The sequence below is a fragment of the uncultured Nostoc sp. genome, assembly GCF_964247315.1.
Classification (GTDB): domain Bacteria; phylum Cyanobacteriota; class Cyanobacteriia; order Cyanobacteriales; family Nostocaceae; genus Nostoc.
The window spans coordinates 1-57,671 of the sequence record NZ_CAXTTT010000034.1; the positions used below are offsets into that span (position 1 = coordinate 1).

Sequence of the window (57,671 nt, forward strand, 5' to 3'; positions counted from 1 at the left end):
CCTGACAATGCGATTGTTTCGCCTGACAACACGATTGTTTCACCTGACAATACGATTGTGCCGCGCTATTTTAGGCAGGTAATGCCTATCATATCGGGATAGTCAATGTAATCTTGCCAGAAATCGGAGCCAAATTTCTGTATGCCTTTGGGAGAGACTATTGGATGATGCCAACGGATCTCTTTAAAACCAGCACTCATCAAAGCCCATTCATAAGTCGCTTGGCTAAGGTAGTAGTTATCAATACTGATAGACTCACCGTCATCAGGAATGCTCAATGTTAAGGTTATGGGAGTACCTTCTTGGAGCGACTGGGCACATCTCCTAACAATGCCATATTTCTGATGTTTATGATAAAACTCTGGAAGCAGTTCTAAATTATTGTTCAAACTGACGAATCGACCACCAGGTTTCAGATGAATTGCTATGGCCTGACACATTTTGAGTAGTTGCTCTTTAGTTGAAGCGCAATTCAGCAAGTAGGAGACTACCACAAGATCGAAGCTGCCAAGAGAACCAATTTCCATGACATCACCGATGATATATTCAATTTCAAGTGGAGCAGAAGCTTCTTCAAGTCTTGCCAATTTGATCATTTCTGAGGAAATATCCACACCAACCAAACGTGCAGCGCCATTCTGTTTGAGCAATCGTGTGAAAAATCCTTCTCCACAAGCTAGATCGAGGATTGATTTCCCGGCAACATCTCCGATTAAATTTAAGAATGTATATGCCTCACCATACAAGCGATAAGGCAATTTGTTAAGTTTTTGAAACTGGAGAGCTATGTTATCAAACACAGTTGCCATTTTTTCGCCTCACTTGCAAGTTTTTTATTAAAGAATGTCTGAAAAGTTAAATTCCACGCCTGTCACCTCAGCATCAATAGTTCAAGATAAGCGCCTTACGGCTTGTATGGCTAAAAAGATGCGATCGCTTTCTTGAAGTTAAAATGGGCGTAAAGTATCTCCAATTTAGGTAGTATACGGTAGATTCCAGCAAGCTCATGACCCAGATTCCGAAAAGCGCAGCCCAGTTGTATGAAACAGACTTTGCAGCATGGACAGAAAAAACTGTACAACTCATTCGTGCTGGACAATTTGGACAAGTAGACTGGGATGCTGTGATTGAGGAGATTGAAAGCTTGGGACGGTCAGAACGACGAGAGTTGAAAAGCCGCTTGGAAGTATTATTACAGCATTTGCTCAAGTGGCAATATCAGTCTAGTTTGCGGAGTGGCTCTTGGCGAAATACGATTGATCGGCAGCGCCACAAAATTGCAGATTTACTGCAAGAAAGTCCCAGCCTCAAGTCTTATCCAGAAGAAGTTTTAGCCCAGTGCTATCATCGGGGATTAAAAGCTGCTAGTAATGAAACTGAACTACCAATAAATACGTTTCCTGCGGAATGTCCTTATTCCATTGCCCAAGTTCTTGATAGTGAGTTTTTGCCGAATATTATTGATTTGTAATATTAGGTTGATGCAGTAATTAACTCACCTCGTAGCACAGTTACCGCTTGTCCGGCGAGAAAGACGCGATCGCCCCCGTCATAATACACCTTCACGACGCCACCGCGATTGGATGCTTGATAAGCCAAAAATTCATTTTTGTGCAAGCGATCGCGCCAGAAGGAAGCAAGACAGCAATGAGCCGCTCCAGTAACTGGGTCTTCATTAATACCTAATCCCGGTGCAAAGAAGCGAGAGACGAAATCATATTCAGAATCAGAGTCAGTGAGGCTGGTGACAATCACATCAGAAATCGGTAAGGTTTTGAGTAGTTGAAAATTAGGCTGTATTTGCCGTACTAATTCTTCAGATTCCAATTCCACTAGATAACCTAGTGAATTCTGCAAGACAGATTTGTAGGGTACACCCAAAGCTTGCTTGAGTTCTGGAGGGGCGACTGTTGCTTGTGAGTGATTTACAGGAAAATCTAACTCAATCCACTCACCTTGCAAGTTCGCAATCAGCACTCCACTCTTGGTATAAAAACGTGCAACTTTATCAGGTGACAAATGCCCCTCTGACCAAAGTACATGGGCGCTAGCTAAAGTTGCATGACCACAAAGCGGTACTTCCACCGTGGGCGTAAACCAACGCAGATTAAAGCCATCATCCTGTCTGACTAAAAAAGCTGTTTCAGATAGATTCATCTCCTGCGCTATGTTCTGCATCCAGCGCTCATCTTGGGGAGTAGGCACAACACAGACAGCAGCCGGATTACCCGCGAAAGGTGTATTGGTAAAAGCATCAACCTGAGTAATGATTTGTCCCATTAGATTCACCTTGAAAGTTAACGCAACAACAAATTTTCACGCCGACTTGCTTAATTATACGGACACGATATCATTCGGGCGCACAGCCATGAGCCTCTACCCTGTGTTAATCCAAATGAGAACCGCTATATACAGTACCTTATAAATTAGGAATACAATCTCCAAAAACTAAGGTCAATGTTAAAGCAAACCGAAAACGTGAGGATAAAAATCTTCAGAAGCATATTTGCTGCGGTCAACTTAGGGCTAATTTCTGGAGGATTAGTTAGTTGTGTTGTTGAAGCCCCGCAGCCACCTGCACCAACTGAGCAACAAAAACCAGTCGTACAACCTACCCAACAGCCTCAGCAGACAAAGCAAAATAACAAAGATAACCAAGATAAAAATGGCGATCGCAAAAATGATAAAAAAGATGACGATAAAGACGATAACGATTAAATAAAGGCAAAACTATCACCTTTATCCTTTTTTTTGAGTTTACATTTATGCTTATCCAACAAACTTCTACTTCCCTCGGCGATACTTTACGCCACCGACGGCAACAACTAGCCAAGCTGATTGATTTTCCAGCAATTCTGTGGTCGGGTAGCAACAATTCGCGCAACTTTCCCGCCAATACCTTTCCGTTTCGTGCTAACAGTCATTTCCTCTATTTCGCCGGACTGCCATTACCAAAGGCGGCAATTCGTCTAGAAGGAGGAAAGCTAGAACTATTCATCGACGATCCGTCACCCAGCAGCGTCCTTTGGCATGGAGAAACGCCAACGCGAGAGGAAATAGCCGAGAAGATTGGGGCGGATGTGGCTCGACCAATGGCAGAATTAGAGTCTTGGCTAGAAGATGCCGCTACACTTGCTGTCCAAGATGCAGCTACTTGGACGCAGCAATCGCAGCTATTAAATAGATGGGTTTTACCACAAAGTCTTCCCCAAGGAATCGACTTGGAGTTAGCTAAGGCGATCGTTTCACTCCGCCTCACCCACGATGATGGTGCATTAACCGAGTTGCGAAAAGCTGCGGCTGTCACTGTCAAAGCTCACAAAGCTGGAATGGCAGCAACACCCCAAGCCAAACTAGAAGCTGAAGTTCGGGCAGCGATGGAAGGGGTAATTATTGCCCACAATATGACTACCTCTTACAACAGTATTGTTACTGTTCGCAGTGAAGTTTTGCATAACGAGCAGTATCACCATAGTTTGCAACCAGGTGACTTACTGCTTGCCGATGTTGGCGCTGAAACCCAAACGGGTTGGGCAGGTGATGTGACTCGCACGTGGCCAGTTTCGGGTAAGTTTTCATCTACCCAAAGAGATATTTATAATGTGGTGTTGGTAGCCCATGATGCTTGTATTGCCAAAATCCAGCCTGGTGTAGAGTATGGGGATATTCATCTGCTAGCGGCTACAGCGATCGCTGAAGGTTTAGTAGAGTTAGGTATTTTACAAGGAAATCCCGAAGATTTAGTAGAAATGGATGCCCACGCGCTGTTTTTTCCTCATGGTATCGGCCATCTACTGGGTTTAGATGTGCATGATATGGAAGATTTAGGCGATTTAGCCGGGTATGAAGAGGGACGTGAAAGGAGCGATCGCTTTGGCTTAAGCTACCTCCGTTTAAATCGTCCCCTGCGTCCAGGAATGTTAGTCACAATTGAGCCTGGTTTTTATCAAGTCCCAGCAATTTTAAATGATGCTAATGTCCGTTCAAAATATCAGAATGTAGTGAATTGGCAGCGTTTATCAGAATTTGCCGATGTGCGGGGAATTCGCATTGAAGATGATGTTTTAGTTACTACAGAAGGCAGCGAAGTTTTAACCGCCGCATTGCCAAATGATGCCGATACTGTAGAAAATCTAGTTAATGGCTGAGTTTATGCTAAATTTTACCCCACCCTAACCCTCCCCGTATGTATTGGGGAGGGAACCGGATATCTGATTTTCCTCCTTTGCAAGGGCAGGGAACTGGAGATCCGATTTCCCCCCTTTACAAGGGGGGATTAAGGGGGGTAATAAGTTTCATCACTCCCCTAAACCCAGGTGATTTTGTAACGCTTGGCGCATCACTTCTACAGGCAAAGTTTCTTGCTGTAACCAGATTTTTAATGCTGCTACCCCTTGTTGAACTAGCATTTCTAATCCATCGATAGCAATTGCGCCTTGTTTTTTTGCCTGCTTTAGAAATTGTGTTGGTTTAGGAATATATATTAAATCGTAAGCGATCGCACCCCTTAGTAAATTCGCGATTTCTTCTACACTCAAAGGCGATTCATCGACTTTAGGATACATCCCAATCGGAGTTGTGTTTACCAGCAGATTTGCTTGGGGAATGAGTTTTGGTAATTCTTCCCATTGATGAACCTGGAATTTCTCAGCAAGGGGTGAATTGCTCCAACTATTGCGGAATTCTTCTAATTTCTGCATATTGCGCCCAACAACATGAATTTGGGCAAAACCTAGCTGAGTACAACCTGCGACAACTGCTCTGGCTGCACCACCATTGCCTAAAATTACCGCTACTTTCTGACTCCAATCTTGTTTATATGTTGTCTGTAAAGGGGCAATAAATCCTTCTATATCTGTATTTGTGCCTACCCATTGGTGATTTTGGCGGCTAACAGTATTTACTGCTCCAATAATTTGAGCCAGGGGTGTAATTTCTGAGAGTAGGGGAATGATTGCCTGTTTGTGAGGTATTGTCACATTAAAGCCGACAACCCCAACAGCAGCAAAACCTGCGATCGCCACTTCTAAATTTTGTGGTTCAATCGGAAAAGGGAGATAAATGTAATCTAATCCTAATTGTGCGATCGCAGCATTATGCATAACTGGTGACAGCGAATGCTCCACCGGATGTCCAATGACTCCTAGTAGTTTAGTTTTACCTGTAATTAATTTTGTCATTTGTCATTTGTCATTTGTCATTTGTCATTTGTCATCCCCCTGCTTCTCACTCCTCAGCTAGCCTACAATTATTAAAAGCTCCTTAACATTTCTTTAAATCATGCAGGCAACTACAGCCCCTTCTACAACTCCAATTCCTGGCAAATATTGGCAGTGGCGCGGGCACAATGTTTACTACGTGCGTGCGGGAGAGAAACAAACGCAACGTCCGCCCTTACTTTTGGTACATGGATTTGGTGCTTCTACAGACCACTGGCGCAAGAATATCACAGGATTGTGTCAAGATTTTGAAGTATTTGCGATCGACCTTTTGGGATTCGGGCGATCGGCAAAACCAAAATTGCAGTATAGTGGCGACTTGTGGCGCGACCAACTTCATGATTTTATCAGCGAAGTGATTGGTGAAAAAGCAATATTAGCAGGTAATTCTCTTGGTGGTTATGCTTGCTTGTGTGTTGCGTCACAACGTCCCGACAGTGCAGCTGGTTTAGTCTTGCTCAATAGTGCTGGGCCTTTTAGCGAAAACCAGCCAACATCTGAACCGGAAGCTTTGCAAAGCGAAATTCAGCCACCCAAAAAACCCTCTTCTTTAGAGAAACTTCTGGGTGACTCAGTTAAATGGATTTTTCAACAACCTTTAGCTCAGTTTGTGTTATTTCAATATGTACGACAACGTTGGGTAATTCGCCAAACTTTAGAAAAGGTATACCTTGATAAAAGTGCAGTTACAGACCAATTAGTAGAAGAAATTTCTCGCCCTGCTTTTGATCCGGGTGCATTGGATGTATTTGTTTCAGTTTTTAGCAGTCCTCAAGGGGAAAAAGTTGATGTACTACTAAAGCAATTAACTTGTTCTTTATTGATGTTATGGGGAGAAGCCGATCCGTGGATGAATCCTAGAGAACGTTCTCAAAAGTTTCGTCAATATTGTCCTCAACTCACAGAGCATTTCTTAACAGCAGGTCATTGTCCCCATGATGAAGTACCCGATGGAGTAAATCAACTATTACGCGATTGGATTTGGTCTATTGACTAGGGAGATTAAATCTCATTATAAAATGATGTTGAGAGACGCAATAAATTGCGTCTCTACTTGTAAATTTTTCTATCAAAAAGATAGTTAGATAAAAAAGAAAACTACCATTAAGCTGAAATTCCTGTTACAACAATCCGCGAGCCTTCTAAAAACTTTTCTACTTTGATTTGTGTTCCTAACTCCTCTCCCAAAGCGGGAACATGAGTAATTACGCCAACCAGTCTCTCTTGTTTTCCCAAAGACAGTAAAATATTTGAGACACTTTGCAGAGTTTCAGCATCTAATGTCCCAAATCCCTCATCTATAAACAGACTGCCTAACTTAGCTCCTCTAGACAACTTTTCTGAAAGTGCCAGAGCCAGTGATAAAGAAGTAGCAAAGGTTTCACCACCAGATAGGGTTTGCACTCGTCTAGATTCACCACCACTCCAGTTATCTTCTACTTTATAATCTTTTTTTTCGTATTTCAATGCATATCGCTGTTCTGTAAGTTCGAGCAGAAACACTGTTGCTTGTTCTACTAATTCTCGCTCAAAATGCTGGAGAATATAGTCTTGAAATCGATCCGATCTCAACTCTTTGGACAAAATTTGATATGTTCCTAGCTCTTGTTGTTTGCTAGATAGTTGTGCTTGCAGTTTCTCTACTTGCTCTTGCTGTTCTTCAGCTTTAGCAATCACAAGTTTTAAATTGTTGTATTCATCTTGTGCTTGTTTATATTTTTCTCCAGCATCAGCTACAATTTTTTCATACTGGACAATTATTTCTGCGTTGGTAGTTCTATCACCAATTGCATCCGTTTCTCGCTTAACGTTAGTTTGCAACTGAATTTTATTAGTGTTGTAATCATCAATTTTCAGCTGCCATTGATTTTGTTCTTCTGGGTCTACTTTAGATTGGTGAAACAATTGCTCTGTAAAGTTTACAGATAATAAACTAGTCTGCCATTCAGTTTCTAGGTGTTGTTTTTCAGTAGAAGCTAAATCAAAGTCTTTTTTTGCCTTGATCTCACTTTGTCGAGCTTGCCGAAATTCATCACGAGCAGTTTGATAGTTATGGGTTTCATGCTGAATACGATGCTCTAACTCTTGTTTATCTCGTTCTAGCTTTTGGAATAAATTATCATAAGACTCACCCTCAGTAAGTTTGGATAGTTGATCTGATATTTCCTGAAGTTGTATTTTTTGGCGTTCTACTTCATGTGCTGCATCTTGATGTTGAGTTTGCTTATCTGATAAATTACTTGTTGCAGACTTGAAATTTTGTTCGCTTACTTGAACTTCTGTAACTGTTTTCTCTTTATTTCTTAAATATTGTTGATACTTAGCGTCACTTTCATGTAATGCTTGGCGTTCCTATTCAAGTACTTTAACTTTCCATTTGTCTGTTTTTAAGATGACACTAATTTGTTGTGTCTCTGCCTCCAGATCGGCTTCTTTTTCTGCTAATATTTGACGACATTCAATTTCTTGTTTTTTTAGATTATCCCTGGTTGTTTCAGCTTTAGTTTTAGTATCAGCAGCTTTTTGACGAGTTTGTTCAGCAGCGCGATCGCATTTTTCTAGTGCTTCGATATTGCCAGAAGATTCTAGTTGTGGTAAAAAGTGGGCTTCTGGATAAACACCACCACAAACTGGACAATCATCGTCAGTATGTAGCAATGCACGTAAAGCCGCAGCATAATTGTTTTGTCTAGCAATATCTAATTCAACACGAGATCGATCACATTCTGCTTTAGATTTTTGGAAATTTAAAATAGTAGACTGATAATCAGATTCAGCGGTGATTAATTCTTGAGTAATTTGTTGTAGTTTGGTGCGATCGCTTTCAACTTGCTTTTGAATTCCTTCCCACTTAATTAGTAAAGGTATAACTTGATTAAGTTGCTCTAATTTATCACCACCAGAGGAAGATTGAGAAATTTCATTATTAACTATAGTCAATATCTGATTTTTTTGGATTAATTCCAATTCAGCTTTTTTGACAGCTTTATCAGCCTCTGTTAAATACTTGACTTTTTCTGCTAATTTTTTTTCTAACCTCTTTACTTCGTCGTTAATTTGACGACGCTGTTCTTCATAGATTTTGGCAGTATTAAGGGCTTCTTCTCGCCGTTTTAGCTGCGGTGCAATTTCAGTCTGGTAGGTTTGTGCTTGACTGAAATTATCTTCTTGAATTTTAAAAGCTGATTGTTTCTCAATCAAAGCTTTGGAAGCAATCTCAACATCAGCTTGAGTTTTGTCATATCGATTGCGAGCCAAATTGACTGATGTCCAGATGGCTGATAAGCGATCGCTAACTCGCGCTTGTTCTAATTGCTGTTTTAATTCACTTATTTCTATAGCTTGTTTATTTAATTCCTCAAGTTGCTCTTGCCAATCTGCTAAAGCTTTCAGACGTTGCAATAATTCTTTTTCTGCGGCTAAAGCGGTTTGTGCTTTGGTAACTGCTTCATGTAATCTGGGTAATTATTGTGAGAGAAACTGAGAGCGATCGCGTCGTTGAGAATTCAGTTCTATATCTAATGATAAATCCAGATTTTTTAGCTGTTCTTGAATTCCGTTACATTCACCTTCAAGAAGATTAGCTTGCTTTCCAGCCTGCGAACACATATCTGAAAAAATTTTTTCGTATCCAACCAGATTGCTTAAAATCTGACGCCGTTCAGTACTTTTACCTTTGAGGAACTCATCAAATTGACCTTGAGGAAGCAAAATAACTTTTGTAAAAGTTTCAAAATTCATTCCTAAAACTTTCTCGATAACGGCATTAATCTCTGCTTCCTTTTGTTCTCCAAAAGGTTGAAAATCGTCATTTATCCGCTTTTCTAACTTAAAAGTAAGCTTAGGCTGGGATGCAGGGCAAACGCATCTAAATTACTCTTGATCACAACCAAGGTTAAGAACCAACGAAAAAATCAGCATTTATCGTTTGGTTTAGTTTCCCAAGCTCAAAGTGATCGCTTCAACCTGTGTCAATAAGCAACAATTAATGCGACTATTTGGGAGCTTATTGAAAATACAATCCTTTTGTTGACATGATGCGGCCGCCCTGGGCTGGGATGTTTTAGTACGATATAACCATGAACGAAAGACTAAAAACTCTGTTTGATTAACCAAAAAGCGTAATGATACCTGTAATTTTAAACTCCCCTGACTCAATAATTCTTTGGGTTGAGTTTTTCTTGCTACTTTCCCATATAATGCCAAAGTCATCGCATCGAGTAAAGATGATTTGCCCGCGCCTGTTGGGCCAGTAATAGCGAATACTTCCAACTTCTCAAAATTAATCTTTGTCTGATTACGAAAACTGGTAAAACCTTCTAAAGTCAGTTCAAGCGGTCGCATCTTGGTTTTCCTTAATTTCCTTGTATAGTTCTTCAAATTTTGCTACAACGGCCAGAGGAGGCGTTGTGTTTAATTCTTCTTGGAAGTAGCGTTTAAATTCTTCCACTGGCTCGAACTCTTCCTGATTTATGGATTTTTCCCGCTTTGATTCCACTTCTGGAAAACGTGGCTCAATTTGCAGGACTTTATCGCCACAAATTTTCCGAATTTTGTCAGCTAACCCGATTTGGGGCGTTTGCAAGTTAATAATTACCTTCAGATAGCCTGGATGAGTGCGTTGTGGTTCTAGTTTTTCTTCATAATCGCTCAATTCACATTCGACTATCTTCAAAGGTTTTTGACAGGGGATAGATATAAACTCTGGTTTTTTGGCGGGAGAACCAAGTTCAACATCAATCAAATAAAATCCTTTATCTTCTTCAGCTTCGCCAAAGTCCACTTGAATCAAAGAACCTGAATAGTAAGTAGGAGCTGCAATTGGAATTTCTTGAGATTTATGGATGTGTCCGAGAGCAATATACTGAGCTTCAGCAGGTAGGCTTTGTCCAGCCAAGGCGTAGGTTTCTTTGGTGTGATGACGGGCTTCGGAATTGGCTAATCTAGCACCATCAACAGTGAGGTGAGCCATGAGGATATTCACACTATCATCTTGAAAACCAGTGGCTAAGTTGTTGAGCAAATAGCCTACCCTTTCTCTGTAGTGGTTTATTTGCTGTAACTCGTCCATTGTCCACAGATTTTCAACTGTCAATAGTCGCCGTTCTGAAGCAAAGGGCATAGCAGCTACACGCAGTTTGCCGTTAGGGGTTTCTAGGGTAATCAAACCTCCTTGATTGACACGACGAGGTTTCCCTAAAATCTGCACGCCAGCTAAAGACAAGAGATTAGCTATGCCATCAAAGCGGGAAGCAGAATCATGATTACCTGCGATCGCTATTGCCGGAATTTTGGCATTTCGCAATCCCTCGAAAAACTGATACGCAACTCGTTCAGCATCAGATGGTGGATTAGGAGTTTCAAAAATATCGCCTGCGATTAATACCGCATCAACTTCTAATTCTTTAGCTTGTCGTAAAAGTTCATTTAGAGTAAATTCAATTTCCGGGGTACGATCTTTGCCTTTGAGATGTCGCCCCAAATGCCAGTCAGATGTATGAATTAAACGCACAATTCCTCCTAAAAACGGTCAATATCAGCTTCGATGCTGGTAATTTCTGTTTGGCTCAAAAATACTTCTTCCTTACGAGTGGCGTAAGCGGGGAAGGGGAAGTTAATTAAAATTGGTGCAGGGACTTCTGGCTGATGCACAAACATCGTTCCAGATTTAAGAAATAAAGCTCGCTTGCGACAAGAACCTGTAAGAAAGTTATATTCTGGACGTTCTGCTTCGGCTGAATCTAACCTACCCACAACACGGATAGCCGCTTGTCCAACAACGCGCCGTTCAACTTCTGAGGCCGTTTGCTGTGCGCCAATTAAGATAATTCCTAGCGATCGCCCCCGTTCTGCAATATCTACTAGTAAATCTTTAATCGGGCTACGTCCATCACGGGGTGCATATTTGTTTAATTCATCCAGAACGATAAAAACAACAGGTTCCCTACCCTGTTTTTCCTTTTGAAAAAATAGCTTTTGTAGTAAAACACCCACAACAAACTTTTGAGCGCGGGCACTGAGTTTGTGGATATCAGTTACAGTCAGTTGAGCATCTGAAGCTATTGGGTTGAGTTGGTATTTAGCAACTTCATCTGGTGATAAATCCCCACGAATTAAATGGTTAACTTCACTACTGATACCATACAAACGCCGAATCATTGCTTCAGCCGTAGCTGCAACATTTCGCCCTAACCAACGCTTGTTTTCTTCTCGATCTTCGTCATTGAGAAGTTTGTCTTCTAAAAAGTCAATTAAATCTCTAAAGGTTTTAATTTGTGTTTTGCCTTCTTCCGCAAACGCTTCTACTTGTAAATAAGCTTGCGGTTTGCGCCGACTCTGACAATCGCTCTGGTCATTTTCTTCTGCTACCCGTGCTAACCTTTCTTCTACTATTGTTACTAAGTAAGATAGATTTCCTCGGTCTAAATCCTCACCAGTGAACAAAAAGCGAAACAAGCGATCGCGGCACAATTCCCGAATACTCCACAAATAAACTGATATCCCTTCATAACGCTGTTCTAAATCAGAATCAACAGTTCGGGAATCTCTTTTTGGTGCAGCCCGAAAACTTGCACTTTTAAAAGGTTGTACTGGCAATTTCATCAATTCATATTTATTTTTATCCTTTTGCTTTTCAGAATTGCCATAACTTTGATTTAATTTGTCTAAAAAGAATAAATCTTCACCCTTAACATTGAAAATTAGTGCTTTAGTATTAGCTTTATAAGAACCTAAAACCGGAGAATTGAAAATAGAATATAACAAAAACAAAGCATAGGATGTTTTAGTAGCAACTCCCGAAACACCAGAAATATTTACATGAGCGCCTTTTTCACCATTGATAAATGAGTAGTTAAAATATGCTGCATTGCCGTTATTCATAATACCAGCCGGAATTGGGGTATCCATGCTGTCAAAATACAAAGCCGATGCCAACTGTTTACCTACAGCGAGGTGAACTGGATCGCCTGGTTGTGGGGGTAAATACTCTTCTGGCTCAATTCTTGTGACTTGAACGTGAGCAGTGTAAGAAATATTGATTGGTAAAATACCTTCTTTAGCAACTAAAAAAGTATCAGTATCAAATTGCGCTCCTTCGTATTGAGTGCGGACATAATCCACCACACCGTAAAAACGTACAATTCCGCCACCATCTGGACGTTGAGTTTGCACCTCTACAACATCATCTAGCCGTAAAACTTTTTTGGCATCCACTGCTATCCAAAATTCCAAAGGAGTAGCTTCTTTAGTACCAAGTACAAAACCGATTGGTTCAGAAGATATCATTAATTACCTCCAAAAGATGCCAGAAAGCATTGCAGCCGTCGCTTAATTAGTATTGCATCACCCATTCTTCTGCCTAATTCCCGTTCCAAAGCGCTAACAGGTGCAAGGTTTTGTGGTGCGCGCGGATCTCGTGATGGATGGGAAGCATAATAGGGAATTAAATAGCAAGTTTGATTAGCTATTTCTTTAGCTGTTTCTATGTCAATTTTGCTAGATAACTCCAGCCGCACGATGCCATGTAAATCGTGGTAGCCAAGTTGTTGTGGAGAATATTGAGAATCACCAGATTTCAAATACCAAGAGTATTGGGATCTATCTTTAATATGAAAAATAGGTGTGCGCTTTCCTGGTAACAATTTCCACAAGAAGGCAGCATAATTTTCAGATAGGTATTGTTTGTGCATTGTCTTGATGTAGCCCAACGTAGATGTTGGCGATTCATATCGCAATGCTCCATCTCGAATTACCAAAGTATTTGCATCTTTTACATTTAGTTTGCCTACTAGCTGTTCCTCTGCTGCTAGCATGGCATTTTGAACAATTGCACCCCGTGCTTCAGGAGTATTTGGTTGATTGCTTTTAATTGCTGTGTAGAGTAATTCTGCTTTGCTTCCTAAAGGACAAGGGATGGGTGTTGATACTACATCTTGCTCTCCGCCAAAACCCACAACTCGGCAAACATTAATTTCAATACAACTCGCTTTGGGGATAGTTCTATCTACTACCACTGCACCCACAGCAATTGTCCCAAAAACACCGTATGTTATTGTGTTGCCATCCCCACCGACAAGCGCAGCGTCTAGCCGACGACGCCCGTCGATAAAAATGAGGCGATTAGGTAGCGATCGCGGTTCAGGAGACTGAAAACAGTCCCAATTCTCAGTTTCTACTGTTGGGTTAATATCACTTTCAGACAGTGAAAGCTCTTCGCTGATTTGAATTGGCGGCTCGTAGTCATTCCTCCAAGGCTCCAAGCGAAAGTTATGCGATCGCCAGAAGCTACTTACATAGTTCTCCTCAGACATTACTTTGTATTTTGCTTCGTCAAATATATGTTTCTAATGTTACTCACAATCTCCGAATGATTGTCAAGTTTATGGATTATTAAATCTTGGCAACTTTTGTTAATAGTCATCCAAATAGGAACGAACCTACCGCATTGCAGAAGGGGCGATCGCTAAAGAGCAAAGGAATTTTAGCGGCTCATGCGATCCCAGCTAAAATTTGCCTTGTCAAGTTTAAAACACACTTATTTAATTATTTAAAAACGTAGGATCTAAGTTCTTGCTCTATTTGGTCACTAATAATCTCAGTTCCCATACCGATTTTATCGAGGTTAACCCTTACAAAATTTGTTTTATCTTCTTTTGTAAACTTTTTATCATTATCTGAGTCTTTAATAATTTTTAGAAAAATTGCATTTTCACTTGGAACAACAACCCAACTGATTATTCGAGTATTATTTGGGGTAATTTGCTGAAGGTTCTTACCTGATAAATCAGAAAGATAGCCAATAGTAGCATCTTCGTTGTTAAGTTTTTTATCTGTATTTGTATCTTGGTCAATGATTTTATATAACCAAACTCTGGTAGTTGGCTTTTTTGCCGCTTTTATCTCCAATAAATCGAAGGAGGTGATAATGGCTTTTTTATTTAATAAAAGATGAGCTTCACTACCTTGCTTTTGATAAAAGATGATGTTATACAATTGATTTCTTTCATTTTCATAAGAACGTGAAAGGTTTAAATCAATTCCTTTATCTTCATTCTGCTCTGCAAGACTAACAGGAATCATTAGATAATCTGATTGTTCTTTAATAATTAAATCGCCATAGATAAGATTTGGTTGTAGCTTCGGTTTCTCAGTTGCTTTTGCCTGTTCTACATTTCTACTAACAGAAGACTTACAGGAAAAAGAAAGGGCAGCTACAATCATAACTGTAGTAATCTTATTTAAAAAGCGATACTTTTTCATCAAATTCTCCTAGCAGGATATGTTGCTGTCCTATTTTATTCCCTGCTGGAAAATTAGCTATAGTCCATCCAATACGCTTGGCTTTGTAAAAAATTGTAGGTTGGGTTAAGCAAAGCGTAACCCAACAAAGCCCCACTGGCACTCGCTGCCGTACCGAGAAAATCATATTACAGTAAAATACCAAAAACCTGGTCGAGGTTGACCAGGTTTTATCGAGTTTACAGGTTTCAAATTTTAAACTGATTAACTAACTGAAGGTTAATAACTAGGGTGGACTGAAAAACTAACAAACTCAGCATTCTTGCGTTTTTCTGCTTTAGGATTTGGCTTCGCCCTCTACATTAGGCTTTTTGCCACTTTTCTTACATTTGATATGCTGAAATTTGCTTGGGCTGATGACAAGGCGACACTAAGTCATTAACCCTTTTTGTTTGGTTTTATTTTTTTTGTGTCCTACTATCTAAATTATCACTTAATTTGTAAGTTGCAACCCTTGGTTTACTAAAGTTGACGTTTTGTTAGATTTTGCAATCTAGAGCCATAAATTTGATCCCCAACCCTCTTTTGAAGAAAGTTAAAGGGATCTTGGATAGATTAAGCATAGTAAGCAAACTGCATTGTCATCAAACCCACATAATCTGATTGTCATCCAGATGGTCGGTGACAATACGGCCAATGGCATCAATTTCTGCCAATTCAGCGGTAGAAAGGTTGATTTGGGCGGCTAATGCATTATCTAGTGCTTGTTCGGGATAACGCCCTCCAGCGATCGCATTTGTTTGAGGTTGAGCAATTAACCAGGCTAAAGCTAACTGAGCAAGGGTACAATTATGATGAAGAGCTATAGGACGCAGTTTTTCTAGCGCTTGTTGGGCACGTTCAAAGTTTTCGCCTTGAAACAGTTTATTTTTAGCACGGTTATCTGTTGGGTCAAATTTATGACCGAGAGCAAATCTTCCTGTTAACAACCCCTGCGCTAAAGGCGAATAAGCAAGGATAGAAATATTGTTTTCGATACAATAGGGCAATGCATCTTGTTCTACCTGTCTCCAGAATAAAGAATAGGGTGGTTGTAAACTATCAATACGTCCATAAGTTGTTGCTTCTGCTAACTGGACAGCAGAAAAATTGGAAACACCGATTGCTCGAATTTTACCTTGCTTTTTGAGCATGTTAAGAGCTTTCATAGTTTCTTCGATAGGTACTATTTCACTATTGAAAGCGCCGGAGGGCCAATGTATTTGGTAAAGATCGATGTAATCAGTTTTCAGGTTAGTTAAGGAACGATCGCAAGCTTCAATCGCTTGTTCATACTTAAGATGGTTAGCAAAAACTTTCGTGGCATATTGCACGTGAGTTCGTACATCAGATAAAGCTTCAGCGACAATTCGCTCAGAGTGTCCTTCACCATAAGCTTCAGCAGTATCAATTGTCGTGATGCCAGCTTCATAAGCGGCTCGAATAGTTTTAATCGAGTCAGCATCGTCAATTCCCACCCACATTCTTTTACCAGCTTGCCAAGTTCCCATCAGAATGGGTGTGATTTTGACTTCACTTATACCTAGCGATCGCTTTTCCATAACTACTTCCTAATTTATTGCCTTGGACAGGTTCATACTTTATCAGTCTTAGCTTCAAATTAAATCAGAGTTACAGTAGATACCGATGGAATTGACTACAACTTTTCATGCTCTCAAAGAATGGGCAGTTGCCATAAATGCCTTGGAAGATGGCAAAACAATTATGTTGCTCCGCAAAGGCGGTATCCACGAACGACATGGACATTTCCAAGTTGCCCACAAGCAAATTTTGCTTTACCCTACTTATGAACATCAACAAGCTTTCATGCTGAAAGCTGAGTATGCCAATAATGTCTATCCAGTAACATCAGGCTGGCATCCTGAAACTGTTCGCATTGGCAGTTGGGCTGAAATTACAGATATTTTGCCAGTGAGTGACGAGTCTATTGTCAACAGCTTACTTCCCTTCCATATTTGGAACGAGCATTTTATTAGCGATCGCCTCAAATGGAAAGCACGTCAACCCCTTTATATTCTGCTTCTGCGGACATATAAACTACCGCAAGAGCAAGAAATTCCCTATTACGCCAAATACGCTGGCTGCAAGTCATGGATTGATTTAGATCGATCGATTTACTTGCAAACAACACAACCAGTTTTATCTAACTTTGCATACAGCCAAATAGTAGAGACAATTCGCCAGATTGTCGGCGATAAGTTGTATGCTCCATCCTTCTAATAACCCAACTTGTTGTTCAGATACCCGATTTATTCAATAAGTCGGGTATCTAAATCTAGTTTAAGTAAGTGCTATTCCACCCTATAGATCATTTGATTTATAACTTTATAAATTATCTCTAATATCAGGTTCAGTTAAACACTCAATAATATTTGTAGTAGCGCGATAGGCTTAAAATGTTGGGTTGAGGAACGAAACCCAACATTTCCAGGTCTTGCTTGTTGGGTTGCGCTTTGCTTAACCCAACCTACATTTACATCTAATACTACTAATAATTGTGTGTTGTCATAATTTATTTACCCATCAATCAGGTAAAGTCGGAAGTATGTATTCTGAAGTTTCAAATATTGTAAGTCTTCATGAAGGTTTCGTTGATGTTTCTCGCCTCTTCAGCTAAACCTATTAATGACAATCTCAAGAATTTGGTAGAATAAATTAAGGCTATCTACTGGGCAAATTAGCCCGTGGAGGTAGAGGTTAGCCGCCTGTATCATCGGTGACAGTTATGCTGATGAGATGAAGTCCCTCGTGTGGCGTCACTTCTTTCTAAGATTAAAGCGATAAATAATTAAGTTCTTTCCTTTTGCCCTTACCCGCAATGCCATTCCCCTTTTCTCCTTCAAGCAAGAAGTATTCAGATAACAGACATTTCTGGAAAATAGATTGTGGCATGTGTAGTCTAAAGCAAATATCACTTGATGCTTAATTTAGCTCAAGGGGGTCTAATGATTGATCGCTTTGTGAATCTAATTTTTATCGATTCCTTCGCCCTAGCAATTAACCTGACGTTTGGTACATTGCTTCGGATTAAAATCTGCAACTATTCATGGGATGGAATTGTAGGTAATAAGCTTCCAACACCAGAAAATAGTGCCAGTTCTTCTGAATTGCCACCATCCTTGGAGGAGGTAGATATAACCACTCATATTTCATGAAGCCTGCCTGCTATTGTGATCAAATTACTTTAGTTGACGTTTTGCGTGATTTGTAACTATTTGATTTGTGAAAATTGAAAGGCTCAGATTCCCGACTTTTCTAAGGAGTCGGGAATTTTATTCTTGGTGGGCAATAGTACCCCAAATAAGCAAAGCAGCAGAACTTGAAGATGTTGTTCCTTCCCAGATTTGGGAATACTAGACTTGGAAAACTTTGTTGGCAAAGGTAAGCGGTGCATGAACAACGCTCAAGTCAGAATATATGAGCTATCAAAAGAATTGAATTTGGATAATAAAGAATTACTAGCAATTTGCGACCAACTCAACATCGCGGTCAAAAGCTATAGCAGCAAAATTTCAGAGTCTGAGGCAGAACGAATCCGTTTGGCTGCTAAAAAATTTGCATCTAAAAATGGGATACAACAGGAATTAGCTATAACCAGTCATCAACCAAATTCACCAAAGACTATATCTCCAAATCGGCTTGCTCCCCTTCACAAACGACAAACTTTAGAAATTCATCAACCCAAAATCTTAACAAATCGTCCCTCTAAAACGCCAGAACCATCCGTTACTACCTCTTTCCAAGCAAGTTGCTTAAATATTAAAACAGATTTGGAAAAATGGGGCTATGTCTTCTTAGGTTCTTCAGCAATTAATAGTTTAATCAGCAATTTTGAAAGTCAAGTAGCCCTTGAATCATATCGTGAACCTTGGCAGCGACAAGAGCGTGCTAACGAGTTAATATTTGATTTACTAGGTCAAGAGCCTCGCTTAGTATATGTACGCCGCAAGGGTACGGGGCAAAATCCTGGAGAAGAAATTTGGGATCTAACTATAGCAACAGATCAAGATGATTTTCAATTACCTGCAAGACTTGAGAAGCTAGGAAAAACACTAGGATTTAGAGCAGTTGTACAACAAGATGGAAGGGGCGGTTTAAGAATACTATCTGCTAAGTTGCGACAACTTTCACAGGGAAATGCTGATGGCTATGCTGTACCTTATCGTTTACGGCTGTTGCCTAATCATCAGTATCATATCGATATTCCGCCAACGGCATTGACACAGGTGGCAGCTATGCCTATATGCGGCAACCATCTCCCTACAGAAGATCATCTGCGAATTTGGGAAGTATTTTTACAGATTGAGGAAAACATCGCTAAAACACGGCAATTTTGTGTGCCTTTTTTCAGCCACAATGGGTTCGGAAGACGGATTACTTTTGAGATTGACGTAACCTCAGCTACTCTTGACGGTTCTGATGAAAATTCCTTGGCTGTGGAAAACTTCTGGGAACGGGTAAAACGAGCAAAAAATGAAGAGGTTAAGCTGTTCGAGACTACTCCCAGAGGACAAAACTGGCGCAACAGTCGCCAATTAGGAATTATTGAAGAAGTTCTCCCAAACAGTTGCATTATCCGCGTGAGGCTAGAACGCGATTTAGCTGACTACATGGCAGCAGGGCTTTATCAGCTACCAGCTACCGGATTTTTGTTTTTCGAGGCAGTTGGTGACATCCAACAGATTAAACGCAAAAAAGCAGCCTTGACACAATTAAAACAGGGACATACCCAAAATCCCTATTTGGGAAACTTTTTATTCGACGCTTCCCAAGCAAGACTTATTCAAAAAACCGTTGAATTACGACCAGAAGATTTGTTATTATCCTCTGCTAATCCTAGCCAGAAAGCAGCAGTAGAAACAGTGCTTGCAGCTGAAGATTTAGTTTTAATTCAAGGGCCGCCAGGTACTGGTAAAACTACCGTAATTGCCGAGATTTGCTATCAAGTTGCTCTACGGGGTGGACGCACTCTAATTACTTCTCAAGCTAATTTAGCAGTAGATAACGCCCTGAGTCGATTAGTTCATAACCCTGTAATCCGGGCTGTGCGAAAGGGAAACGCCGAAAAAGTTGGAGAGGAAGGACAGCCATTTTTAGAAGATCGAGTGATTGGTACATGGTTAGAAAATACTGCTACTGACTGCGAAAAAAATCTCACCCAGCGCCTCGATAACGTAAGAGTTTTACGTGAATTGCTGTCAGCATCACAACGTTTCACAGCATACCTGAAAGTAGAAGAGGTATTTAATAGAGAGCAGAATTTATTACAGACGCGTAAAGCAAAATTAGAGTCAGCTTGTACAACCCAAAAAAATGAATACAATCAAGCCGCATCTCAACTAGGCGAGGTTGAATCTCTGAAAACTGCTTTAGAGGAATTGCTGAATCAAGCACCTTCAGTTGACTGGCAAGACCCAGCACTTCTTAATTTGTGGGCGGGTCTGAATAAATACACATCTACAGACGCTTTCTTGCGAAACTTTGCTGCTAATCTTCGGTTAGCAATTAATTTGGCTTCTGAACTTGGTATGGTTCAACCAAATCATAGCTTATTTGGTTTAGCTGGTTGGTTACAGAACACTGTAGTTTCTTGGATTACTAAAGTTCGCACAGCATTAGCCTACGCTAGTAATATAACTATGGCAATGACCGAAGCGGAGTTAGCTGCACAAACTTACACACAAAATTCCGAATCTCTTGCTCGCCTAAAGTCAAATCACCAACAATTGCTTGTTAACCAGCAAAGTTTACAGCAAAGAATTAGGGATCTACAAAACCGTGAATCTGAGGTCATTTTAGCAATAAATGACCTTGATATATGGTTGTCTACAGCTAATTTAAATATTATCAATGTATTGATACAGTGCTTACAAAATCGTCAAGACTTTAGAGTTGACTTAATTTCATTACCTTCGAGGTTACGAAGTATGACGATCGCAGATCAATATCTACCCTGGCAACAAAGTATTGATCAGTGTCAGTTAAAAGTCAATGAATTAATTCAAAAATATCGCCAATGGGATAGAGTATGTAGTCGGGTTACTGAAATCAGAGATTTACTCGTGCGGGGGCGAAATCTACTAGATAATCGCTCAATCAATGAAGCTGCTATTTCCCAGGTGAGCGTTAGTAACGCGCTAGACCCTGTGGAATCTCTCATAAAGCTGAAGCAACTAGCACAAAATAGCATCGATGAGATTGAGAAACCACTAGGGGTCTGGGGTCGGATTATTGAATGGGGGCTTGCGGTTGCTGTCAAGCAGAAAAGTTTGGATTCCATAGCTCAAAAGTTACGTCCATATAGTCGCCGTTATGGTGCGGCCGTAACTCTTGAGGCTATTAGGAGACAAGCCCAGACTATACGTCAAAAAATTAAACCTGTTGACAGTGAATTGGCTATTTCCCAAATTACAGAGGAGGTGGTCAATGGCATAGTTACGAGTGCGCGTACATGGCTGAAGCAACTACAGGCCGAAACAGAAATAGAGCAAAAGCAGCTTGAGGTTCAATTAAATGAACAGATGAGGTCAGCGGCTAATGAGCAGCAAAAAATATCTGCTAATCAAGAACATTTAGAAACTTCTCGCAGTGAAGCTGACTTCAAATTTCAAAGAGCGCTCGCACTCTTGCAAGAACTTTCATCCTTTCCCCACTTACCGAATGAATTAAGACTTTTAGTGCAACGATACCTCAATAATTCCTCAAATATTCTGACTGAATCCCCACAATTTACAGCAAAAATACGGAACTGGGAAAATCGGCTAGAACAACTTAATAGTTTGATTTCCTTAATCGATCCTTTTGCTACACTTTCGACTATCAAAGACCTGCTGGTAATTTGCATTTATAGCTTGCAGACAACAACTGAAACTTACAAAAGCAAATTTTTAGAAATTCAATGCAAAATCCAGAATATTGTTGAGCATTTACAGCAGCAATTAGAATATATCTCAAATGAGCGAACTTGGTGGCAGTCAATTTGGGAAGCAATTCCTGGTAAATTCAAGCCTGAACTTGATTCTACAGACTTGTTTAATCTGGAATCGTTACGCAATATCAAGACTCAGTTTCAATCTTGGCAACAACAACTCCAAAATGAAGAAATTTATCTCAATCGATATCAGCACTTTGTCCAAGATTGGATAGGAAAATTAAGACAGCCAACGGAAGGCGATGCCTGCGGCGGGCTACGCCTACGCACTGATTTAAGGCGGATTTATCTAGATAATGCCAACGTCATTGGTATCACTTGTGTTCAAGCCGCAAATTACGATTTTTCACAAGAATTCAAATACTTTGATGTTGTCATTATTGATGAAGTAAGTAAATGTACTCCTCCAGAGTTATTAATCCCAGCTTTGAAAGGCAAAAAGTTAGTCATGGTAGGCGACCATCGACAATTACCACCCATGCTTGACACGAATACTTTAGAGGAAGTTTCTCAAGAGATTGGCAGCACAAATACAGAACTAGAATTATTGCAAGAGTCACTGTTCAAAATTCAGTTTGAAACTGCTAATGATAGCATTAAAGAAATGTTAAATATTCAATATCGAATGCACCCAATAATTATGGGGGCAATCAATCAGTTTTATGATGGTAAACTAGAATGTGGGATTTTGGAGCCGGATACAAAACGCGCACATAATTTAGCAAGCAAAATCATCCAAGAATATCACCATCTTATCTGGATAAAAACGCCTGGAAGTAATGAGTTTAAAGAGGAAACTATAGAAACTTCATTCTTTAATATTCCAGAAATTAATGCGATTGAACGTCTATGTAAGCAGTTTGAGACTACTTGGGCTTCTAGAGTTGCTAATGGTGAACCAAAAAAAGAAATCGCCGTGATTACTTTTTATGGCGCTCAACTCAGGAAAATTGATGAACGCTTGCAATCTAAACATTTTCCATCGCTACAAATCACCACTGGTACAGTAGACCGATTTCAAGGTATGGAACGACCTGTTGTAATTGTGAGTATGGTTCGCAATAATAATAGAGGAGATGTGGGATTTGCCAAGAAACCAGAACGAGTTAACGTTGCATTTTCCCGCGCTCAAGAATTACTAATAATTGTGGGTTGTCATTCGCTATTTACTCAACAGCGTGGACAAGTCGGGAGTATGTACTCCAATGTTTCAAACATCGTGTGTCTACATGGAGGTTTCGTTGATGTTTCTCGCCTCTTCTGCTAAACCGATTGATGACAATATCAAGAATTTTGTTGACGAAATAGAAGCGCAAAGTCCTAGTTTATCAGTTTTAGCAGCGCGTCAATTTCGTTATAGCTTATGTCAAACTCCGGTAGAACTAAATATCAAGGAACCGCGCCAGTTTAATGTACTCGAAGAATTTATTATCCGTGCTGCTATAGAATTTCAACCTCCGCCAACAGAAGATGAATTAGCATCTGTACTTGGGCTTGATTCTGTATTTATTAAAACTACTACTACAACTCTTCGTTCCTTACAAACTCTATCACCAACATCGCCACTAACAGTTACTCCTGAAGGTCGCTCATTTTATGAAAAAGGGTCTGTACCACAGCCGCCATATCCTATACAAATTAATGCTATTACAGACCCTTTAAGCAACAAGATAACCTTTCAATCTGAATCACTAAACGAGATGGTGATAAATTTGCCTGATTTGGCAGACTTTATAACTATTGATAATGCAATTGCTGATATTGCTTCTTTACCGTTTGAGGAAATCCAAAAAAGTATTCAAGCTTCAGATTTAGCACTTCATATACCAGAAGAGGGAAAAATCGTCACTTCCTGCAAGGTGCTAGCTTCGACTCAAAAAATTTGGAAAAAAATATCACTTTTCGTTATCTTTGATGCTCTTGAAAATAAGTTGAGTATCCAAATAAGAAATGGAAAGCAAATTTTAGAGTCAGCATCAAGTTGGTTAGATTTTTTACACACTGAAGGTAAAATATCCTTGCAAGCGTTATGTAAATTGTCAACTGAAACCATAAATTTTGAACGCGAAGTGATTCTCAGGCAGAAAAATACTGAAATAGAAGCTAGACTCGAAAATATTCGCCAAAAGGCGCTGGAAGCTGCCACAGTCAACAATGTAAAAATAGATAATTCTACAGTGGTAGGTGAAGCTATACAGTTACGTGATGGGCAAATTGCTCAAGCTTTTATAGAAGTTTTAAATTCGGCTAAAAGTCAAGTTATGATTTACTCTGCTTGGGTGAATCAGGCAGTTGTCAATGAAAAATTTATAACTCTTTTACAGAAATTAGCTAATCAGGGAGTTTGGATTTTAATTGGATATGGAATTGCGCGGCGACAAGAAGATGAAGATAAACCAATTCCACCAGAATTAGAAAAAAAACTTCGAGCGATAAAAACACCTGATGGTTTACCATCTGTACAGGTTTTTTGGTTGGGAGATTCCCATATCAAAGAAGTCATAGTTGATCGAGAAATCCATCTTTGCGGCTCTCATAACTGGTTATCCTATCGTGGCGATTACCTACCACGAGGTGAGTCCGTTTATAAAGTGACAATTCCCCTTCAAGTCCAGGAAGCTTATGAATTTCTTGCTAATCGCTTCCAAAATCACGCTCAAAAATTATGGCAAAATGCTCTAGAAAACCGCGATTCTAAACTGGCTGTAGAGTCTTTATGTATGTGGGGTGCGCTAGGTATGGAAGATACTGCACTCAAAGAGATACAGAAAAATAATTGGCTTGAACTTCTGCCTGTATGGTTGAATGTAGCACTACAGGGATTAAAATCGAAAAACTTATCAGGTGATTCAGCAAGTTTTAAAACTGCACTTTCGTTGCTGAGTCAAGTTTCTATTGAAGAGGCTTTTATTGAGTTATTGCAACAGGGATGGCGTAAAGTCATAGGCGCGATCGCAATTAACAATCCCGAAACTGCTTTAAATTTACTTAATGATGAAGTATGGGCGCAATTTATACGTCTCAATATTGTTCAAGACAGTGATTCGCCCAATGATTTTATTTTATATTGTATTTAACCCACACTAGGATATTTTTCATACTCCAATAGTAATAATTTATTAGAACACAGCCCAGATAGATGCCGTCTTGATTTCGCGGAAATTGGCAATTAAATGATTCTTAACCTTTGATTGACTTAAAGATAGATTCAGAAATTCGTCTTGTTCGATACAATTTATAGGTAGAGAGAGCCGAGGAGAACAAGGTGGTATTATTAAAAGGCTTTGAGATTGAGATATACACTGGTACGCCTCAAGGTGAAATTGTCGGTCTCTCCGACAAAATTGTTGCGGCTTTGGATGGATTTATGCGCGAACCAGATAGCCGCAACGTTGAATACATAACCCAACCATCTCACAATTACGAAAATTTATTGTGTGCCTTGCTGCGTCCCAGGCGGGAGTTGCGAAACTACCTCAATCGTTTGGGCAATTACACCTTGATACCGGGGAGTACTTTATCTTTGAGTGGGAGCGATCGCTTTCTACGTTCCGATCCAGCAAACCCATATCATGATTACATTGAGAATACCTACGGCACAAAAGTAGTCACCGCTAGCGTACACATAAATATAGGCATCAGCGACCCAGAAGTATTAATGCGGGCGTGTCGAGTCATTCGCATGGAAGCACCCCTATTTCTCTCCCTCAGCGCCTCATCTCCCTTCTTGGATGGCAAAGCTACGGGCTATCACTCCACCCGTTGGGGCGTCTTCCCACAAACGCCTAGCCATGTCCCCTTATTTGCCAGTCACGCCGATCATATCCAGTGGGTGGAAGATCAACTCGTTGCCGGAACCATGCAGAATGTGCGGCATTTGTGGGCATCGGTGCGACCAAATGGCGATCGCCGTCCTTATGATTTAAATCGCCTAGAATTGCGAATTTGCGATTTAGTTACAGATCCCATTGCCTTACTAGCAATTACTGCCTTATTAGAAGCGCGTTTATTGCAAATAATCGAAAATCCCAGCATCGATCCGTTAACCCAAAGTACTTTCTCTGCTGAAGAACTTGTGACTCTGACTGCTGACAACGAAGCTGCTGCTGCTGCTGGTAGTCTTGATGCTCAGTTAAGGCATTGGCAAGATGGCAGAAGCATTGTAGCAAGAGATTGGATTACCGAAATTTACCAAGATGTTTGGGCGATCGCCAAGCAACAAGGTTTTAGCTGTTTCCTTTCCCCTTTGCACAAAATCCTCCGCGAAGGCAATGAAGCTCAACAGTGGTTGCAATTACATGCAGTCGGTTTTGACAGCCAATGCGTCATCACTCAGGCTATTATTGCCACCCAAGAGCGCGAAATTGAACTCGAAGACAAATTATGTTCGTCTGTGCTGGGTTAACTCAAAAGCCATTGGGGATTGGGCATTGAGAAAACACTTTGTTTATCCCTTGTCCCTCATCTCCCCACTCTCGTCTTCATACAAATGGTAGCTTTTATTGCAGTCACTACCAGCCCTAAAATACACAAGTACTTACTTTTTCTACACAAAACTTAATATTTACTGATTGTAGCCAAATATCCTCTCAGGCATTGCTCTGGGATGATTTGTACTTCGTTTTAAAAATCTAATCGGTAGAGGATGCTTGATTATTATTAACAAAACCTATGAATAGCCTCTATCTTTTGGTAGGTTTAACATTGGCAATAAATTGTTTTATACAATACTTGAATTGTACGGATAATGCCTCAGGTAGTTTTAGTTAACCCGCAAATACCTCCTAATACAGGTAATATTGCCCGTACTTGTGCAGCTACGGGTACAGAGTTGCATTTGGTGGGTCCTTTGGGGTTTGAAATTAGCGATCGCTATCTCAAAAGAGCCGGCTTAGATTACTGGCCTTATGTAAAATTACACTATCACGAATCCCTTGAAGCCTTTAAGACCTTACATCAGGGGCGTGGCGGCAGATGGTTGGGTTATACGGTTGGTGGAAATTGTAATTATGTAAGCTTTCAGTTTCAACCTGATGATTGGCTACTCTTTGGTAGTGAAACTACGGGCTTACCACCAGCAATTCTGTCAGATTGCGATGCTACCCTGTATATTCCCATGAGCCAATCGGGGGTTCGCAGCTTGAATTTGTCAGTAAGTGTAGCAATTGGCTTATTTGAAACCCGCCGTCAGCTAGGCTATTTACAATAGTTCTTTACATTCATAATTATAAGTGTATTTACTTATAATTTGTCTGGAAACCTATTAGACGATTTATTTCTAACTGCGAAATTTTTTTTTGTAATAGCAAGAATATGTAAAACAATATACCAAAAATTGGGTTTATTTGCAAAATGTAGTGGAAGATACTTACAAGTATACTAAAGTTATTATAAGAAATTTGTATATGAAACTTGGGATATTGCCAAATTTGAATGATAGATTTTGATGAATTTAAAACATCCTAAACTTGGAACGAAATTGCTAAAATCCAGTCATGTCTTATATTTGAGCTATTGTGGCTCAATAAAGGACAGAAATCAGCCCAAAAGTAGCCGATAGTTAATACGGTTGTTTTTTAGGGAATAATCAACGTAAAGTCTCGTGTTGAGAAGACGGATGAGGTAGAAATATCTTGAAGATATCTACAGCAGGGGGCATAACTTTTCCAGAAGTCGCCGCAATTTAATTCTCAGCAGCGACTTGGACTTGGCAAATAGTTTGTCCAGTCCCCGCAATTGACGCAAGACAAGCGCGGATAATGGTAAAGAGTAAGATCAATCGTCCTAAGTGGTGTTAGGAGTGGTTCGGACAAGTAAACACTGCAAAATTTAAGTTTTGCTAGCAGATGTTGTGAACTTGTCTAAATCAGAGAAGCAGGTTAATCTTGCGTAAGCATCTCTGGTGAATGTGATCTCGATCTATCGTTCGTTGCGATCTAAATCATTGACTAGTATGCAACTGAAAAATCGAGGTCAATTAAGCGCTAGTGATTGTAAGGAGGTCGTCTTTGAAACGAGCATTAAAAAAGAGAGTAAAAGCTGTGTTGAACAATAACCCCAGCAGCGATGATGCCCCGGTAGAACTACTAAATGCGATGAATCCAAAAGTTAACAGCCGGGTGCGGACAAAAGCGGCAATGATTGGCTTGGCAATCTCTATGGGAGCAACCAGCCTTTTGGTGACTCGACAAAGCGATCAAGCCCAAGCAGCGGTGCCAGTAGGCAGCCAAAAGGCGACCTCAACAATTCCTGCTGTTCCGGACACCAAGGTGAAATTCGCCTCCACTAAACTGGAGTCCCAAGCAGTCTCATCAGTGAGCGTGCCGGAAAATCCTGTAATCGTGGAACCAACGGCAGTCTCACAAGTGCCTGGGCTTGAAGCTAAATGGCAAGTCGCGGCAAGTGGAATATCTTTGCAAGTTCCTGCATCAAACACGTTTTCTCAAACAAACGCAGGTTATAGAAATTCCACTTACCTGAAGCCCAAAATGGCACAGGGATTGAACAATACCTTAGCCGAAACTAGTTTTCCAACAGTCAATAATCTGTCTGACTATAGTGTTGATAGTACAAATGCATCACTAACTCCCCAGCCACAAACAGTGGCAACATCTGGCGTAGCCAACAGTGAAATAAATGCACAACTTAAGGCGCAACAAGAGTTCGCACTAAATCGCTTACAAGAAAAGTCGAACCGTTTAAGAAAGAGTCTGGCGCAGTTACAGTCTGGAGAGACCAAAAATTTATCACAAGCTGATATAGAATTGGCGCAGCCGACAACTGTAGTTGAGAAGACTGCATTAGCAACCCAGTTAGACACTTCTAGCGATGCAAGCCAAGCGAACTTGATATCGAGGTTAAAACAGAAGACACAGACAAGTGCATCTGTCCCAGCGACGCCAATAGTGATTGCCTCCTCGACACATACAGCCTACGAAGTTAAGCCAGGAGATACACTAGCAGCGATCGCCAGCAGATACAATACTTCAGTATCAGAACTAGTTAAAGCAAATAACCTCAATAATCCCAATGAACTGCGAATTAGTCAAAAACTAGTTATTCCTGCTGTTCAAATTCCTGCTGTTAAAGTTGAGGCAACTGTAGCGAGTCAGCCAACTTTTGTAGAGTCTAACAAAACTCCTCATGTTGCTACCTCCCCTTTGAATATTGGTAGTGCCAACTCATATCTACCTAGTTTACCATCACCAACTATTGCCGACAAAAGTAGCGTTGCTGTCCCTACATCGGTAACTGTACAGATTCAGGCAAACAGTGCGACCGACTTAGAAACTGCCTCCCCTACAGCTAAGTCTTATGGCGTCGGTGGTGATATTCCAGCGCCACAAGCTTTTGCCGAAATGCAACAGCCTAATACACCAGCAAATAGGGTAGCAAGGGTAAACAATAGCAATAATGACCGTTTGCAGGGCTTACAAGCAGAAATCCAGAGGTTACAGCAGAAATATCGCGCTCAACAGTCTGGTAATTTAGTTGTGCCAGCAGCAGCGATTGAAGCTAATAATGCTGCTATGCTCACTCCTATTTCTACGCCCAATAATTTCAGTGTACCTAACCCTGCATCTAGACCAAATAGTGTAGCAATACCAATTCCAGTTCCGACACCGATTCGAGGTAACTATAGCGTTCAGCCAGTTAAGCCCCAATTCCAGACTACTGTAGGTGCTACCGAAGCAGTAAACCCAGAGTTCTTGCCTAATCTAGGTTCTGCTAGTAAGTGGACTCCCTCTGGCACTCAATCTGCCACAAGGGTTGCAACGCCTTCTGGAAGAGTAAATGCCTCTGACTCTTTAGGAAAGATGCGAGGAACCACAGTTTCTCCACAGATAATGCCGCCTTTAGCAGCAGTGGATCAATATCTACCCAGACCCATTGACGAACTTACACCTCCTCCATCTACTTCAACCTTGGCTTATATCTGGCCGACGAAGGGTACTCTCACTTCTGGCTTTGGTATGCGCTGGGGAAGACCCCACAAGGGAATTGATATTGCTAACTCCACTGGCACGCCAGTTGTTGCCTCAGCTGACGGTACAATAGAGAAAGCTGGCTGGAACAAAGGTGGCTACGGCAACCTCGTCGAAATCCATCACCCTGATGGCAGCAGCACTCGCTATGCTCATAACAGCAAGATTCTGGTGCAACCGGGTCAACAGGTACATCAAGGAGAAACAATTGCTTTAATGGGTACTACTGGTCACAGCACTGGTCCACACAGCCACTTTGAAATTCATCCATCAGGTAAAGATGCTGTTAACCCAATAGCCTTTCTACCACAACGCCTGTAATTCTTAGTTGTTTTTAACTAAATCATTGCTTTGTTAGTTGAGGGAGTTTACCTCCCTCTTCAGTTTCCTACTACCTCAACAGGAATAGAAATTCTAGCAAAATTGCAAAAGGGGCTAGTGTTGAGCAAATTTGTATGCTATATTAGCTAATGACTTGAATGAATCTGGCTCAGTAGCTCAGTTGGTTAGAGCACGGGACTCATAAGCCTGGGGTCGTTGGTTCAACTCCGACCTGAGCCATTTTAAAAATAAAAATATAAGGGTTTCAACTTTTAGTCATCTGTAGAATTGGGAGACTGAATTTGTATATGAGGGTCTTTTGACTATCATTGTACATTTACAAATTAGATGTCGCCATTCACACATTAATGTCGCTCTTTCACTAAATTGATGTCGCAACTCATTCGAGATAACCGTTCACAAATTAATATCGCAAGATTAGAGACTAAGGGACTTGCAAAGAAATAAAATACCAGCCATTCGAGAAGATATGAAGTGCAAAACTGCTTGCGCTTGTACTAAATCTCTAGAATTGGAATCCCAGGGTTCATGCTCTCCGACACTATCAAATCTACCTTTAAAGATGCAGCCCAGAAATTAACTGGCAACCACAAACGAGACCAGGCAAACCGATGTCAAAATATCTCTGTATATACATTTGAGGCTTTTTTCTAGCTACTTTTTGTCTAAGTCCTACTAAAGAGTTAGTTTAGTCCTGTGATTGCTATCACTAAAAGCATTCCTTTTTACTTGGATAACTAGCTATCCAATAAAGTAGGCAGACCCAAGAGGGATTACTCTCACAAAATTGCGATCGCACCAAAAAACAATCAGCAAATGAAGTAAACCTGTAACAATTATTCTAGAGAAAGCTAGAGTTCTGAAATTTTGGCATATTTGAGCTACCCGAAATCATCAAAGAATAATGGCACATCATAAAATTTAAACTTTTGGTCTACTGTAATTATTGTTAAACCTTCTACCAAAGCTTGAGCAATTAACATTCTATCAAAAGGATCTTTATGGTGTAGAGGCAAATCAGCATTATTCCATGTGCCAATGTCATAGACAAAACCTCAAACCGACTGAAGCGCAAATCCTCCTCCAAATTACCAGGAACAATTAACTTTCCTAAAGACTGTTTAATTGAAATCTCCCAAGCACTAATAGCACTGACGAAAATTAAATTTTCAGGATTAGTAATTACCTCTCGTACCCGACCTGGCAATTTAGAATCATTTTCTAAAAACCACAACAAAATATGAGTATCTAACAAAAAACTCACTACTCATCCCCATAAAATGCTGCAATTACTTCTTCTGGAGTCTCATCAAAATCATCAGGAATCTTAACTTTTCCCTGCTAAAAACCCGCAACTCTTGGCTTTAGATTAATAAGTATTGGCCAGCGAAGGGATTTATAAAGTTCTAAGAAGCGATACAAATCAAAAGCAGACTCCAACAAGCTACAGTAGACACCTGCCGCATCAACTGTCTAGTAGTAAGCAAATATTAACCCTAGTAACGCAGCAGGAACAGCCCACCAAGCCCAAACAGTCCATACGATAAACAGCAAACTCCAGAGCCAAAAAAGTAACAAAAACCCCGTGTAGCGCTCTTTAATCACTCTCACCAGAGTAAAAACATATAATCCTTGCTATGCAAGATTTTCAGACAAAATACATATTTCTGACCATAATGTTAAAAAATAAAGCTTCAAACCTAAGTGCTGTATGAAGTTTAAATGTTGCCTGAGATTTTTATTTTCCTAGAGTGACGGAAGAGCGGTAGCAAGGCTTTTGTCGGTTCAAGTTAGCGACATTAATTTGTGAATCAACGACATCTAATTTGTGAATGTACATAACTTAATATAGTTGTCTTGACTTAACTTACATAAACTTGCATAATGATTAAGGTAACATAATTTATAGAACTAATTAGTAAGCTTAAAAAGCTTACCTACTAAGGGTTCTGGGGTTATAGCGCAGTTGGTAGCGCACCTCAATGGCATTGAGGGGGTCAGCGGTTCGAATCCGCTTAGCTCCATTATTAAAACCTATAACCTACTTACTCAAAACTGCGACAACAAGCACTATTCGTCCAAAAGTGTCAATTTATACTTGTTGTTTTAAAAGGACAATTAATGCTTGTTAATTGTCGCACAATGGAGAGGGAGAGGAAGGCAAGGAAAAGCTAGAAGAAATGATTGCTCGATGGCTCGAAGCAAATTTAAGTTAGCATTTGCCTAATTGGCATTGTATCTCTTGCAATGCTGTACGGGCTTCTCTGTATCTTAAGATCCTGGTGGCATACTTTTGGGTTCTGAAACGCAGGCTTCAGACGGATATACTCCCTGATTGTGTAAACTTAGGGCAATTCGTCGAACTTCATCGCAAGACTGCTGTACATTTCTCAGAAGAATCGCCTTTCTATCCTTGAGGTATTTGGCAGAGATGGCATGACATAAACTTGAAAAATGCCTAAAAATAGTTCTTCTGTAGCATTCCATTTATGGGAGACTGGTTCGCGAACCAGTCTCCCGTTTCCACATCCCCTGAAAAGTCAGGTGTACCCGCCCGCGCGTTCCCATAAGCGTCCTGCGCGAGCTTCTTCAGTTTCTCGTGGCGCGGCGCGCGTAACTGAACACCACCTCATGCCCTGCACGGGCGAAGAGCGTTCCGAGTTTGCCACCCATCAATCCCGAACCTAGAATGCCAACTCGCATACTGCTCTGCCTTGTCTATCGCTGCCAACTATCTGCCTTGCACGTGTTGCCTTGCTTAGTGAGCTACGGAATGCAACCAGAGAACACATTTTTTGCCACTCAACGACCGGTCATTTGCTCCAACTTTTCGGGGTAGCGAGCTCCTTGCACCACGATCTTAGAGGCCGCATCATCGATATCACGTAAATCGTCGGGCGTGAGTTCGACTGAGACTGCCCCGATATTTTCGTCCAAGCGATGCAGCTTCGTGGTGCCTGGGATTGGAACAATCCACGGCTTCTGAGCAAGCAACCAGGCGATCGCAATTTGAGCAGGTGTCGCTTGCTTCTGTTCTGCAATGCTGCCGAGCAGATTAATCAGGGCCTGATTCGCCTTGAGAGCCTCCTTAGTGAAGCGGGGCAGGGTGCTGCGGAAGTCGGAACTGTCGAAGGTCGTGCTTTCGTCCATCTTGCCAGTGAGAAAGCCCTTGCCCAGCGGGCTGTACGGGACAAAGCTGATTCCGAGTTCCTCAAGGGTCGGTATCACTTCCTTTTCAGGAGTCCTCGTCCACAGCGAGTATTCGCTCTGGAGAGCAGTGACAGGCTGAATCGCATGCGCGCGACGGATCGTTTGCACTCCTGCTTCAGAGAGTCCAAAGTGTTTAACCTTACCTGACTGAATCAGTTCCTTCACCGCTCCAGCCACGTCTTCAATCGGCACGTTCGGGTCAACCCGGTGCTGATAGAGCAGGTCGATTGTCTCGACCTTGAGCCGCTTGAGCGAACCCTCGACGGCCTGCTTGATATGCTCCGGTCGGCTGTTCAGTCCGGGCGAACCCTTCATCCCGCGAGGATCGAAATTAGGATTCAAGTCAAACCCGAATTTGGTGGCGATCGCCATTTGCCCGCGGAAGGGAGCCAGGGCTTTGCCCACAAGCTCTTCATTAGTGAACGGGCCGTAGACCTCGGCGGTATCGAAGAATGTAACGCCGCGTTCGACGGCGGACTGGAGAAGATCGGTCATTTCCTGTGTGTCTTTGGGCGGGCCATAGGAAAAGCTCATTCCCATGCAGCCAAGCCCGATAGCCGAGACTTCCAGATTACTGTTTCCGAGTTTGCGCTTCTGCATTTTTTGAACTCCTGTCTTTGAATTAAAGGTTGGAACTGTCTTGCCTTACGATCGGGTCTGGTATTGTTCGTCGCTGACCTGCTCCATCCAGTCCACGGTTTTGCCGTCGAGTTGCTCCTGGATGGCGATATGGGTCATGGCTGTGGTTGCCGTGGCACCATGCCAATGCTTCTCCCCTGGCGAGAACCAAATCACGTCTCCCGGACGAATTTGCTCGATCACGTCGCTCCAGCGCTGTGCAAGGCCGCAGCCAGCCGTCACGATCAGAGTCTGTCCCAACGAGTGGGTATGCCATGCTGTCCTAGCACCAGGCTCGAACGTGACACTGGCTCCGATCGCACGCGCCGGATCGTGTGCCTCGAACAGGGGGTCAATGCGTACAGTGCCGGTAAAATACTCAGCTGGTCCTTTGGCGGAAGGCTGTGAACCACTTCTTTTGATGTCCATTTTGTTAATTCCTTTACTTGATGCCATTTCGGTGGCTAGCAGGCAAGTCTCTTGTCCAATCAAAACTGAGTTTTCTTTTGAATAAAAATCTAGATTGCTTACAAGAAGCCGAAATCATTTTTCATTGCTTTAGCCTCATTCTAAGAATCCTCAAGGGCAAGCAATATGACGATCGTCTAAGATTGTTGTACAATCCTGCAAACTTAGAAATGAACGCTGCCAAAACGAGTGAAAAGTCCGATATAGATTTAATGAACGACCTGGCAAAGCGCGAGGCAGACAGAGCGCAAGCCAACAGAGACGAACTGACTGAGCGTATTGCACAGGCTATTCGTCATGATGGGACGATTGAGCCACTCAAAGGATTGCACTTCAACCGCTCCTCCTCGCCTTCGGAATCCTGTCATAGTGTCTCTATCCCTGCCTTTTGTGTGATTGCTCAGGGCAGCAAAGAAGTTCTTCTGGGCAACGATCGCTATCAGTACGACCCGATGCATTATCTGCTTGCTACGGTCGAATTGCCGATTGTCAGCCAAATTCTGGAAGCGTCTAAGGCGCAACCGTACTTTAGCCTTCGCCTCGATCTTGACCCCACCCTAGTTGGCTCAGTGATGGTCGAGGCAGGGTATCCTTCATCGCGCAGCCGTGGTGATGTGAAAGCGATTGACGTAAGTCCGTTGAATGCAAATCTGTTGGACGCTGTGGTGCGGCTCGTCAGGCTTCTAGATTCCCCTGCTGAAGCTCATGTTCTCGCACCACTGATTAAGCGGGAAATCATTTACCGACTCCTGATGGGAGAGCAAGGTAATCGGCTCCGTCATATTGCAGTTCTAGGTGGCTACACCTACTACATCGCCAGAGCCGTCGAGCGACTTCGTAAAGACTTTAACGAGCCGCTTCGGATTGAAAGCATCGCACGAGAACTGGGAATGAGCGTTTCGGGCTTTCACCATCACTTCAAGTCTGTCACGGCAATGAGTCCCTTGCAGTTCCAGAAGCAACTGCGGCTCCAGGAGGCTCGCCGTCTGATGCTGGGGGAAAACCTTGACGCTACCAGTGCTGCCTATCGAGTGGGGTACGATGATGCCTCGCACTTCAATCGAGAGTACAAGCGGCTCTTTGGTGCCCCACCGATGCGCGATGTGGAGCGGTTGCGAGAAACTGTTAGAGAGACTGCTAGTTCAATATAATCTCCCCAATATGCCTTAATCTTGCCAGAAATCGCTAAAACATTGTGGAGACAGCTCTGTGTAGCGCACCGTATGCTGAATGTTTTTGTGTCTTCGCTAACGGCAAAGTTATCGTTTCACTCACAGATTTCGGTACGGAGATAATTTGTTTAAATTTAGGTTAATAAAAAGTTATTTATCCTTAACCACTGTTTTATAATGCCCCTTAACCACAGTATCCAGATTGAGTTACCGCAGATTTAAGGGAAAATTTGATGAACCAGGGGCAACGTACTTTTAAATCTAGGAGATATTTGACTGAATTAGTTCAGACTTATATTATTAAAGCTTTACATACTACAAGACAGTGGCGCGTACAACTAATACGAAATTGGTTATACAAGTATTCTTCATTGGGTGTTGTATCTCTATTCTTAGTCGGAGTTAGCTTGAGTGTAATAATGGCTGCCTGCTCTCCACGTGATATCAATAATACTGGTAATACTAGTGCAGTTTCCCAGAATGATGTAACACTAACGTTTGTTTCTTACTCAGTTACTAGTGCAGCATACCAGCAGATCATTCCCAAATTTATTGAACAGTGGAAGAAAGAACATAATCAAAACGTTACTTTCAATCAAAGCTATGATGGGTCAGGTTCCCAGACTCTTGCTGTGATTGACGGTAAAGAAGCTGATGTGGTACACCTGTCACTTGCCCTTGATATAAATAAACTTGTTCAGGCAGGTTTTATTCAACCTGGGTGGGAAAAAGAAGCGCCTAATGATGCAATTGTTACCAAATCTCTAGATGCGATCGCTATTCGTGAAGGTAATCCCAAAAATATCAAAATTTGGGCAGATTTGGCACGAAATGGCGTAAATGTGGTTACACCTGACCCTAGAACCTCTGGCGGTGCTCGCTGGAACTTCCTTAGTCTCTGGGGTTCTGTAACAGAAACTGGCAAAAATGAAAATCAAGCAATAGACTTTACTTCCAAAGTCTATAACAATGCACCTTTGTTACCTAAAACGGCTCGAAATGCCACTGAATTATTCTTCAACGATAATCAAGGTGATGTGCTGCTCAACTACGAAAACGAGATGATTTTGCTAGCAAAAAATGGTAAAAAAATCTCATATATTGTGCCTGATATTAATATCTCTATCGACAATCCTGTTGCTGTTGTAGATAAAAATGTTGATAAACATGGTACTCGTGCGATTGCCGAAGCATTTATCAAATTTCTTTACACCGCAGAGTCACAACGAGAGTTTACTAAATTAGGATTTCGTCCCGTTGACTTGACTGTTACAAAAGAAATGGAAGGCAAATTTCCTAAAATTAAAACGATCTTCAAAGCTGAAGATTTAGGAGGATGGGACGAAATTCAGAAAAAATTCTTTGATGAAGGTGCAATCTTTGACAAAATTCGAGCGAAAAAGTCTTAGAATTTCTACTATCTAATCATCTTCTCTAAAGCGATTTGCAAATCTTGTGTCAAATCGCTCACAGCCTGTCTAGACGCTTGGCGATCGCCCTGACAATTTCTGAAGCGTTCTGTAACTGAAATTGGCTCTCCCACAGTGATTTGTGTTTGTCGCAAACCTAAGCGAGGTCGCCCCGGAAGTGTTGTATCCTGAATTCGAGAAAGCATATCAAATACAAGCAAAGCTGTTTCTGCAAACCGTTCCGCCGTCGGTTGTTCCTGAATATAAGTAGCTGTGACTGCAACAAAACTTTCCACTATCCGCATGTGCCGCATTCGCAAGTCGGCTTCTTCAGCAATCCAGTCTGCCAAACCGCGTTTGAAGGGTGGTAAAGCATTGATCTCTGGCAAATCGTCTCGGTAAATGTAACTCCAGCCAGCCTCTTCCAAGCGGCGACAGCGGTCAATAAAATTACCCTGCGCTTGAACTCCAAAATATTGCTCGGCAACTTGTAATGCCTTATCCAGTAAGCGATGGAGTCGGGCAACTAATACCTGATTAGCACTAGCAGATTCATCAGTTGAAATAGTTTTTGGAATGTCTTGATGATAGAAACGACGATAAAACTCTTCCATCTCGGTAATCAGATATTCAGCCAACCTAAAGAGGCGTTGATGGTAAATCTCTTCGCGCTCGCCAGAATCAATTTCCAAAACTTTCAAGCCACTATCAGCTTCTAACTTACTTAAGAGCCAATCTAGTTTAGACCAAGGTGGTTCAACGTAGCGATACTGGATAGCAATTGGCACAACGATCACAGTCTCAGAACGGTTAGCTTTTTCTAAGTCTTCTACACACCAGAACCCCATTTGAGCAACGCCAGGTTCTAAGGGGCTAACAATGCCACTATGACCATTAGTACCGCCTTCCGGTGCCACTGCGATCGGAAGTTCGCCATTAGCAAACAACTCCCTTGCATTTTGGATAGCTTGCCGATCTAGTCGCCTACCACGACGAACCGGCACACCCCCCAGCAGAGAGAACAGCCAACCTAGCCACTTTCCAGCCCAAACTGTCATACCTCGGTCATAAAGAAAATAGCTGTGAACCAGGGATTTTAGTGCAATACCTTTTTGACAGGCAACTTGTGGCACAATCCAAGAAAGCAAATACAGCATACAGAGAGGATCTTCTACCTCTGGGTGGCGAAATGCCAACAAAAAGCGAATTTTTCCAGCCTGAAATTGTTGATAGAGTTCAACTAATACTTCAACATTCTTGGCTTCAACCTTGACAATCCCAGCCGATAGCCAAGGGCGAGTACGAAACCGTAGTGCGATCGGCAGTAACCACCGAAAAATCTGGAGTACCAGCGGATTCAACCGTTGGGGAATAAATTTCAATGGTGGTTGAGTAAACTGAATCGATCTAGGCAAGTCGCTCTCCAGATTGTATTTCTAGCGATTGTACAACGTGGGGGTCTTGGTTTTGCGTAAACTCTGAGCCTTTTGTGGTCTAGCTTTTTAATCACTATCTTTCGCTGTCTTGGTTCCTCAGCACTCCTTAACTTTTCAACGATAAACCCTAAGTATCGAATCAAAAATTAGTTGGGATGTTTAGGAAAATTTCGGAATAAATAGACAAATACAGCTAGATTTAACACAAAAACTAATGTTTTAATCAAAGATATTCCCCGAATTAATTCATAAATCTCTGGTGGAATACTGATACCGACAAGTCCCAATACTAAGACATGTGCCCAACGCTTTTCGTACCATAAACCAACGGCTTCAATCGCAGTAACAATAGCATAGATTCCGGTTCCGATACCGCTAAATGCCAGAGTTCTAGGATTTAAGTTAACAACTTTCTTTAAGAGCCAATCAATAATTATCGATTTACCTTCTAAAACATAATTTTCTGAAAACGCCTCTAGAGTTTGATAATTTTTTAATGTCAATAATAAAGCGATCGAAGTAACTATAAGCAGCAAGGCGGTAAATGATTTGTAGAGAACAATTGCCACTAACCCTAATGGACGCTTTTCCAAACAACCCCCTAAGTATAGATAAGTCAAATTTTGAACGAGCAAATTACCTGAGTGCTGTCAAGTCAGAGTTCACCTCCTGATCCAGAGATTCTTCTAACTAAGTACGGCTTTAAATCGGTGCAATGGATGCAATACCATACTTTCCTCTCCCCAAATCCCTTGCCTAACAAGGAAAATAACCCCATTTGTTTGATAATAAATGGATTTTAATTGATTTAAATGTGCGTAGGCTAGCAAGAACCGCAGGTATAGCACATTTTAATCAAACATTTCCAATGGAGGTTAGCGGACTCGAACCGCTGACATCCTGCTTGCAAAGCAGGCGCTCTACCAACTGAGCTAAACCCCCATAAACTTAAAATAGTAGATAAACTTTGATTACCGTTGTTATTGTAACTTATATTGTTTTATTACCAAAGGGATGAAGCCAGAAAATACCCAAGTTGTCGCAACACTGTATAAATTTGTTAAGCTGCCAGATTTTGCCGAAAAACAAGATCCTCTGCTGTCTTACTGCCAAGCGCAAGGTGTCAAGGGGACGATTTTGCTGGCACTTGAAGGGATTAACGGTACAATTGTCGGTTCGCGTCAGGCGATTGACTCAGTTCTCTGGTTTCTGCGTTCTGACCCCCGTTTGGCAAACTTAGAATCCAAAGAGTCCTATACCGAAACCCCACCCTTTGAGCGGATGAAGGTGCGGTTGAAGCAAGAAATTGTCACTTTGGGATTGCCAGAAATTGACCCAAATGAGCAAGTTGGCATCTATGTCAATCCCCAAGAATGGAATGATTTAATTTCCAATCCAGAAGTAACGGTGATTGATACCCGCAATGATTATGAGGTGAATATCGGTACTTTCCAACGGGCAGAAAATCCCCAAACTGAATCATTCCGCGAATTTCCCGATTATGTGCGTCACCATCTCAACCCAACTGAACACAAAAAGGTTGCTCTCTTTTGTACAGGCGGCATTCGCTGTGAAAAAGCTTCATCCTTCATGCTTGCCCAAGGCTTTGCAGAAGTCTATCATCTCAAAGGCGGCATTCTGAAGTATTTGCAGGAAGTTCCAGCCCAAGAAAGTTTATGGGAAGGAGAATGTTTTGTTTTTGATGAGCGGGTAGCCGTTGGTCATGGGTTGGAGAAAGGAAGTTATGAGTTGTGCCTCTGTTGTGGGCGGCCGATTTCTGAGGAAAATAAAGCGTCTCCCAAATATGAGCAAGGTATCTCCTGTCCCTATTGTTTTGATAGCCTCACCGAAGACAAAAGAGCGCGTCAGCAGGAAAAATGGCGCCACTACCAAACCCTAATTGGTAACAAAAATCAGGATGTAAGTTGAAGAAGAATTTATAACTCATAATTCTGAATTTAAGGGCAAAATTACTGTAAATCTACTACCAACTCCAACTTCACTTGTGACACTGATTTGACCCCTATGAGCATCGACGCACCTTTTAACGATTACTAACCCCAATCCAGTACCCTGAATTGATTTGACATTTGAGGCTCGGTAGAATGATTCAAACAGTCGAGCTTGGTCTGGTTCGGGAATGCCCATACCTCGATCTTGAATGTAAAAAGTTGCTACTTTCTCAATTGGGTCGCATATTAAATCAAACTGAATCTTGCCACCTTGGGGAGAATATTTAACCGCGTTTGAAAGAAGATTTGCAAACAGGTAATGTAAAAGTCCTTCATCCATTACAGCAGACGTATTCTCACTATGACAGGTAAAAACAATTTCACACACGCTGCTTTTAACAATCAAAAAATCTTCAATTAACTCTCGGCAAAATTGCTCTAGGTTAAGAGGAGCAGGGTTGAATATGAGTTTTTCTGCTTCCGCTCGACCCATAAATAGCACTTCTTCCATGAGTTTTTCCATAGATTGCACAGCGCCTTGAATTCGCTTTAAATAGATGCCTCTTTTTGTATCTGTCAAATTTGCTCCTTGCATTTCCATGAGTTCTACTGCGGTTTGAACAACAGTTAGGGGATTACGGAACTCATGAGATACGGTAGAGATAAATAGGGACTTGAGATGGTTAAGTTCTTGCTCCTTCTCTAATGCTTGCTCTAGCAATTTTGTTTGGCGTAGTTCGCTAAGATCCCAGAAAACAACTACTACACCATTTATCTGGTCAGATCCTCGCCTTAGTGGTGAAACACTATCGCCAATTGGAACTCTTTTGCCGTTTTTTGTAATTAGAGATGTGAATTCCCCTAAATAAACAACCTGTTGTTCCCGTAGCACTTTTGTAACAGGGTTTTCTAATGTTGTCTCTGTCACTTCATCGACAAGATGAAAAATTTTTGCTGCCTCATTTCCTAAAGCATCTTTTTGCTGCCAGCCAGTCAGCACCTCAGCCGCAGGATTCATAAATGTTACTTTTCCCTGCTCATTTGCGGCAATTACAGCATCACTCATCGAGTTTAAAAGAGTTGCTAACTGATCTCGATTTTCCCGGAGTTCACGTTCTAACTGGTGTTTTAAAAGACCGATCTCGATCGCGATTTTTAAATCTTTTGTAGTAAATGGTTTAACGATGTATCCGAAAGGTTGGGTAATTTTGGCTCTTTCTAAAGTATGATCGTCGCCATAAGCGGTTAAATAAATTATAGGTACATCTAACTGCTGGCGAATCTGAGTGGCGGTAGCAATACCGTCCATATCACCTTTAAGAATAATATCCATTAATACTAGTTCTGGTTGAGTTTCCGATGCCTTGGCAATGGCAACTTTTCCAGATGAAGCTGTACCTGTAACAATATATCCTAGTTGACTGAGTTGACTAGCAATAGTTCTAGCCACAATCACTTCATCTTCAACGACTAAAATCCTAGCTTGACCCATTTTATATTTATTAATGCAAAGTTAACTGCGTAAATTTTATTTTGAATACTGTTCCACGATCGCGTTCTAGAGTAATATCGCCTTCTAATTGTTCTGTAACCAAATCATGTACTAATGACAAACCCAAAGAATCAGTATTTCTCCAATCTAAATTATCTGGTAAACCAATCCCATTATCTCGGATAGTCATTTCGATACTATTGCCAGTATTGTGTAAAGCAATACTGATTGTGCCTACTTGTTGATTGGGAAAAGCGTGTTTGAGGGCATTGGAGATTAATTCGTTAATCACCAATCCACAGGCAATAGCTTGATCGACATTCAAGCTTACTGAATCTATATTAGTTTCTAGAGAAATTTTACCAGGCCATATTTGATAGGAAATTAGCAAGCTGGCTGCTAAATTACTGATATAGTCAGCGACATCAATTTGTCCGATATTCGCTGAAGTATATAAATTTTTATGAATTAGAGATATTGACTCAATTCGATTTTGACTTTCTCGAAAAACTTTGATTATTTCCGGGTCTTTGAGAGTTTGAGACTGAAGTTGTAATAAACTGGAGACAATTTGTAAATTATTTTTAACTCGATGATGAACTTCTTTTAAAAGAACTTCTTTTTCAGCTAAGGCCGTTTTTAACTTGATTTGAGCTTTTTGTCTTTGAACAAGTTCAGTTTTAGCTTGCTCTAAGATGCTGGATTGTTGAATTGCGATCGCTAATTGGACTGTCACTTGATCGAGCAAATCTAATTGATTTTCTTCCCACTCACGAAAACCAGAGCATTGGTGAGCAATCAGTAAACCCCAAATGTGGGAGCCAGGGTTTTGAGAGCTTACTTCGAGTAAAATGGGCACAACTAAATTTGCTTTCACCTCAAACTGTTCTAACAGGCGAATATGGCAATCAGTTAGTCCAGCTTCATAAATATTAGCGATCGCTCGTTTGCGTCCCTGATAATATTCCACTTCTGCGCCTGTTTGAAAACACGTATCATGAATCTGTATACCCAAAGAAACCGTCCATCCAGGTTCCACTGATTCTGCCATAATTGTGCCGATCATCTCTGAGTCAAACTGATAAACTACTACTCGCTCAACCCCAAGTAAATCTCGTACTTCTCGAACTGTTGCATTTAGAATATCTTGAAGATTCAAAGATTGACGAATCCGTTGAGAAACAGTTCGCATTAATTGCTCCCGCTCGGCTTGGGCTTTTAAAGCTAGTTCAGTTTGCTTACGTTCTGTGATATCTTGTCCAATACCGATAATTTGACCATTTGAAAGGTAAACATACGTCCAAGACGTATCTAGTAAACGACCATTGCGCATCTGAGTTCTAAAGTCACCCCAATTGCGTTGTGCAGACTGCATAAAATTAATTACATGCTGTCGATATTCAAGATTAGGATATAACACTTCCAAGACATTACGAGTTTGGAAATCTTGAAATTTCCAACCTAGAATATTTTCCCATTCTTGGTTGACCCATTGGAGTTTGCAATTAGGAGCAATTAGGGCAATCATCAATGGTATGCTCTCAAAAATTATCCGCAAAAACTCATTTTGTTCTTGGAGTTTTGTTTCGGCATTTTTGCGGTCATTGATATCATTAAATACCGTTAAAATTGCTGGTTCATTGTTAAAATTTAAATACTGTAAAGAAGCGATCGCCCAAAAACGAGTTCCATCTGCTTTTTTTAATTGCAGTTCATAATTATGAATAAAACCTTGCTGATTAAAAACTGTTAATAGTACTTCTAAATCTGTCAAATTATGATACAAATCTCTAATCTTTTTGCGATTAACTAAATACTTTGGAGAAAACTGAAATGTTTGAAACAACTCTGTATTAGCGTATAAAATTAACCCATCAGACACCCGTGAAATAATAAATGGAATAGGAATGGCTTCAGAAATAACTCGAAATCTAGCTTCACTTTGTTGAAGAGTTTTTTCTATTTGTTTGTGTTCTGTGATGTCTCGTATATGAACTAAGCGATCCTTATAACTGCCATAGTCTATTATCTGTGTGAAAATTTCAACATCAATAATCTGTCCGTCTTTTCGTTGATGTCGCCATCGCCCAATAAAATCTAAGTTAGAGTGCTTTTGTTCTAAATATTCAAGCAAGATAGGCACATCTTCTGAAAGGCAAATGTCAGTTATTCGCATTTGCAAAAACTCTTCTCGTGAGTAGCCGTAGTGAACAATAGCAGCTTCATTTACATCTAAAAATTGTAGATTATTCTGGTTATATACCCACATAGGGGTGGGATTTTTGGCGAAAAGTAAATTAAAGCTCCTTTGGCTTTCATTTTCAGGAAATAGCATTGGTGGTTATGTGATAAAAGTTTTTATTATGTACTAATTTTAATGAGTTTAAATCTCAAACAACCAAAACACGATAAATCGCATCTCTATATCAGGGTTTTGGGCTGATCTGAACTGTGTTGAACTATAGAGGTAAATTCAAATCATCCGAAAAATGACTTTATAACCAGAGTTTCCGCAGGTTCAGTTCACGATTAAGTTCTGATTCCCCAACTCAACTTAAAGCCAAGTCTTCTGGTGTATTACAGTTAAACAGCATTTCTGGTTCTGCTAAGGGCAAAACTTCTACAGGATATTGCCGAAGCCACTGTTGAAACGATCGCTCCCCTTGGTTGATAAACTCTAAGAGTTGTGGCAAACAGCGACGGCGATAGAAACCACACAGAGGTTCCCAGCCTTTTGGATGACAAGCTAAAGCTGCGATCGCATTATCCCCCACACTATCAAGTCTACTTGCCCAATCTTGCAACACCTCAACCCGCAATCTTGGTAAATCGCAAGCTAGCAACAGCACCCAATCTGTTTTGACTTCGGCTAGCCCTTGAGCAAATCCAACTAAAGGCCCGTGGGCTAGAGATTCTCCAGATAAAGGTACTTCCCGAATAAACTTACAATCAGCCAAAAGTAAATCTTGATAGCGTTCTGGCCAGGGAGTTACTACATAAACAGTATCAGCGCAGCTTTGAGCAATCCCACAAACTCGCTGCAACAATGGTACCCCTTGAATGGGAATTAAGGCTTTATCGTGACCCATGCGAGAACTCTTGCCGCCAGCTAATACAATCGCGGTTAATTTGCTTCGGCTCGTCATTGCCCCATGCCCTATGCTCTTCAGGAGTGCTGAGTGCTGAGTGGGGAATCTCACTTCTTTACTCAGCACTCGGAACTCGAAACTCGGAACTGTTTTGCCCTATACCCTACGCCCTATTTAGACTTTTCTGCACTTGCTGCAATAAATGCTCAACACTTTCTGCTGGTGCAAGACACTTCAAACCTTGGCAAACTAACCCAACGCTTCCCTCTGGAAAATCAGATGTGATGGCGAACACAGCCGCCGGTAAATACTTGGGAATCAAAGCGTTGATTTGCTCAGTTGTGCTGCGAATCAAAGTAGAGTTTCGATACCAATCCAAAGCTGTGAACAAGCTGGGACAAGCTTGGGGAGCGCGATGCATTACACTTTTAAAAGCTTTCAAACCAAGTTCCGCTAAATCCAAATAATCTAGATTATCGGTGAGTAGGGCCAGACGCACAAGGTTAGCGATCGCAACTCCATTGGCTGAAGGTGTAGCATTATCAGCATAACTACGCTCTCTAACAATTAAATCTTGACTAGAATCGCTTGATGTGTTATAGTAACCGCCTAATTCTACACTCCAGAGAAATTCGTTAAACTCATCTTGGATAGCGATCGCATTTTCTAACCATCGCTCATGTTCAGGATTGGAAGCTTGTAAATCTAGCAGAGCTTTAACAAACAAAGCATAGTCTTCAGACTGCGCTAAAACGGTTGGTTCTCCTTGGTAGTTGAGTCTCTGGAAACGCCCACCGACAAACTGATTTTCCAAAATAAAATTCGCCGCTTGTGCTGCTAATTTCAGGTATAAAGGTTGTTGGAAAACCCCAGCAGCCCTAGCCAGCCCAGAAATCATCAAGCTATTCCAGGCGACAATCATTTTCGTATCTGTCACCGAGGGAATGCGACCTGGCCAGTTAATAGTTTTTGCTTCCTGGTTGTTACGAGCAGCAGGAAAAGTTTCTAGTGACTTAGAATTAACGCCATAACGAGCGGTAAACATCTTGCTCAGTGACGTTTTTAGCGTTTCACTCAGCTTGCCTGAATTCCTTCTTTGTAAAACATTAAGTCCTTCAAAGTTGCCGTTAGAGGTAACAGTAAACTGTTGTTGTAATTCCGTTAATTCTTCAGGCGTTAACAGTTGTTGTAATTCGCTGTAACTCCAGACGTAAAAGGCTCCTTCTTCTGGTTCTGTCGCCGTGGATTCAGTGAAGCTGTCGGCATCTTGAGCAGCATAGAAGTAACCTTCTGGCGCAGTCATTTCTCGCTTCAGCCATTGTACAGTCCCAGCAACCGCCCTCTCAAAGGCTGGCTCTTGTACTCCTGCACTCCATAAAGAAGCCAGATACTCCACAATTTGTCCATTGTCGTAGAGCATCTTTTCAAAGTGAGGTACTGTCCAAGTCGGGTCAACAGTATAGCGATGAAAACCACCGGCTACATGGTCATAAATGCCGCCCAGCGCCAAGTCTAGTCCCCGCTGGGTACAAACTTGCTTGCCATCATAGCGAGATTCAAAATTAAATCTAGTTCCCCGCAGTGCTAATTCTGTGTAGGGAATCATCGGAAAACTATTGCCAGATTGACTAGGAGTAATTATGCCTGTACTGGTTTCCCAACCTTGGCTCAGTAATTCATGGTCTTCAAGCTCATTTGTTGTACCATCTTGTAACACCGCAGACGTGAGCAGCGACTCAATAATTAAGGCTTTGCGTTGCTGTAATTCTGCTTTTTCTGTATCGTAATAACGGCGAAGCGCTTGCAACACCTGCAAAAATCCCGGACGACCATAGCGCGGGTCTACAGGGAAATAAGTACCAGCATAAAACGGTACTAAATCTTCTGGGGAAAGAAAAATATTTAAAGGCCAACCACCCCCTTGGCCGCTCATTATCTGCAAAGCTTGCATATAGATGCTATCGAGGTCAGGTCTTTCTTCCCTGTCTACTTTGATGGGAAGATAATTAGTATTCATGTAGTCAGCGATCGCAATATCAGAAAAAGCTTCGCCTTCCATGACAGTACACCAGTGGCAACTAGAATAGCCAATGGAGAGAAAAATCGGTTTATTTTGCGCCCTTGCAGTTGCAAGTGCTTCATCACACCAAGGCCACCAGTCAATTGGGTTTTCGGCGTGTTTGCGAAGATAGAGGCTCTTAGCTTCAGCAAGGCGATTAGTCATAATCAAACGCAAGTAAGTTTGCCTTCTTTGCTCAGTCTACCCTGTTCTCAGGAGTGTGAGCCTAGACAGCTATGTACATTCCAGCTATTTTCAGGTAAATAGACCACGCGGTAGGGGCGCAAGTCCTTGCGCCCCTACGACAAATGTGGTTCAAATACATGAAAACTGCTGTAAGTAAAAAACTCAACGAGCGAATTATACTTTATGTTTTTAATCTTGCCTAAGTAAGTTAGTGTAAAAAATTGCAGTTTTGTAGTCAAAGCTAACTATAAAGGAATCATCTATATAATTAAGTTTATGTACGCCGAATTACTTACACCTGTGCAACTTATGAAACATTCTATTGAAAAGATCGCAATAGCAAGCTAACAATATTTGGTGGCATTTCTTGCTGCATAGGTGATGCTGTCTTTGTTTGCATTAAAGTATTTGGGCTAAGTCCTGCTATCAGATGGAGCAAGAAGGTGATGATGGCGGCTTGTATGAGTTTTTCCAGCATGGCACGTCTCTCTCTGAGTGGATAGCATTTCAACTGCGACTGGTTATTCTAAATACACCTTGTACTCTCGATTAACCGAATCTAACAAAAATAACTCCATAAATGCCGTAGGAAATTCTAAAAAAATGTTTAAAATGTTACTAATGGTTAATATAATTTCCTAAGCAAATCGGATTTCGGTTATCGGTCTAATCAATACATCGCCAAGGTTGTGTAGCAAAATCCAAAATATAAGATTGGCGACAATTGAAGTTTTTTGATTTATTCTTCTCTAAATTGGGATATTTTCTTAGACAGCTTTTGTCGCTAAAAAGTGTCCTTAAAAGTTGAATTTATTGCAAAAGCACATTTTGCTCCTTTGTTAAATAAGACAGAATAGCCAAGATTTACTTATATGTACCTGGGAATAGTAGAAATCAGCCCCAGTTTCGTGCTGTCACCGATAAAATGTATTTAAAGTAGCCACAAACACGCTTCCATGATTCCTATCGTTATTGAACAATCGGGTCGAGGTGAACGCGCCTTTGACATCTACTCACGGCTGTTACGTGAGCGCATCATTTTTTTGGGACAACAAGTTGATAACAATATTGCCAACTTGATTGTTGCCCAACTGCTGTATTTGGATGCTGAAGACCCGGAGAAAGACATTTATATGTACATCAATTCTCCCGGTGGTTCGGTGACGGCTGGTATGGGCATTTTTGACACTATGAAACATATTCGCCCTGATGTCTGTACAATTTGTACCGGATTGGCGGCGAGTATGGGCGCTTTTCTCCTCAGCGCGGGTACTAAGGGTAAGCGGATGAGTCTACCTCATTCTCGGATTATGATTCATCAACCTTTAGGCGGCGCTCAAGGACAGGCGACTGATATTGAAATTCAGGCGCGGGAAATTCTCTACCATAAGCGGCGGCTAAACGACTATTTAGCCGAACATACAGGTCAACCAATTGAGCGGATTGCTGAAGATACTGAGCGTGACTTTTTCATGTCGCCAGAGGAAGCCAGCGAATACGGTTTGATTGACCAGGTGATTGACCGTCACGCTGCTGGTAGTCGCCCAGCAGTTGCTGTTCTTAATTAATAGTCACGATTGGTAAATGGTGATTTACCACTTTTAATTTCCTTAAACCTTAAAAATAACCCCTTTTCATAACTGAAGAGGGGTTATTTGACTTCAAAACTCGATTTTAAAGGGTCAAGATCCTATTTGTCGAGATGAAGGTAGTCTTGATCCGGTAGCAGATATTAAATAAATTCCAACTTTTAATTGTCTGAAGATACACATTTCGCTCCTGACATAGGATCATCAAAAGTTGGGAAGAACCATAATTTGTCGCTCTACAATAGCCTCAAAACCAGTTTGCTGGAGTAGAGCAATGTTATCAAAACAGACTTTTTGTGACTAAATAATACCAAGCAATTTGAATTTTATTTTCAACTTCATACTATTAAAGTCTTTTTCAGACTGTATTTTTTTTATGAAAAGCTTAATTTAGATTTAGGTTACAAAGACACCAAGTCAACTGCCCTCCACTCAAATTCACCTACTATACCTCGGAGAAGATGAACTATTAAAGTTATTAAATTTTAAACTTTGCCTACTAATTCTCAAACAATCAAGAGTACAAAATTATGCAACTTTTAAGTACTTTAGGACTTACGCATTGAGAGAACTAACTAAATATGGACATGGATTTTCAGGCATTCAATTTTGATTTTTTTACTATTAGCCAGCGATCGCTAGCGATCTAAAGGTAGTGTCCAATAGAGTGAAACGACTAAATTTCATTACACACATGATAGTCCTTTTGTACAGTGTGTAATACCAAAAATCAATCATTTATCTTCAGGAAGAAACATCATGAATTACTTCAAATCGAGTTTAAAGCTAACGTTGCTAACTTTATTGACTTGTGGATTAATTTCCCCAGCTTTTGCGACACCCGATAACGACAATAGCATTTTTGCAGCGGATTTCGAGGGGAATTTGAATAGTGGTCAAGGATTTCTTCAGATCAAAGGCGATGTGACCACCACCGATGACTTAGAAGACTTTAGAAAAGTGCTACTCACGGGGCGCTCTAACTTACGTTTAAGACTGGAAGGGGTTGCCCCGAACGGAGGACGGACAGATTTGTTATTAGTTAGGGATTCAAACAACAATGGTCAAATTGATCGCAATCAAGGCGAAGTGATTGGTCAAAGTCGCGACTCATTTTCCCACCAAATTACACGCCAGAATCTAGCCGCAGGAAATTACTTCGTCATTATCCGGAGCAGACAGTTTAGCTCAAACAAAGTTCAGTATCAAGTCAGTGTAGATGCACGGGTGTAGTCAATACTGCGAACTAGCCAATCAAAAGCGCGATCGCGCTTTTGATCTTTCTCGACTCAGGAGGGTATTTTTCCCTCATTAACCCTTATTCACTAATTGTCTACTTTAGTCAATGCATAAGTTCTAGACGAGTCAATTCTGGATAGCCCAGGTGCGGCACAATTTCAATTCGCACACGAGGCATAGTCAATGACAGTTGTTATTTCCACACAAATAATACTATCTTTGGCAATTTCGTATTAGTTATTACTAAGAGTTATGCACAAATTGCTAAAAAGCTTAATTTATAGAACCGCCAACTCTTGGAGAGGCTTCCGCCAACGCGCAGCGTATCGAAGAGAAGAGCGCCGAGAATTCGTAGAGTGTGCGTAAGTCCTAATTAAAAATGACGAATGACTAATTACTAACTAAAATCCCGCTATTGGGTCTGGCTGAGATTGTAAGTATTTGAGAAATCCGTGTAATTCTTCTTCAGTCAACAAAGTCCGCCCGCGCTTACCGTAGGTTTCAATTAGATGCTCCCGTCCCTGTTCTGGTGTCCAGCCTAAGCGCTGAAGTTCGACATCTGTTTTAGCAATTACATCCGATAAATCCACGGGTTCAGCTTTTTTCTTTCTCTTTGCTGTTGCTGGCGGGGTAATGACATTTTCTTGAGGGCTGTAACTCCGAGGTGTAAATGGTGTGACATTGTTGGCAGAAATTGCCGGAAAGGTTTGATTTTCTGGCTGGTTATCAAAATTTATTTCCAAGTTCTCAACTGGAGGATCGAATTCTAGCTCCCGGTTGGCAGTCATCGGAAAGTTTTGATCTAAATCCTGGCTATAGGTATCGTTTGATAGGGGCGCAGCATTGCTATAGCCGTATTGTTCGTTACTGCTTGTTACTACTTCTGGTTTGATGTTCTGTTGTTTGGAAGGCGGTATAGATATCTCTTTGTTGCTGACTACTGACCACTGACTACTAACAAAATCCTCATCTTTTGCAGAGGAATAAGCAGCAGACTCACTCAATCCACCTTTAGTATTCAAGTCAGGATTTAGCTGTGCTGGAGAAACTGGATTTGAGGTCAACGCCACTGATTCTGGTGGCGCGTTTGTAATACCCAAAACTATCAGTGCCCTGGTTCTGGCTTGGTCTTCTGCTGCTTCTACTGTTTCTGCTGCTGCCATACCCGTAGCACGGGTTACGCCTTCAATTTGCACGCTTGCTCGGACAATATATTTTCCTTGAAAAATTTGCACTAATTCAGAAATCAGACTGCCCTTGGGATACAAGCTCTGGAATTGAGCCAACATAATACTGCTACCAATCTAAATATTTTTAATAACGGGGTTGATACTGCCTGTATGTTCAAGCGAGATCGGTTGCCCTTACTTTAATTTACATCCACTCGATACGCAGGATGCCTGCCAATATTGCATTTATTCATTTTTAATTATTTACTATGTGTCATCAGTTTCTTGGCAGACGATGAGTAGGTATAATTCTCTGCTCTAAGCCATCAAGGTAATATTCTTGCTTTGCCTGGTGTTCCGATTGTAGCAGTAGCTCTTTTTTGACGAAATTTTTGGTCAGTGCTAACTTAATCTGGGTAGTCTTGCTTGCAATGCTATACTAATTACCCAAGTCTATATCTAGAACTATTTTCTGGAAGTGCCCTCTAAATCTACAATAATGGAGATAAGGTTCGCCCTCGCTGCTTATTAAGCTGCTTACCTAATTGTTACCGATTCTACATGTGGGAAAATTGGGTTCACCAGCAGTTCCTCCTAGTTAAAAATCAGAGTCTAATGGCGTAAAATTACCTTCTCTCTAGACAATCAAACACCTGTAGTTTCCACGCCACTTGACGGCAGTTGCTCCACTTGGGGAGACCCCAAGACCGCACTGCCTCCTCCACTTGGGGAGACCCCAAGATGGCAGTGGCTCCCCTGCATAGCGCTTTTGGGCAGTATGGATTCTCTAAACCCAGCTTCTCAAAAACCCGTCGCGTAATTAACTAGCGGGGCTAAATTTTAATCAGGCGTGCAATCTTAAGTTTGGTTAGGTGAAGGGACTTGAACGCAGGCGAATTCTGAGAGCACCGTGCAGTGAGAAGTTCGTAAATGCCCAGAGTTGTCCGTGGGTCGGCTTCTTTGCAAAGGAACTGCGGGAGTAGTTTCTCGCTCTTACTGAGTCTGGCTTCCTTTCCTTAGAACTTAGGAAGCTTGCTTCAAGGCAATTAGTTTCCAGCTTATTTCTGTAAGCCGTGAGGGTATACAGAAATGAACCAGATTAAACAACAAATGATGTTTTGACCAAAGGTCGGTTCACTGCATGGAATTTTCAATCGCTACACTCCTTGCCAATTTCACCGATGATAAATTGGTAGCTCGGAAGGTTTTAGAAAAGAAACTTGGCTGTGAAGATGAAAAAAGTTTACAAAAGCTTCACATTGCCTTAGATGTTCTGGAAAAAATCGGTATTTTAGTGAAGGAACGGGGCAAGTACCGCCGTGTTTCAGAAGAGGGAATAATTGAGGCAAAACTCCGTTGTTCTAGTAAAGGCTTTTGCTTTGCTATTCAAGATGTAGAAGGAGCCGAGGATATTTACATCCGCGAAAGTCATCTGAGTAATGCTTGGAATGGCGATCGCGTTTTGGTGAGAGTTCTGAAAGAAGGCAGTCGCCGTCGCTCTCCAGAAGGTGAGGTGAAGCTGATTCTCGAACGTTCTAACCACACCTTACTAGCACGAATCAAGCAAGTAGAAACTGGTTTTCGGGCTGTGCCTTTAGACGATCGATTGCTGTTTGAACTCAAGATTCAACCGAACGGGGCAAAGTTAGAAGATGCGATCGATCATCTGGTTCATGTGGAAGTTTTACGTTACCCGTTGGCACAATATCCTCCGCTTGGTCGAGTGGTGCAAATCCTCGGTAGCGATGCCGAAGCTGCTGCTGATATAGATTTAGTTACGTGCAAACACGACCTTTCCCGGACTTTTCCAGATAATGTTTTAGAAGCAGCCGCCAAGTTGCCCAAAAAGCTCCTCAAAGCAGACCTGAAAAATCGGCTGGATTTACGTAATTTGTATACTCTCACGATTGAAGGGGTAAATAGTGATACCAAAGTTATAGAAAACGCTTTTAGTTTAGAAAAAAACTTAGCCGGAAATTGGCTTTTGGGCGTTCATATCACCGATGTTTCTCACTATGTCCAACCTGACGAAGCCCTAGATAGAGAAGCACTCAAACGGGGCAAATCAGTCTATCTAGGAGAATTGGTGTTGCCAATCTTGCCCCCAACAGTGGCAGAACGCTGTTCTTTAGTACCTGGGAGCGATCGCTTAACCATCTCTTTTTTAATTACCATCGATCCCCAATCGGGAGAAGTGCTGGAATGGGAAATTCAACCCAGCGTAATCAATGTCGAGACTGCACTGACTACTGAACTTGCCCAAGCAATTCTCACAGGTGAAGCTGAAGATAAATCATCACAGGTTTCCCAAATCCTGCAAGACCTCCAAGTCTTGCAAACTGCCGTAAAACAAGTGCGATTGACTCGTGGTAGCCTCCAGTTGAATCTGCCACCTAGCCAAAACGCCTATTATGATGAGGGAATTCTCGGCGCTGTAGTGGTGAATGATTTACCAGTGCGATCGCTACTCACGGAGTTGGTACTGTTAGTTAATCAACTGTTTGCAACTCACTTAAATGCCCTTGGTGTTCCCGCTATCTGGCGAGTTCAAGGTACTCCTGATATGGAAGATGTCCAGGAAATGCTGAAATTGGCAGTCAATTTAGGCGTTGACCTCACATTAGATCCAGAAGTTGATATTCAACCCTTAGATTACCAACATTTGACTACAGCTTTTGCTGAATCTCCCTCTGAGCAAGTTCTTACTTACTTATTACAAGATACACTTAAGCCGTCTGCATATAGTACCACCAAAGGATCTCACTTTGGTCTGGCACTACCGCAATATGTCCACTTTAGCGCTCCCTTGCGGCGTTTCCCAGATTTGCTCATGCAGAGAGTGTATTACGCGCTAGTCGAAAACGGACGCGATCGCCGCAATACCCGTGTCAGAGAGCGCGTTAATCTACGCCACTCCTCCAGCCACGAGGAAATTAACTGGAACGTTTTACCCCCAGAATTGCAACAAGAACTGCAAAGCGATTTGACTAGGGTAATTGTCCAAATAAATGACCGAGAAAAAGAAGTCCAAGAAGCCGAAGCCGATTTAGCTGGACTGCAAAAAGCCCAACTGATGAAGCAACGCATCGGTCAGGTATTTCAAGGTGTGATTACTGGGGTTCAATCCTACGGTTTCTTTGTAGAAATTGAAGTCCCAGCCGCTGAGGTGGAGTCTAGCAGTAATCCTGGTGTGCCTTTGAGGGTAGAAGGGTTGGTACACGTCAGTTCTCTCAAAGATGATTGGTATGAATATCGCGCCAGACAACAAGCACTGTTTGGGCGCAAAAATCGCGCTTCTTACAGATTAGGCGATCGCGTTGCCGTCCAAGTTAAAAGTGTCGATTACTACCGTCAGCAAATTGATTTGGTAACAGTCGGCAGTGATGGCGTCGCCAAAGGTTTAACTGACAATGATTCCCATGACGAGCTTTCAGACCTCTACTTACCAAATGACATGGAGCCTGATGACCTAGACCCTTACTCTGAAGATGAGTAAAATCCACTAAAATTTACGTGTCAAATAACACCAAACCTTTAATTGTAGGCGTATCGGGCGCATCTGGTCTGATTTACGCTGTTCGCGCGATCAAATTTTTGCTAGAAGCGGAGTATAGTATTGAATTGGTTGCCTCTAAATCAACTTACATGGTTTGGCAGTCAGAACAGGAAATTCGGATGCCATCAGAACCAACTGGGCAAGAACAATTCTGGCGAGAGCAAGCTGGTGTTGCACTTTTGGGTAAACTCCGCTGTCATCCTTGGAGCGATGTTGGAGCCGGAATTGCCAGTGGTTCCTTTGCCACTCTGGGGATGATGATTATTCCATGCAGCATGAGTACAGTGGCAAAGCTAGCGGTTGGCTTGAGTTCCGATCTACTAGAACGAGCAGCGGATGTCCAACTCAAAGAAGGGCGAAAGCTGGTTATTGTGCCGCGTGAAACCCCTTTTAGTCTCATCCATCTACGTAACTTAACCTCTTTAGCAGAAGTTGGAGTGAGAGTTGTCCCCGCTATTCCCGCCTGGTATCACAATCCCCAAACCATCGAGGATTTAGTTGATTTTGTAGTTGCCCGTGCTTTAGATCAACTAGATATTGACTGCATCCCAATTCAGCGGTGGCAAGGCAGGAAGTAAAAAGGTAAAAGTAAAAAGGTGAGCCACTGCGGTGGACGGGAACACCTGCATAAAGGAGCCAGCCGCGTGGGCGGGTCTCCCGACTTGAGCGGACTGGCGTCAAGTGGCGTTAGCGACGCAGAAGCGTCACCCGAAAGGTAAAAGAAAGATAGAGTTACTTTTGCTTTTTGCCTTTTGCTTTTTGCCTTTTACCTTTTACCTTTTGCCTTTTGCCTTCTACCTTTTACCTTTTTTATGGCTGTAATTCGCTTAATTTTATTGGTGGCAGTACTGGGAGGACTAACGCTGTTATTAGTCCAAAATTTCTCACCTGCCCTATCGCTAGTATTTTTGGGCGTGCGAACTCAACCATTACCACTAGCGATATGGATTTTGTTCAGTACTGCCACTGGTGCTTTCACATCGATATTGATTGCTACCTTATTTAATTTATCTAATTATTTTGTGGCAGGACAACGCCAAACTCCTAACAGAGCAACCACCCCTTCAAGTCGTGTAAAAGCAACCCAAAGAGAAGAATTTACATCTCGCCCTGCCAGTTCTCCACCACCAGCTAATAAAAATGAAGAGTCTAGCAGTGAGGTATTTGATGATTGGGAGACAAATAGCAATAGAAATGATGATTGGAACTTTGATGAACAGTCAGAGTCAGCACCTACTCCTAATTCTCAAGCTCAACAGCCTAAAGACTCAACAACTTACGAACGTCAATCAGAAGCCAAAAGCAGTTCTCGGTCTGGTTCAGTTTACTCTTACAGCTACCGCGAGCCAAAAAATACAGCTGCGGGAAAAACTGAATCAATTTACGATGCTGATTACCGGGTAATTATCCCCCCTTACCAGCCGCCAACTACCAATCAAGCAGATGATGATGATTGGGAATTTTTTGAGGATGATGATGATTTTGAAGATGATGGTAAACGCCCCCGTCAGTGAGATGTAGTAGCAGGCTACATCTCTATTTGATGCCACACCGCTCTCTAGATTCCTGCTTGACCTTACCAGTCATAGCAGCTTCCTGCAAAGTCATGAAAGCATTAAAATCTTCCAAGTCATATCGGGTAGTCAACAGTTGTCGTAGTTGCTCTTCAGCTTCAACTGTTAAATAGCCGGTTACTAAAGCTCTTTCTACAACGTCACGAATTCGAGTCATGGTTGACACCTTATTCATACAATATTTATTCATTCAGGCTTATTGGGGTGGAATATGCAGTAGTCTTTGTGTCGAAACTTCAATTTCTTTGCAAGCTTTTTTTGGGCGACCGCGGTAAATTAGTCATTATTTACACCTTTATTAGAAACATTTAATTGAGCGGGTCTTGTTATAACTAAACTTTTAGACTAACGACCCTGTGCTGTTAGAAACACAGTATTGTATATACTTAAAATTAACCATCAGAGTAAAAACCCTGATTATTTAGATAGACAGATATTATTGGATAAAGTTTCAAACAAGCTAGGTTAATTTTTTAGTTAAGCATTGCGATCGCTATGCAGCAATTATCTGGTTACTTCAGGAAAATTACTACATTCCTGAGAAATTCATCGTTTATTACTTATGGTAATTTCACAGAAGAATCGTTAATTTATTGCCTAAGTTACTTTAAATACATGAATGATGGTAATAACCGCAGTTAATTCCTCTTAAATAAAAGATGAGTTTGCAGATTTTAAAAATAATTGGAAGTTAGAAAAGTTACAAGTAAATTTGATAAACGCATAACGATTGTCAATCAAGTAATTTTATCTGGTTGCGCGATATGTGCAAAACTCCGTATTTTTAAATCCTAGATTGAGTTGTTGAGTTTATAATTTAAAACTGTGACTTAGCACTCAAAAATAATTGGAGCGAAGCAACTGGTGAGCAGCTTATTACAAGGAGTCAACCTGTACTTAATTGGTATTATGGGCGTTGGTAAGACGACAGTAGGGCGCTTACTAGCAAAGGAACTGGGTTATGGTTTTGTCGATACCGATGATGTCATTGCCCAAGCAACAAGTAAATCTATCAATCAGTTATTTGCACAAGTTGGGGAAGCGAGGTTTCGCCAGTTAGAAAGCGACGTACTTTCACAAGTTTGTGCTTTTACAAAGTTGACTATAGCAACTGGTGGAGGCATTGTGCTACGGCGAGAAAATTGGGGTTACTTGCACCACGGTTTAATAGTGTGGCTAGATACGCCAGTGGAGATAATTTACAGCCGTTTAGCTGAGGATACCACAAGACCACTGCTGCAAGATGCCGATCCTAAAGGTAAGTTGCGATCGCTCCTCGAACAACGAACACCACTTTACTCTCAAGCCGATTTACACATCACCGAGCGCGAGGGAGATACGCCTGAAGACGTTGCCCAGCGAGTACTTGAGGCAATTCCTAGTGTGCTGAAAAAAACTGTTTCTCATTAATGGGGAACATTGAGCTAACTGTGTCTGCAAAAGACATTTTTCATGAATCAGTTAAAAAAGCCTTGCAAAAAGAACAATGGATAATTACGAGCGATCCATTAAAATTTAAATTTGGGCAAGTCAACTTCCAAATTGATTTAGGCGCAGAGAAAATAATTGCCGCAGAAAAAGGAAATGAAAAAATAGCAATTGAAATCAAAAGCTTTTTAAACCCCTCAGCAATTACAGATTTTTACTCCGCTTTGGGACAATTCCTTAGTTACCGT

At 41.4% G+C, this 57,671-nt stretch carries 47 protein-coding genes and 3 tRNA genes (1 of these 50 running past the window's edge); 23 read left to right on the top strand and 27 right to left on the bottom strand.

Annotated elements, in window-relative coordinates:
- Positions 1 to 65: 65 nt before the first annotated feature.
- Entirely contained in the window at positions 66 to 809 is a 744-nt protein-coding gene (locus ACFE93_RS12370) for a class I SAM-dependent methyltransferase (RefSeq protein WP_375473569.1), read from the bottom strand.
- A 197-nt stretch (positions 810 to 1,006) separates the two neighbouring features.
- Here ACFE93_RS12370 and ACFE93_RS12375 point away from each other — a divergent pair, with 197 nt between their 5' ends.
- Positions 1,007 to 1,471, top strand: coding sequence for a DUF29 domain-containing protein (locus tag ACFE93_RS12375; protein ID WP_375473570.1), 465 nt, complete (start codon positions 1,007 to 1,009; stop codon positions 1,469 to 1,471).
- Positions 1,472 to 1,473: 2 nt separating this feature from the next.
- Here ACFE93_RS12375 and ACFE93_RS12380 read toward each other — a convergent pair whose 3' ends face one another.
- The gene (locus tag ACFE93_RS12380) at positions 1,474 to 2,280 is read right to left on the bottom strand and encodes a PhzF family phenazine biosynthesis protein (protein WP_375473571.1); all 807 of its coding nucleotides are present in this window, start codon (positions 2,278 to 2,280) and stop codon (positions 1,474 to 1,476) included.
- 177 nt (positions 2,281 to 2,457) lie between these two features.
- Between ACFE93_RS12380 and ACFE93_RS12385 the strand changes: the two genes are divergently transcribed.
- Together ACFE93_RS12385 and ACFE93_RS12390 are read left to right on the top strand one after the other, a co-directional pair.
- Positions 2,458 to 2,718 carry a hypothetical protein gene (locus tag ACFE93_RS12385; protein ID WP_375473572.1) on the top strand — a complete coding sequence of 87 codons (261 nt, stop codon included), beginning with the start codon at positions 2,458 to 2,460 and terminating at the stop codon, positions 2,716 to 2,718.
- Positions 2,719 to 2,765: 47 nt separating this feature from the next.
- On the top strand, positions 2,766 to 4,148 hold the full coding sequence (locus ACFE93_RS12390; protein ID WP_375473573.1) for an aminopeptidase P family protein: 1,383 nt from the start codon (positions 2,766 to 2,768) through the stop codon (positions 4,146 to 4,148).
- A 150-nt stretch (positions 4,149 to 4,298) separates the two neighbouring features.
- Here ACFE93_RS12390 and ACFE93_RS12395 read toward each other — a convergent pair whose 3' ends face one another.
- Complete coding sequence (locus ACFE93_RS12395; protein ID WP_375473574.1) at positions 4,299 to 5,180, bottom strand: shikimate dehydrogenase; 882 nt, start codon at positions 5,178 to 5,180, stop codon at positions 4,299 to 4,301.
- A gap of 100 nt (positions 5,181 to 5,280) precedes the next feature.
- Here ACFE93_RS12395 and ACFE93_RS12400 point away from each other — a divergent pair, with 100 nt between their 5' ends.
- Positions 5,281 to 6,216, top strand: a complete 936-nt coding sequence (locus ACFE93_RS12400) for an alpha/beta fold hydrolase (protein ID WP_375473575.1) — start codon at positions 5,281 to 5,283, stop codon at positions 6,214 to 6,216.
- 107 nt (positions 6,217 to 6,323) lie between these two features.
- Here ACFE93_RS12400 and ACFE93_RS12405 read toward each other — a convergent pair whose 3' ends face one another.
- The 9 genes from ACFE93_RS12405 to ACFE93_RS12445 form a co-directional block, all read right to left on the bottom strand.
- The gene (locus ACFE93_RS12405) at positions 6,324 to 7,124 is read right to left on the bottom strand and encodes an SbcC/MukB-like Walker B domain-containing protein (protein ID WP_375473576.1); all 801 of its coding nucleotides are present in this window, start codon (positions 7,122 to 7,124) and stop codon (positions 6,324 to 6,326) included.
- A 447-nt stretch (positions 7,125 to 7,571) separates the two neighbouring features.
- Positions 7,572 to 8,621, bottom strand: coding sequence for a hypothetical protein (locus ACFE93_RS12410; RefSeq protein ID WP_375473577.1), 1,050 nt, complete (start codon positions 8,619 to 8,621; stop codon positions 7,572 to 7,574).
- A 63-nt stretch (positions 8,622 to 8,684) separates the two neighbouring features.
- The gene (locus tag ACFE93_RS12415; RefSeq protein WP_375473578.1) at positions 8,685 to 8,960 is read right to left on the bottom strand and encodes a hypothetical protein; all 276 of its coding nucleotides are present in this window, start codon (positions 8,958 to 8,960) and stop codon (positions 8,685 to 8,687) included.
- 192 nt (positions 8,961 to 9,152) lie between these two features.
- Positions 9,153 to 9,563 (bottom strand): AAA family ATPase, encoded by a 411-nt coding sequence (locus ACFE93_RS12420; RefSeq protein ID WP_375473579.1) that lies wholly within the window; start codon positions 9,561 to 9,563, stop codon positions 9,153 to 9,155.
- Entirely contained in the window at positions 9,550 to 10,731 is a 1,182-nt protein-coding gene (locus tag ACFE93_RS12425; RefSeq protein WP_375473580.1) for an exonuclease SbcCD subunit D, read from the bottom strand. Before ACFE93_RS12425 ends, ACFE93_RS12420 begins: the two co-directional genes overlap by 14 nt.
- Before the next feature lie 8 nt (positions 10,732 to 10,739).
- Positions 10,740 to 12,506, bottom strand: coding sequence for an ATP-binding protein (locus ACFE93_RS12430; RefSeq protein ID WP_375473581.1), 1,767 nt, complete (start codon positions 12,504 to 12,506; stop codon positions 10,740 to 10,742).
- Positions 12,506 to 13,531 carry a hypothetical protein gene (locus ACFE93_RS12435; RefSeq protein ID WP_375473582.1) on the bottom strand — a complete coding sequence of 342 codons (1,026 nt, stop codon included), beginning with the start codon at positions 13,529 to 13,531 and terminating at the stop codon, positions 12,506 to 12,508. The genes ACFE93_RS12430 and ACFE93_RS12435 overlap by 1 nt, the downstream gene beginning before the upstream one ends.
- A 232-nt stretch (positions 13,532 to 13,763) precedes the next feature.
- Entirely contained in the window at positions 13,764 to 14,480 is a 717-nt protein-coding gene (locus ACFE93_RS12440; protein ID WP_375473583.1) for a hypothetical protein, read from the bottom strand.
- Positions 14,481 to 15,103: 623 nt separating this feature from the next.
- Positions 15,104 to 16,060, bottom strand: a complete 957-nt coding sequence (locus tag ACFE93_RS12445; protein WP_375473584.1) for an aldo/keto reductase — start codon at positions 16,058 to 16,060, stop codon at positions 15,104 to 15,106.
- Positions 16,061 to 16,145: 85 nt separating this feature from the next.
- Between ACFE93_RS12445 and ACFE93_RS12450 the strand changes: the two genes are divergently transcribed.
- From ACFE93_RS12450 to ACFE93_RS12485, 8 genes are all read left to right on the top strand, one after another.
- A complete protein-coding gene (locus ACFE93_RS12450) occupies positions 16,146 to 16,739 on the top strand; it encodes a DUF1802 family protein (RefSeq protein WP_375473585.1) in 594 nt (197 codons plus the stop codon).
- A 725-nt stretch (positions 16,740 to 17,464) separates the two neighbouring features.
- Entirely contained in the window at positions 17,465 to 17,674 is a 210-nt protein-coding gene (locus ACFE93_RS12455; protein ID WP_375473586.1) for a hypothetical protein, read from the top strand.
- Between the two features lie 237 nt (positions 17,675 to 17,911).
- Positions 17,912 to 22,717, top strand: coding sequence for a translation initiation factor IF-2 N-terminal domain-containing protein (locus tag ACFE93_RS12460; RefSeq protein WP_375473587.1), 4,806 nt, complete (start codon positions 17,912 to 17,914; stop codon positions 22,715 to 22,717).
- A complete protein-coding gene (locus ACFE93_RS12465; protein WP_375473588.1) occupies positions 22,656 to 24,527 on the top strand; it encodes a hypothetical protein in 1,872 nt (623 codons plus the stop codon). The genes ACFE93_RS12460 and ACFE93_RS12465 overlap by 62 nt, the downstream gene beginning before the upstream one ends.
- Before the next feature lie 188 nt (positions 24,528 to 24,715).
- A complete protein-coding gene (gshA, locus tag ACFE93_RS12470) occupies positions 24,716 to 25,855 on the top strand; it encodes a glutamate--cysteine ligase (protein WP_375473589.1) in 1,140 nt (379 codons plus the stop codon).
- A gap of 342 nt (positions 25,856 to 26,197) precedes the next feature.
- On the top strand, positions 26,198 to 26,659 hold the full coding sequence (locus ACFE93_RS12475; RefSeq protein WP_104908475.1) for a tRNA (cytidine(34)-2'-O)-methyltransferase: 462 nt from the start codon (positions 26,198 to 26,200) through the stop codon (positions 26,657 to 26,659).
- 799 nt (positions 26,660 to 27,458) lie between these two features.
- A complete protein-coding gene (locus tag ACFE93_RS12480; protein ID WP_375473590.1) occupies positions 27,459 to 29,756 on the top strand; it encodes a peptidoglycan DD-metalloendopeptidase family protein in 2,298 nt (765 codons plus the stop codon).
- Positions 29,757 to 29,922: 166 nt separating this feature from the next.
- Positions 29,923 to 29,996 (top strand) — tRNA-Met (locus ACFE93_RS12485).
- A 662-nt stretch (positions 29,997 to 30,658) separates the two neighbouring features.
- On the opposite strand, the gene ACFE93_RS12490 is transcribed toward ACFE93_RS12485, so the two are convergent.
- Complete coding sequence (locus tag ACFE93_RS12490; protein WP_375473591.1) at positions 30,659 to 30,760, bottom strand: hypothetical protein; 102 nt, start codon at positions 30,758 to 30,760, stop codon at positions 30,659 to 30,661.
- Positions 30,754 to 31,041: a type II toxin-antitoxin system VapC family toxin gene (locus tag ACFE93_RS12495; protein WP_375473592.1), complete on the bottom strand. Its 288-nt coding sequence runs from the start codon at positions 31,039 to 31,041 to the stop codon at positions 30,754 to 30,756. Before ACFE93_RS12495 ends, ACFE93_RS12490 begins: the two co-directional genes overlap by 7 nt.
- Positions 31,042 to 31,728: 687 nt before the next feature.
- On the opposite strand from ACFE93_RS12495, the gene ACFE93_RS12500 reads away from it, so the two are divergent.
- Positions 31,729 to 31,801, top strand: a tRNA-Ala gene (locus ACFE93_RS12500).
- Between the two features lie 565 nt (positions 31,802 to 32,366).
- On the opposite strand, the gene ACFE93_RS12505 is transcribed toward ACFE93_RS12500, so the two are convergent.
- The 3 genes from ACFE93_RS12505 to ACFE93_RS12515 form a co-directional block, all read right to left on the bottom strand.
- A complete protein-coding gene (locus tag ACFE93_RS12505) occupies positions 32,367 to 32,480 on the bottom strand; it encodes a 3-hydroxyacyl-CoA dehydrogenase NAD-binding domain-containing protein (protein ID WP_375473593.1) in 114 nt (37 codons plus the stop codon).
- A 99-nt stretch (positions 32,481 to 32,579) separates the two neighbouring features.
- On the bottom strand, positions 32,580 to 33,587 hold the full coding sequence (locus tag ACFE93_RS12510) for an aldo/keto reductase (protein WP_375473594.1): 1,008 nt from the start codon (positions 33,585 to 33,587) through the stop codon (positions 32,580 to 32,582).
- Between the two features lie 45 nt (positions 33,588 to 33,632).
- Positions 33,633 to 34,061: a cupin domain-containing protein gene (locus tag ACFE93_RS12515; RefSeq protein ID WP_375473595.1), complete on the bottom strand. Its 429-nt coding sequence runs from the start codon at positions 34,059 to 34,061 to the stop codon at positions 33,633 to 33,635.
- 182 nt (positions 34,062 to 34,243) lie between these two features.
- Here ACFE93_RS12515 and ACFE93_RS12520 point away from each other — a divergent pair, with 182 nt between their 5' ends.
- Both ACFE93_RS12520 and ACFE93_RS12525 read left to right on the top strand, forming a co-directional pair.
- Positions 34,244 to 35,224, top strand: coding sequence for an AraC family transcriptional regulator N-terminal domain-containing protein (locus ACFE93_RS12520; RefSeq protein WP_375473616.1), 981 nt, complete (start codon positions 34,244 to 34,246; stop codon positions 35,222 to 35,224).
- A gap of 440 nt (positions 35,225 to 35,664) precedes the next feature.
- Positions 35,665 to 36,654, top strand: coding sequence for a sulfate ABC transporter substrate-binding protein (locus tag ACFE93_RS12525; protein WP_375473596.1), 990 nt, complete (start codon positions 35,665 to 35,667; stop codon positions 36,652 to 36,654).
- 8 nt (positions 36,655 to 36,662) lie between these two features.
- On the opposite strand, the gene ACFE93_RS12530 is transcribed toward ACFE93_RS12525, so the two are convergent.
- The 3 genes from ACFE93_RS12530 to ACFE93_RS12540 form a co-directional block, all read right to left on the bottom strand.
- Complete coding sequence (locus ACFE93_RS12530) at positions 36,663 to 38,069, bottom strand: 1-acyl-sn-glycerol-3-phosphate acyltransferase (protein WP_375473597.1); 1,407 nt, start codon at positions 38,067 to 38,069, stop codon at positions 36,663 to 36,665.
- Positions 38,070 to 38,236: 167 nt separating this feature from the next.
- Entirely contained in the window at positions 38,237 to 38,683 is a 447-nt protein-coding gene (locus tag ACFE93_RS12535; RefSeq protein WP_375473598.1) for a DUF2127 domain-containing protein, read from the bottom strand.
- A gap of 276 nt (positions 38,684 to 38,959) precedes the next feature.
- Positions 38,960 to 39,032 (bottom strand) — tRNA-Ala (locus ACFE93_RS12540).
- Positions 39,033 to 39,104: 72 nt separating this feature from the next.
- Here ACFE93_RS12540 and ACFE93_RS12545 point away from each other — a divergent pair.
- Complete coding sequence (locus ACFE93_RS12545) at positions 39,105 to 40,019, top strand: rhodanese-related sulfurtransferase (RefSeq protein WP_375473599.1); 915 nt, start codon at positions 39,105 to 39,107, stop codon at positions 40,017 to 40,019.
- A gap of 15 nt (positions 40,020 to 40,034) precedes the next feature.
- Here the strand turns inward: ACFE93_RS12545 and ACFE93_RS12550 are convergent, their stop codons facing one another.
- The 5 genes from ACFE93_RS12550 to ACFE93_RS12570 form a co-directional block, all read right to left on the bottom strand.
- A complete protein-coding gene (locus ACFE93_RS12550) occupies positions 40,035 to 41,534 on the bottom strand; it encodes an ATP-binding protein (protein ID WP_375473600.1) in 1,500 nt (499 codons plus the stop codon).
- A 10-nt stretch (positions 41,535 to 41,544) separates the two neighbouring features.
- Complete coding sequence (locus tag ACFE93_RS12555) at positions 41,545 to 43,869, bottom strand: PAS domain S-box protein (RefSeq protein ID WP_375473601.1); 2,325 nt, start codon at positions 43,867 to 43,869, stop codon at positions 41,545 to 41,547.
- Between the two features lie 214 nt (positions 43,870 to 44,083).
- A complete protein-coding gene (locus ACFE93_RS12560) occupies positions 44,084 to 44,680 on the bottom strand; it encodes a molybdenum cofactor guanylyltransferase (protein ID WP_375473602.1) in 597 nt (198 codons plus the stop codon).
- Positions 44,681 to 44,786: 106 nt separating this feature from the next.
- Positions 44,787 to 46,847 (bottom strand): thioredoxin domain-containing protein, encoded by a 2,061-nt coding sequence (locus tag ACFE93_RS12565; RefSeq protein WP_375473603.1) that lies wholly within the window; start codon positions 46,845 to 46,847, stop codon positions 44,787 to 44,789.
- Between the two features lie 340 nt (positions 46,848 to 47,187).
- Complete coding sequence (locus ACFE93_RS12570) at positions 47,188 to 47,346, bottom strand: hypothetical protein (protein WP_334913277.1); 159 nt, start codon at positions 47,344 to 47,346, stop codon at positions 47,188 to 47,190.
- 478 nt (positions 47,347 to 47,824) lie between these two features.
- Here ACFE93_RS12570 and clpP point away from each other — a divergent pair, with 478 nt between their 5' ends.
- Together clpP and ACFE93_RS12580 are read left to right on the top strand one after the other, a co-directional pair.
- Positions 47,825 to 48,436, top strand: coding sequence for an ATP-dependent Clp endopeptidase proteolytic subunit ClpP (gene clpP, locus ACFE93_RS12575; protein ID WP_375473604.1), 612 nt, complete (start codon positions 47,825 to 47,827; stop codon positions 48,434 to 48,436).
- Between the two features lie 780 nt (positions 48,437 to 49,216).
- Positions 49,217 to 49,690, top strand: a complete 474-nt coding sequence (locus ACFE93_RS12580; protein ID WP_375473605.1) for a hypothetical protein — start codon at positions 49,217 to 49,219, stop codon at positions 49,688 to 49,690.
- A gap of 407 nt (positions 49,691 to 50,097) precedes the next feature.
- Here ACFE93_RS12580 and ACFE93_RS12585 read toward each other — a convergent pair whose 3' ends face one another.
- Positions 50,098 to 50,985, bottom strand: coding sequence for a hypothetical protein (locus ACFE93_RS12585; RefSeq protein WP_375473606.1), 888 nt, complete (start codon positions 50,983 to 50,985; stop codon positions 50,098 to 50,100).
- A gap of 1,021 nt (positions 50,986 to 52,006) precedes the next feature.
- Between ACFE93_RS12585 and ACFE93_RS12590 the strand changes: the two genes are divergently transcribed.
- From ACFE93_RS12590 to ACFE93_RS12600, 3 genes are all read left to right on the top strand, one after another.
- The gene (locus ACFE93_RS12590) at positions 52,007 to 54,361 is read left to right on the top strand and encodes a ribonuclease R family protein (RefSeq protein WP_375473607.1); all 2,355 of its coding nucleotides are present in this window, start codon (positions 52,007 to 52,009) and stop codon (positions 54,359 to 54,361) included.
- Positions 54,362 to 54,378: 17 nt separating this feature from the next.
- Complete coding sequence (locus ACFE93_RS12595; protein ID WP_375473608.1) at positions 54,379 to 54,999, top strand: flavin prenyltransferase UbiX; 621 nt, start codon at positions 54,379 to 54,381, stop codon at positions 54,997 to 54,999.
- A gap of 234 nt (positions 55,000 to 55,233) precedes the next feature.
- On the top strand, positions 55,234 to 55,935 hold the full coding sequence (locus tag ACFE93_RS12600) for a LapA family protein (RefSeq protein WP_375473609.1): 702 nt from the start codon (positions 55,234 to 55,236) through the stop codon (positions 55,933 to 55,935).
- Positions 55,936 to 55,957: 22 nt separating this feature from the next.
- On the opposite strand, the gene ACFE93_RS12605 is transcribed toward ACFE93_RS12600, so the two are convergent.
- Complete coding sequence (locus ACFE93_RS12605) at positions 55,958 to 56,152, bottom strand: hypothetical protein (RefSeq protein ID WP_375473610.1); 195 nt, start codon at positions 56,150 to 56,152, stop codon at positions 55,958 to 55,960.
- Positions 56,153 to 56,859: 707 nt separating this feature from the next.
- On the opposite strand from ACFE93_RS12605, the gene ACFE93_RS12610 reads away from it, so the two are divergent.
- Together ACFE93_RS12610 and ACFE93_RS12615 are read left to right on the top strand one after the other, a co-directional pair.
- Positions 56,860 to 57,405, top strand: coding sequence for a shikimate kinase (locus ACFE93_RS12610; protein WP_375473611.1), 546 nt, complete (start codon positions 56,860 to 56,862; stop codon positions 57,403 to 57,405).
- 20 nt (positions 57,406 to 57,425) lie between these two features.
- A protein-coding gene (locus ACFE93_RS12615; RefSeq protein ID WP_375473612.1) for a XisH family protein crosses the window boundary here: on the top strand, positions 57,426 to 57,671 show its 5' portion. 114 nt of this gene lie beyond the right edge of the window; 246 of the gene's 360 nt are visible here — the first part of the coding sequence; its start codon is at positions 57,426 to 57,428; its stop codon lies off the right edge, out of view.

Coding starts and splice junctions, on each gene's coding strand:
- ACFE93_RS12370 (WP_375473569.1), bottom strand. CDS start 809: ATGGCAACTGTGTTTGATAACATAGCTCTCCAGTTTCAAAAACTTAAC.
- ACFE93_RS12375 (WP_375473570.1), top strand. CDS start 1,007: ATGACCCAGATTCCGAAAAGCGCAGCCCAGTTGTATGAAACAGACTTT.
- ACFE93_RS12380 (WP_375473571.1), bottom strand. CDS start 2,280: ATGGGACAAATCATTACTCAGGTTGATGCTTTTACCAATACACCTTTC.
- ACFE93_RS12385 (WP_375473572.1), top strand. CDS start 2,458: ATGTTAAAGCAAACCGAAAACGTGAGGATAAAAATCTTCAGAAGCATA.
- ACFE93_RS12390 (WP_375473573.1), top strand. CDS start 2,766: ATGCTTATCCAACAAACTTCTACTTCCCTCGGCGATACTTTACGCCAC.
- ACFE93_RS12395 (WP_375473574.1), bottom strand. CDS start 5,180: ATGACAAAATTAATTACAGGTAAAACTAAACTACTAGGAGTCATTGGA.
- ACFE93_RS12400 (WP_375473575.1), top strand. CDS start 5,281: ATGCAGGCAACTACAGCCCCTTCTACAACTCCAATTCCTGGCAAATAT.
- ACFE93_RS12415 (WP_375473578.1), bottom strand. CDS start 8,960: ATGAATTTTGAAACTTTTACAAAAGTTATTTTGCTTCCTCAAGGTCAA.
- ACFE93_RS12420 (WP_375473579.1), bottom strand. CDS start 9,563: ATGCGACCGCTTGAACTGACTTTAGAAGGTTTTACCAGTTTTCGTAAT.
- ACFE93_RS12430 (WP_375473581.1), bottom strand. CDS start 12,506: ATGATATCTTCTGAACCAATCGGTTTTGTACTTGGTACTAAAGAAGCT.
- ACFE93_RS12435 (WP_375473582.1), bottom strand. CDS start 13,531: ATGTCTGAGGAGAACTATGTAAGTAGCTTCTGGCGATCGCATAACTTT.
- ACFE93_RS12440 (WP_375473583.1), bottom strand. CDS start 14,480: ATGAAAAAGTATCGCTTTTTAAATAAGATTACTACAGTTATGATTGTA.
- ACFE93_RS12445 (WP_375473584.1), bottom strand. CDS start 16,060: ATGGAAAAGCGATCGCTAGGTATAAGTGAAGTCAAAATCACACCCATT.
- ACFE93_RS12450 (WP_375473585.1), top strand. CDS start 16,146: ATGGAATTGACTACAACTTTTCATGCTCTCAAAGAATGGGCAGTTGCC.
- ACFE93_RS12455 (WP_375473586.1), top strand. CDS start 17,465: ATGATTGATCGCTTTGTGAATCTAATTTTTATCGATTCCTTCGCCCTA.
- ACFE93_RS12460 (WP_375473587.1), top strand. CDS start 17,912: ATGAACAACGCTCAAGTCAGAATATATGAGCTATCAAAAGAATTGAAT.
- ACFE93_RS12465 (WP_375473588.1), top strand. CDS start 22,656: ATGTTTCAAACATCGTGTGTCTACATGGAGGTTTCGTTGATGTTTCTC.
- ACFE93_RS12475 (WP_104908475.1), top strand. CDS start 26,198: ATGCCTCAGGTAGTTTTAGTTAACCCGCAAATACCTCCTAATACAGGT.
- ACFE93_RS12490 (WP_375473591.1), bottom strand. CDS start 30,760: ATGTTAATTGCTCAAGCTTTGGTAGAAGGTTTAACAATAATTACAGTA.
- ACFE93_RS12505 (WP_375473593.1), bottom strand. CDS start 32,480: ATGCGAGTTGGCATTCTAGGTTCGGGATTGATGGGTGGCAAACTCGGA.
- ACFE93_RS12510 (WP_375473594.1), bottom strand. CDS start 33,587: ATGCAGAAGCGCAAACTCGGAAACAGTAATCTGGAAGTCTCGGCTATC.
- ACFE93_RS12515 (WP_375473595.1), bottom strand. CDS start 34,061: ATGGCATCAAGTAAAGGAATTAACAAAATGGACATCAAAAGAAGTGGT.
- ACFE93_RS12520 (WP_375473616.1), top strand. CDS start 34,244: ATGAACGCTGCCAAAACGAGTGAAAAGTCCGATATAGATTTAATGAAC.
- ACFE93_RS12525 (WP_375473596.1), top strand. CDS start 35,665: ATGGCTGCCTGCTCTCCACGTGATATCAATAATACTGGTAATACTAGT.
- ACFE93_RS12545 (WP_375473599.1), top strand. CDS start 39,105: ATGAAGCCAGAAAATACCCAAGTTGTCGCAACACTGTATAAATTTGTT.
- ACFE93_RS12550 (WP_375473600.1), bottom strand. CDS start 41,534: ATGGGTCAAGCTAGGATTTTAGTCGTTGAAGATGAAGTGATTGTGGCT.
- ACFE93_RS12555 (WP_375473601.1), bottom strand. CDS start 43,869: ATGCTATTTCCTGAAAATGAAAGCCAAAGGAGCTTTAATTTACTTTTC.
- ACFE93_RS12560 (WP_375473602.1), bottom strand. CDS start 44,680: ATGACGAGCCGAAGCAAATTAACCGCGATTGTATTAGCTGGCGGCAAG.
- ACFE93_RS12565 (WP_375473603.1), bottom strand. CDS start 46,847: ATGACTAATCGCCTTGCTGAAGCTAAGAGCCTCTATCTTCGCAAACAC.
- ACFE93_RS12570 (WP_334913277.1), bottom strand. CDS start 47,346: ATGCTGGAAAAACTCATACAAGCCGCCATCATCACCTTCTTGCTCCAT.
- clpP (WP_375473604.1), top strand. CDS start 47,825: ATGATTCCTATCGTTATTGAACAATCGGGTCGAGGTGAACGCGCCTTT.
- ACFE93_RS12580 (WP_375473605.1), top strand. CDS start 49,217: ATGAATTACTTCAAATCGAGTTTAAAGCTAACGTTGCTAACTTTATTG.
- ACFE93_RS12585 (WP_375473606.1), bottom strand. CDS start 50,985: ATGTTGGCTCAATTCCAGAGCTTGTATCCCAAGGGCAGTCTGATTTCT.
- ACFE93_RS12590 (WP_375473607.1), top strand. CDS start 52,007: ATGGAATTTTCAATCGCTACACTCCTTGCCAATTTCACCGATGATAAA.
- ACFE93_RS12600 (WP_375473609.1), top strand. CDS start 55,234: ATGGCTGTAATTCGCTTAATTTTATTGGTGGCAGTACTGGGAGGACTA.
- ACFE93_RS12605 (WP_375473610.1), bottom strand. CDS start 56,152: ATGACTCGAATTCGTGACGTTGTAGAAAGAGCTTTAGTAACCGGCTAT.